The 56,096-nt window shown below is 72.1% G+C and carries 51 protein-coding genes and 1 pseudogene (2 of these 52 only partly in view); 22 read left to right on the plus strand and 30 right to left on the minus strand.

All coding sequences use genetic code 11. The annotated features are described in order from the left end of the window. A protein-coding gene (locus ACIQ9G_RS02480; RefSeq protein ID WP_403606739.1) for an MAB_1171c family putative transporter crosses the window boundary here: on the minus strand, nt 1-514 show its start. 788 nt of this gene lie to the left of the window's left edge; 514 of the gene's 1,302 nt are visible here — the first part of the coding sequence; its start codon is at nt 512-514; its stop codon lies beyond the left edge, outside the window. Between the two features lie 44 nt (nt 515-558). Next, complete coding sequence (locus ACIQ9G_RS02485) at nt 559-1,308, minus strand: toxin-antitoxin system, toxin component family protein (protein ID WP_403605088.1); 750 nt, start codon at nt 1,306-1,308, stop codon at nt 559-561. A 325-nt stretch (nt 1,309-1,633) separates the two neighbouring features. On the opposite strand from ACIQ9G_RS02485, the gene ACIQ9G_RS02490 reads away from it, so the two are divergent. After that, on the plus strand, nt 1,634-1,828 hold the full coding sequence (locus tag ACIQ9G_RS02490) for a hypothetical protein (RefSeq protein WP_403605091.1): 195 nt from the start codon (nt 1,634-1,636) through the stop codon (nt 1,826-1,828). A 19-nt stretch (nt 1,829-1,847) separates the two neighbouring features. On the opposite strand, the gene ACIQ9G_RS02495 is transcribed toward ACIQ9G_RS02490, so the two are convergent. After that, the gene (locus ACIQ9G_RS02495) at nt 1,848-4,814 is read right to left on the minus strand and encodes a beta-galactosidase (RefSeq protein ID WP_403605094.1); all 2,967 of its coding nucleotides are present in this window, start codon (nt 4,812-4,814) and stop codon (nt 1,848-1,850) included. A gap of 301 nt (nt 4,815-5,115) precedes the next feature. Here ACIQ9G_RS02495 and ACIQ9G_RS02500 point away from each other — a divergent pair, with 301 nt between their 5' ends. The 3 genes from ACIQ9G_RS02500 to ACIQ9G_RS02510 all read left to right on the plus strand — a co-directional run bounded on the left by ACIQ9G_RS02500 (nt 5,116) and on the right by ACIQ9G_RS02510 (nt 8,850). After that, a complete protein-coding gene (locus tag ACIQ9G_RS02500; RefSeq protein WP_403605097.1) occupies nt 5,116-5,766 on the plus strand; it encodes a DUF4360 domain-containing protein in 651 nt (216 codons plus the stop codon). 264 nt (nt 5,767-6,030) lie between these two features. Next, nucleotides 6,031-7,266, plus strand: coding sequence for a hypothetical protein (locus ACIQ9G_RS02505; RefSeq protein WP_403605100.1), 1,236 nt, complete (start codon nt 6,031-6,033; stop codon nt 7,264-7,266). Nucleotides 7,267-7,368: 102 nt separating this feature from the next. Beyond that, nucleotides 7,369-8,850 carry a hypothetical protein gene (locus tag ACIQ9G_RS02510; RefSeq protein ID WP_403605103.1) on the plus strand — a complete coding sequence of 494 codons (1,482 nt, stop codon included), beginning with the start codon at nt 7,369-7,371 and terminating at the stop codon, nt 8,848-8,850. Here ACIQ9G_RS02510 and ACIQ9G_RS02515 read toward each other — a convergent pair. Together ACIQ9G_RS02515 and ACIQ9G_RS02520 are read right to left on the minus strand one after the other, a co-directional pair. Beyond that, entirely contained in the window at nt 8,843-9,022 is a 180-nt protein-coding gene (locus ACIQ9G_RS02515) for a DUF397 domain-containing protein (RefSeq protein WP_403605106.1), read from the minus strand. The two genes, ACIQ9G_RS02510 and ACIQ9G_RS02515, sit on opposite strands and share 8 nt — an antisense overlap. 18 nt (nt 9,023-9,040) lie before the next feature. Continuing rightward, the gene (locus tag ACIQ9G_RS02520; RefSeq protein WP_403605109.1) at nt 9,041-9,949 is read right to left on the minus strand and encodes a DUF2867 domain-containing protein; all 909 of its coding nucleotides are present in this window, start codon (nt 9,947-9,949) and stop codon (nt 9,041-9,043) included. Nucleotides 9,950-10,002: 53 nt separating this feature from the next. Between ACIQ9G_RS02520 and ACIQ9G_RS02525 the strand changes: the two genes are divergently transcribed. Next, nucleotides 10,003-10,587, plus strand: a complete 585-nt coding sequence (locus ACIQ9G_RS02525; RefSeq protein ID WP_403605112.1) for a TetR/AcrR family transcriptional regulator — start codon at nt 10,003-10,005, stop codon at nt 10,585-10,587. A 106-nt stretch (nt 10,588-10,693) separates the two neighbouring features. Here the strand turns inward: ACIQ9G_RS02525 and ACIQ9G_RS02530 are convergent, their stop codons facing one another. The 7 genes from ACIQ9G_RS02530 to ACIQ9G_RS02560 form a co-directional block, all read right to left on the minus strand. After that, complete coding sequence (locus tag ACIQ9G_RS02530) at nt 10,694-12,475, minus strand: pyridoxal phosphate-dependent aminotransferase (protein ID WP_403605115.1); 1,782 nt, start codon at nt 12,473-12,475, stop codon at nt 10,694-10,696. Nucleotides 12,476-12,641: 166 nt separating this feature from the next. Next, entirely contained in the window at nt 12,642-13,886 is a 1,245-nt protein-coding gene (mmsB, locus tag ACIQ9G_RS02535) for a multiple monosaccharide ABC transporter permease (protein WP_403605118.1), read from the minus strand. After that, nucleotides 13,883-15,442 (minus strand): multiple monosaccharide ABC transporter ATP-binding protein, encoded by a 1,560-nt coding sequence (mmsA, locus tag ACIQ9G_RS02540; protein WP_403605120.1) that lies wholly within the window; start codon nt 15,440-15,442, stop codon nt 13,883-13,885. Before mmsA ends, mmsB begins: the two co-directional genes overlap by 4 nt. A 44-nt stretch (nt 15,443-15,486) precedes the next feature. Beyond that, nucleotides 15,487-16,593: a multiple monosaccharide ABC transporter substrate-binding protein gene (gene chvE / locus ACIQ9G_RS02545; RefSeq protein ID WP_403605123.1), complete on the minus strand. Its 1,107-nt coding sequence runs from the start codon at nt 16,591-16,593 to the stop codon at nt 15,487-15,489. A gap of 143 nt (nt 16,594-16,736) precedes the next feature. After that, nucleotides 16,737-17,705: a hypothetical protein gene (locus ACIQ9G_RS02550; RefSeq protein ID WP_403605126.1), complete on the minus strand. Its 969-nt coding sequence runs from the start codon at nt 17,703-17,705 to the stop codon at nt 16,737-16,739. A gap of 147 nt (nt 17,706-17,852) precedes the next feature. After that, complete coding sequence (locus tag ACIQ9G_RS02555) at nt 17,853-18,857, minus strand: zinc-binding dehydrogenase (protein ID WP_403605129.1); 1,005 nt, start codon at nt 18,855-18,857, stop codon at nt 17,853-17,855. Beyond that, on the minus strand, nt 18,854-20,011 hold the full coding sequence (locus ACIQ9G_RS02560; protein WP_403605132.1) for a mandelate racemase/muconate lactonizing enzyme family protein: 1,158 nt from the start codon (nt 20,009-20,011) through the stop codon (nt 18,854-18,856). The genes ACIQ9G_RS02555 and ACIQ9G_RS02560 overlap by 4 nt, the downstream gene beginning before the upstream one ends. Nucleotides 20,012-20,212: 201 nt before the next feature. Between ACIQ9G_RS02560 and ACIQ9G_RS02565 the strand changes: the two genes are divergently transcribed. Beyond that, on the plus strand, nt 20,213-21,124 hold the full coding sequence (locus ACIQ9G_RS02565) for a hypothetical protein (protein WP_403605135.1): 912 nt from the start codon (nt 20,213-20,215) through the stop codon (nt 21,122-21,124). Nucleotides 21,125-21,228: 104 nt separating this feature from the next. Here the strand turns inward: ACIQ9G_RS02565 and ACIQ9G_RS02570 are convergent, their stop codons facing one another. After that, entirely contained in the window at nt 21,229-21,666 is a 438-nt protein-coding gene (locus tag ACIQ9G_RS02570; protein ID WP_403605138.1) for a MarR family winged helix-turn-helix transcriptional regulator, read from the minus strand. A 101-nt stretch (nt 21,667-21,767) separates the two neighbouring features. On the opposite strand from ACIQ9G_RS02570, the gene ACIQ9G_RS02575 reads away from it, so the two are divergent. Then, complete coding sequence (locus ACIQ9G_RS02575) at nt 21,768-22,790, plus strand: NADP-dependent oxidoreductase (protein WP_403605141.1); 1,023 nt, start codon at nt 21,768-21,770, stop codon at nt 22,788-22,790. Between the two features lie 134 nt (nt 22,791-22,924). Here ACIQ9G_RS02575 and ACIQ9G_RS02580 read toward each other — a convergent pair whose 3' ends face one another. Then, nucleotides 22,925-24,076: a serine hydrolase domain-containing protein gene (locus tag ACIQ9G_RS02580; protein WP_403605144.1), complete on the minus strand. Its 1,152-nt coding sequence runs from the start codon at nt 24,074-24,076 to the stop codon at nt 22,925-22,927. 222 nt (nt 24,077-24,298) lie between these two features. On the opposite strand from ACIQ9G_RS02580, the gene ACIQ9G_RS02585 reads away from it, so the two are divergent. Continuing rightward, the gene (locus tag ACIQ9G_RS02585; protein ID WP_403605148.1) at nt 24,299-25,114 is read left to right on the plus strand and encodes an EI24 domain-containing protein; all 816 of its coding nucleotides are present in this window, start codon (nt 24,299-24,301) and stop codon (nt 25,112-25,114) included. A 188-nt stretch (nt 25,115-25,302) separates the two neighbouring features. On the opposite strand, the gene ACIQ9G_RS02590 is transcribed toward ACIQ9G_RS02585, so the two are convergent. From ACIQ9G_RS02590 to ACIQ9G_RS02600, 3 genes are all read right to left on the minus strand, one after another. Continuing rightward, nucleotides 25,303-25,791: an HAD domain-containing protein gene (locus tag ACIQ9G_RS02590; RefSeq protein ID WP_403605151.1), complete on the minus strand. Its 489-nt coding sequence runs from the start codon at nt 25,789-25,791 to the stop codon at nt 25,303-25,305. 307 nt (nt 25,792-26,098) lie between these two features. After that, nucleotides 26,099-27,103 carry an aldose epimerase family protein gene (locus ACIQ9G_RS02595; protein ID WP_403605154.1) on the minus strand — a complete coding sequence of 335 codons (1,005 nt, stop codon included), beginning with the start codon at nt 27,101-27,103 and terminating at the stop codon, nt 26,099-26,101. A gap of 10 nt (nt 27,104-27,113) precedes the next feature. Continuing rightward, nucleotides 27,114-28,013 (minus strand): SGNH/GDSL hydrolase family protein, encoded by a 900-nt coding sequence (locus tag ACIQ9G_RS02600; RefSeq protein ID WP_403605157.1) that lies wholly within the window; start codon nt 28,011-28,013, stop codon nt 27,114-27,116. Nucleotides 28,014-28,258: 245 nt separating this feature from the next. Here ACIQ9G_RS02600 and ACIQ9G_RS02605 point away from each other — a divergent pair, with 245 nt between their 5' ends. Next, nucleotides 28,259-28,753, plus strand: a complete 495-nt coding sequence (locus tag ACIQ9G_RS02605; RefSeq protein WP_356185528.1) for a DUF3145 domain-containing protein — start codon at nt 28,259-28,261, stop codon at nt 28,751-28,753. 66 nt (nt 28,754-28,819) lie between these two features. Here ACIQ9G_RS02605 and fabF read toward each other — a convergent pair whose 3' ends face one another. From fabF to fasR, 5 genes are all read right to left on the minus strand, one after another. After that, nucleotides 28,820-30,091, minus strand: coding sequence for a beta-ketoacyl-ACP synthase II (gene fabF / locus ACIQ9G_RS02610; protein ID WP_392193069.1), 1,272 nt, complete (start codon nt 30,089-30,091; stop codon nt 28,820-28,822). A gap of 126 nt (nt 30,092-30,217) precedes the next feature. Further along, nucleotides 30,218-30,466, minus strand: a complete 249-nt coding sequence (locus tag ACIQ9G_RS02615) for an acyl carrier protein (protein ID WP_135785772.1) — start codon at nt 30,464-30,466, stop codon at nt 30,218-30,220. Nucleotides 30,467-30,566: 100 nt separating this feature from the next. After that, nucleotides 30,567-31,598: a ketoacyl-ACP synthase III gene (locus ACIQ9G_RS02620; protein ID WP_403605162.1), complete on the minus strand. Its 1,032-nt coding sequence runs from the start codon at nt 31,596-31,598 to the stop codon at nt 30,567-30,569. Between the two features lie 22 nt (nt 31,599-31,620). Beyond that, on the minus strand, nt 31,621-32,538 hold the full coding sequence (locus ACIQ9G_RS02625) for an ACP S-malonyltransferase (protein ID WP_403605165.1): 918 nt from the start codon (nt 32,536-32,538) through the stop codon (nt 31,621-31,623). A gap of 89 nt (nt 32,539-32,627) precedes the next feature. Then, nucleotides 32,628-33,833, minus strand: a complete 1,206-nt coding sequence (fasR, locus tag ACIQ9G_RS02630; protein WP_403605168.1) for a fatty acid biosynthesis transcriptional regulator FasR — start codon at nt 33,831-33,833, stop codon at nt 32,628-32,630. A gap of 87 nt (nt 33,834-33,920) precedes the next feature. On the opposite strand from fasR, the gene ACIQ9G_RS02635 reads away from it, so the two are divergent. After that, complete coding sequence (locus ACIQ9G_RS02635; protein WP_403606741.1) at nt 33,921-34,580, plus strand: pirin family protein; 660 nt, start codon at nt 33,921-33,923, stop codon at nt 34,578-34,580. A 30-nt stretch (nt 34,581-34,610) separates the two neighbouring features. Here the strand turns inward: ACIQ9G_RS02635 and ACIQ9G_RS02640 are convergent, their stop codons facing one another. Both ACIQ9G_RS02640 and ACIQ9G_RS02645 read right to left on the minus strand, forming a co-directional pair. Continuing rightward, the gene (locus ACIQ9G_RS02640) at nt 34,611-35,429 is read right to left on the minus strand and encodes a serine hydrolase domain-containing protein (RefSeq protein ID WP_403605171.1); all 819 of its coding nucleotides are present in this window, start codon (nt 35,427-35,429) and stop codon (nt 34,611-34,613) included. Nucleotides 35,430-35,448: 19 nt separating this feature from the next. Next, nucleotides 35,449-35,919, minus strand: coding sequence for a GNAT family N-acetyltransferase (locus ACIQ9G_RS02645; RefSeq protein ID WP_403605174.1), 471 nt, complete (start codon nt 35,917-35,919; stop codon nt 35,449-35,451). A gap of 97 nt (nt 35,920-36,016) precedes the next feature. On the opposite strand from ACIQ9G_RS02645, the gene ACIQ9G_RS02650 reads away from it, so the two are divergent. Continuing rightward, a complete protein-coding gene (locus tag ACIQ9G_RS02650) occupies nt 36,017-36,523 on the plus strand; it encodes a MerR family transcriptional regulator (RefSeq protein ID WP_403605177.1) in 507 nt (168 codons plus the stop codon). Further along, nucleotides 36,520-37,536, plus strand: coding sequence for an aldo/keto reductase (locus ACIQ9G_RS02655; protein WP_403605180.1), 1,017 nt, complete (start codon nt 36,520-36,522; stop codon nt 37,534-37,536). Before ACIQ9G_RS02650 ends, ACIQ9G_RS02655 begins: the two co-directional genes overlap by 4 nt. A gap of 85 nt (nt 37,537-37,621) precedes the next feature. Here the strand turns inward: ACIQ9G_RS02655 and ACIQ9G_RS02660 are convergent, their stop codons facing one another. The 3 genes from ACIQ9G_RS02660 to ACIQ9G_RS02670 all read right to left on the minus strand — a co-directional run bounded on the left by ACIQ9G_RS02660 (nt 37,622) and on the right by ACIQ9G_RS02670 (nt 40,583). Beyond that, complete coding sequence (locus ACIQ9G_RS02660) at nt 37,622-38,479, minus strand: DUF4429 domain-containing protein (RefSeq protein ID WP_403605183.1); 858 nt, start codon at nt 38,477-38,479, stop codon at nt 37,622-37,624. A 66-nt stretch (nt 38,480-38,545) separates the two neighbouring features. Next, on the minus strand, nt 38,546-39,763 hold the full coding sequence (locus tag ACIQ9G_RS02665) for an alpha/beta hydrolase (protein ID WP_403605186.1): 1,218 nt from the start codon (nt 39,761-39,763) through the stop codon (nt 38,546-38,548). A gap of 151 nt (nt 39,764-39,914) precedes the next feature. Continuing rightward, nucleotides 39,915-40,583, minus strand: a complete 669-nt coding sequence (locus ACIQ9G_RS02670) for a TetR family transcriptional regulator (RefSeq protein WP_403605189.1) — start codon at nt 40,581-40,583, stop codon at nt 39,915-39,917. A gap of 122 nt (nt 40,584-40,705) precedes the next feature. Here ACIQ9G_RS02670 and ACIQ9G_RS02675 point away from each other — a divergent pair, with 122 nt between their 5' ends. Together ACIQ9G_RS02675 and ACIQ9G_RS02680 are read left to right on the plus strand one after the other, a co-directional pair. Then, nucleotides 40,706-42,325 carry an MFS transporter gene (locus tag ACIQ9G_RS02675; RefSeq protein ID WP_403605192.1) on the plus strand — a complete coding sequence of 540 codons (1,620 nt, stop codon included), beginning with the start codon at nt 40,706-40,708 and terminating at the stop codon, nt 42,323-42,325. A 304-nt stretch (nt 42,326-42,629) separates the two neighbouring features. Continuing rightward, the gene (locus tag ACIQ9G_RS02680) at nt 42,630-42,938 is read left to right on the plus strand and encodes a small hydrophobic protein (protein WP_403605195.1); all 309 of its coding nucleotides are present in this window, start codon (nt 42,630-42,632) and stop codon (nt 42,936-42,938) included. A gap of 51 nt (nt 42,939-42,989) precedes the next feature. On the opposite strand, the pseudogene ACIQ9G_RS02685 reads toward ACIQ9G_RS02680, so the two are convergent. Both ACIQ9G_RS02685 and aceE read right to left on the minus strand, forming a co-directional pair. After that, nucleotides 42,990-43,709, minus strand: a pseudogene (locus ACIQ9G_RS02685) (potassium channel family protein); the annotation flags it as partial. A gap of 126 nt (nt 43,710-43,835) precedes the next feature. Further along, on the minus strand, nt 43,836-46,583 hold the full coding sequence (gene aceE / locus ACIQ9G_RS02690; protein WP_403605198.1) for a pyruvate dehydrogenase (acetyl-transferring), homodimeric type: 2,748 nt from the start codon (nt 46,581-46,583) through the stop codon (nt 43,836-43,838). 401 nt (nt 46,584-46,984) lie between these two features. On the opposite strand from aceE, the gene ACIQ9G_RS02695 reads away from it, so the two are divergent. The 6 genes from ACIQ9G_RS02695 (at nt 46,985) to ACIQ9G_RS02720 (ending at nt 51,650) form a co-directional block, all read left to right on the plus strand. Beyond that, the gene (locus ACIQ9G_RS02695; RefSeq protein WP_403605201.1) at nt 46,985-47,422 is read left to right on the plus strand and encodes a DUF3052 domain-containing protein; all 438 of its coding nucleotides are present in this window, start codon (nt 46,985-46,987) and stop codon (nt 47,420-47,422) included. A gap of 165 nt (nt 47,423-47,587) precedes the next feature. Continuing rightward, complete coding sequence (locus ACIQ9G_RS02700; protein ID WP_403605204.1) at nt 47,588-48,046, plus strand: peroxiredoxin; 459 nt, start codon at nt 47,588-47,590, stop codon at nt 48,044-48,046. A gap of 127 nt (nt 48,047-48,173) precedes the next feature. Continuing rightward, a complete protein-coding gene (locus ACIQ9G_RS02705; protein ID WP_356185605.1) occupies nt 48,174-48,749 on the plus strand; it encodes a calcium homeostasis/redox stress adaptation protein in 576 nt (191 codons plus the stop codon). Nucleotides 48,750-48,861: 112 nt separating this feature from the next. Next, a complete protein-coding gene (locus tag ACIQ9G_RS02710) occupies nt 48,862-49,440 on the plus strand; it encodes a TerD family protein (protein ID WP_392193083.1) in 579 nt (192 codons plus the stop codon). A 206-nt stretch (nt 49,441-49,646) separates the two neighbouring features. Continuing rightward, nucleotides 49,647-50,795 (plus strand): DUF475 domain-containing protein, encoded by a 1,149-nt coding sequence (locus ACIQ9G_RS02715; RefSeq protein WP_403605208.1) that lies wholly within the window; start codon nt 49,647-49,649, stop codon nt 50,793-50,795. A 117-nt stretch (nt 50,796-50,912) separates the two neighbouring features. Next, the gene (locus ACIQ9G_RS02720; protein WP_403605211.1) at nt 50,913-51,650 is read left to right on the plus strand and encodes a Tellurium resistance; all 738 of its coding nucleotides are present in this window, start codon (nt 50,913-50,915) and stop codon (nt 51,648-51,650) included. Nucleotides 51,651-51,695: 45 nt separating this feature from the next. Here ACIQ9G_RS02720 and ACIQ9G_RS02725 read toward each other — a convergent pair whose 3' ends face one another. Further along, nucleotides 51,696-52,532 (minus strand): TerD family protein, encoded by an 837-nt coding sequence (locus ACIQ9G_RS02725; protein WP_403605214.1) that lies wholly within the window; start codon nt 52,530-52,532, stop codon nt 51,696-51,698. A gap of 212 nt (nt 52,533-52,744) precedes the next feature. Here ACIQ9G_RS02725 and ACIQ9G_RS02730 point away from each other — a divergent pair, with 212 nt between their 5' ends. Both ACIQ9G_RS02730 and ACIQ9G_RS02735 read left to right on the plus strand, forming a co-directional pair. Then, nucleotides 52,745-53,911 (plus strand): HpcH/HpaI aldolase/citrate lyase family protein, encoded by a 1,167-nt coding sequence (locus ACIQ9G_RS02730; protein WP_403605217.1) that lies wholly within the window; start codon nt 52,745-52,747, stop codon nt 53,909-53,911. A gap of 24 nt (nt 53,912-53,935) precedes the next feature. After that, on the plus strand, nt 53,936-56,096 hold the 5' portion of the coding sequence (locus ACIQ9G_RS02735) for a phosphoribosyltransferase (RefSeq protein WP_403605220.1). The gene runs 497 nt beyond the window's last position; the window shows 2,161 of its 2,658 coding nt (coding positions 1-2,161); the start codon lies at nt 53,936-53,938; the stop codon falls past the right edge of the window.

Consider the following 56,096-nt stretch of genomic DNA (forward strand, 5'->3'; position numbering starts at 1 on the left):
CCGCCACCGCGTGCGCGATCAGGTAGAGCAGGATCTCCTCGCGCATGAACGGCGTACCGGCGTAGTAGGTGTCCAGGTCCCGCAGCCGTTCCACGGGGGTGTCGGCGAGGGCGAACAGCACCCATAGCGCGACGATCACGCCCGCGTAGGCCGAGACGACCCAGCGCCGGGCGCGGCGGGTCGCGGCCGAGCGGTCCGACAGGCCGTTGCGCCAGGCGATGATCAGCAGCAGACACGAGCCGCAGAACGCGGTGAGCAGCGAATACACCCATGGCGCGGCGATGTTGGGCACTCCGGTGACCCGGTTGGTCCAGGCGATCGTCGGCGGTGCCACGAACACGAACACCGCGCAGGCGAGGAGCAGCAGCCCGCCGACCGCCCGCAGCAGCGGGTCCTTCCACAGCCGGATGATGGTGGGCAGCTTGATCGCCAGGGCGGCGGTCAGCACCGCCGTGGGGATCCAGAAGGAGATGGAGAACCGTCCGGCCAGCGCGGCCGGGTCGAACGCGGCCAGGTCGAACGCGGCCAGGTCGAACGCGGCCGGCGCGGACACGGGCGTCACCGGGGGTCACCTCCGCGCCCGCCGCCGGTCTCGAGTACGGCGTCACCTCCGCGCCCGCCGCCGGTGCCGAGCCCGGCGCCACCGATCCCTCGTCCGCCGGCCGGGCGGCCGCGGTACCCGAGGGTGCGCTGGAGGGGGTCGAGGGGCCGGCCGGTGTCCGGCGCGGTGAGGTGGGGCCGGAAGGCGGTCGCCAGGCGGTGGCCGAAGTCGTCGGCCTCGGCCTCGTCGCGCTCGCGTGAGCCGTCGCGGGCGGCCACGGGCGTGCCGCCCTGCTCCACCGCGGCGGAGAGTCTCGGCCAGAGCCCGGGGCCGCGCCCGCCGGGCTCCCCGGCCAGCGCCCGGGCGGCCGCGGCGCGCGTGGGGTGGAGATGCCGGTGCCCGGCGTGCAGATGCCACAACTCATGGCCCAGGATCACCAGTTGCTGCACGGCCTCGGCCCGCTCCTCGACGATGACCAGGTCGAACTCCTGGAACTCCACCCACAGCCCGGTGACTTCGATGTCGTCCGGGATGCGCTCGAAGCGCAGTTCCACGGGACGGCCGCCGCGGCGGGCGGCCATCTCCTCGCACAGGGCGTGGCACAACTCGCGAACTCCGGCCGGAGGGTGGGGGCGGGCGCCCAGTGCGGTGACGAGGTGGGCCGTCAGGGCACGCATGCCCGACGCCTCCCGGGCGCGGACGGACCGCCGTCGCCGCAGCGCCCCGGCGAGCCGGGCCGCCGTACCGCGCGCGCCCGCGAACGCCATCGCCGTCACCCCTTCCGCTGCCTGTGCCGAGGCAGGTCGTCCGAGCCTACGCGGCCGGAAGTGTTCGCGTCATGCGATCCGACGACCGTTGTTCGACCAGGGACGACCGTGGTGCTCGACTCCGCCCGTCAGCTGTCTGTGCACCGAAGTTCACTTGCTGCACACTTGCGACCGAAGGTGAGCGCCGTCACACCCGTACGGTCGCCGCCCCGTCCCGTGGGGGGATCCCGTCATGAACCATCCCGGCAGACGCGCGAGCGGACACCGGATCGGCACGGCCGTGCGGTGGGCGGGGGGCCTGCTGTGATGGACGCTGGCCGTCGCCATGGCCGCCGCGGCGGTCGACGCCGTCTTCGCTCCGGCGGCCGGCTGGTGGCGGGCCGGGTGGCCGCTGCCCTGGTGCCTGGTCCCGGTGTGGGCGCTGCTCTGGGCCCTCCTGCGGGCCCGGGAAAAGCGGGTGCGCGGAGACGGCCGGTGCACCGGTGAGGGCGTACCGGCCGACTTCGACCGCGCCGCCTGACGCGGCCGCGTCCCGCCGCTCACCGCCCGGGCGAGGCCACCGGTGTCACCGGCACCCCGCCCGCCGCGGCGCCGAGCAGCGTCAGCCGCGCCCGGCCCGGTCCCGACAGCGTGGTGAACTCGGACAGGACCGCCAGGGCCAGCGTGTTGGTGCCCCGGGTGCGCAGGATTCCGTTCGGCAGTACGAAGGTGTGCTGCGGGCCCACGTCGTTGACGTACTGGCCCATGTTCCAGCCGTTCAGGAAGATCTGCGCGCGGTAGGCGCGGGACGGGTCGTCCTCCAGGACCAGCCCGATCGAGGCGTCGACCCCCGGCGGCACGGCCAGCGGGAAGGTGGTCCGGTACCAGGTCACGCCCTGGCGCCGCTCGGCCCGCGGGAAGTCCACCGACTCCCAGTCGCGGTCCGGGAAGCCCGGCAGGTGCCAGCCCTCCCGCTCCCCGAACAGCCCGCCGTTGTTCATCGGCCCGCGCACCGGGTCGGGCGCGGCCTCGCCCTGGATGCGCCACCGCACCTTCGGGGACGCGCCGGTGAAGGAGACCGCGGTCAGGCCGCGCGCCGCCTTGTGCGTGTCCTGGGCCCTGCCGTCCTGGTCGTGTTGCATCCGCCGGACCAGGACCGACAGCACGTGCCGGCCGGGCGAGCGCCGTTCCGGCCGGACCGGGAGGACCGCCGTGTCGGCCCAACTGCCCTTGCGGATCGTCCTGCTGTCCGGCACGGGCATCCGGTGCGTGCCGAGCGGCTCCCCGTCCAGCCAGGCCATCAGCAGGCCCTGGGTGCCGGTGCTGTAGGCGAGCTCGACGGCCTCGACACCGGTGGAGTCGGTGAAGGTGCCCCGGTACCAGACGTCCCCGTAGTGGAAGCCGTAGTCGTCGGCGAAGAGCACCGGCTGCCCCTTCGGGACCTCGGTGGTGCTGTACGAGGCCGACTTGTCGGCGAGCCGCCACCCCGAGTCGTCGAAGTTCGGCCCGGACTCCGGGTTCTCGGTGCGCGCCCGCCAGCCGTCCAGCGCGGGCAGCTCCACCTTCGGCACCCCGGGCAGCGGCGCCGTGGTGCACAGGCTCGCGGAGCCGCTGACCGAGGTCCGCAGCGCGGTGCCGTTCCACACCACCCGCTCGATGCCGCGCGGCCCCCACACCTCCAGACCGGCGGCCTCGACGGTGTCGCCGGTGAGGTGCGCCGTCATGTCGCGCAGCGCGGCGGTGCGCAGCAGTTCGGGGCCGTACACCAGCAGGGAGCCCGACGGGGTGTCGCGCGGCCACAGGCGCACGGAGGCCGCCTCGTCGGCGAAGAGCAGCAGCAGCGGCCGGTTCTCCCCGTCGCCCTGCACCAGCATCCGCAGCAGCCGACCGCCGCCGAGGGGAGCGGTCACCCGCATCAGACCCTGGTCGTAGACGTAGGCGACGTCCGGGTCCAGCCGGGTGACCAGCGGCTCCTCGGCGGCCTCCAGGGCCAGGCTCACCATCTCCCCGCTCCAGCCGGTGAACACGGCGATGTCCTGCCGCCCGGCGGACATCAGCAGCATCGGCTGCGCGGTGGAGTAGCGCAACCTGCGCTGCCCCAGCGACAGCCCGGCGACCATCAGCCGGGCGTCCCGGGCGGGCACGGTGACCGGCAGGTCGGTGCCGCCCACGGGCAGCGTCGAGGTGACGTCCTTGTCGTGGTCGTTGCGCAGGATGTGGACGTGGGCGCCGGTGTCCGGGTTGGTCAGGTGGTACGTGGTGAGCCCGGCCGCCTTCACCTCGGGCGCCCGGTCCAGTTTGGCGAAGTCGGGGACGCGCTGCAGCATGTGCCCGATCTGGTGCATCGGCACCAGCTTGCCGGTGGGCTGCCGCCCCTCGTCGAGGGCCGCCCCGTAGTCGTACGACGTGTAGACGACCGGCGCGGGCAGCCAGCCCCAGGAGGTGCCGCCGAAGCTCATGTAGACGTTGTGCAGGGTGATGCCGTTGGCGAGGTTGGTCAGGTAGAAGCGGCGTTCGTAGGCCGCGTCCCGGGTGCGCCGCGCCTCGGCGTACCCCTTGCCCTGGAAGAAGACCCCGCCCCACGGGTCGAACCAGCCACCGCCGAACTCGGGCACGAAGCCCGGCGTGTGCGGGCTGGCGGTCGCCCCGCCGGTCCTGCCGCCGGTCCCGAAGTGCCCCCAGTCGGGCGGGGTCCGGGAAGGCGAGGGGTAGCCGTCGAAGCCGTACAGCCAACGCCCCTTCTCCCCGCCGGTGTCGAAGGAGCCGGGGACCCAGTGGCCGTTGCGGCCCTTGTCGTTGTGGAAGAGCGGCACGTCGATGCCGTCGCGGCGTACCTTCCGGTACAGGTGCGCCATGTAGTCGCGGCCGGCCGGCTCGTCGACGTGGGAGTCGTACTCGTTCTCGATCTGGTAGAGCAGCACCGTGCCGGTGCCCCGGGTGTACAGGTGCCGGGACACGATGGCGTCGACGTGGGTCAGCCACGCGTCGACGTGCCGCAGATAGGCCGGGTCGGCGGTCCGGGCGGTGCCCGGCGCGGCCGTCAGCCAGCCGGGGAAGCCGCCGCCGTCGACCTCGGCGTTGATGTAGGGGCCGGGGCGCACCACGACGTAGAGGCCGGTCTCGGCGGCCGTGCGCAGGAACAGGTCCAGGTCGCGCACGCCGGTGAAGTCGTACCGGTCCGGCGCGGGGGAGTGGTAGTTCCACGCCACGTAGATGCTGACGGCGTTGTGGCCGTGCGCCCGCATCTTCTGCAGCACGTCCCGCCACAGGGACGGGCTCGGCAGCCGGAAGGGGTGCATCTCGCCGGACCACAGCACCAGCCGCCTGCCGTCCACCAGCAGGGAGTAGTGGTCGAAGCCGACGGTGTGCGGCTGCCCGTCCGCGTGCGGCTCGGGGGGCGGGGGCCCCGTGGGGACGGAGCGCGCGGCGTAGGCCGCGGGTGCCCCCGGGCCGCCGCTGCCGCCCAGGGCCAGTCCGAGCGCGGCGGTGCCGGCGAGGGCGCTGAAGGAACGTCTGCTGAGCGCCAAAGGTATTGCCTCCCGGGCGGCGATCTTACGGGGCGCGGGCCCGGCCATTCTCCACGGGTCCGGGGCCCGCCACGGCCACCTGGGGGTCGCGGGGCGGCCGGACGGCGCGGAGCACGGGGCGTGAATGGCCGGACAGCGACCTACGCGCCCCCTGACCGGATGCGTACGATGCGACCGCTCCCCGCCTTCACAGCGCATCCATGGTTTCTCCATGGGCGGGGGCACGCCCGTGCCTGCGCTTGGCATGGACGCGCTAGTTCACGTCCCAGCACCCCCCACGGACCGAACGGATGGGAGAACCATGGCTGGTGGACTGCTCTTGAGCGGCGCGGTCGCCGCGCTCCTGACCTCCGCGCTGCCCGCGCACCCCTCGTCCCCGGTGGTCACCGACCCGCCGCCGGACAAGATCGTCATCGATGTCGCCACCGTGAACGGCTCCGGCTGTCCGCAGGGCACGGCCGCCGTCGCCGTGTCCCCGGACAACACCGCCTTCACGGTCACCTACAGCGAGTACCTCGCCCAGGCCGGGGGCAACTCCGACCCCACCGCGTTCCGCAAGAACTGCCAGCTCAACCTGATCGTGCACGTCCCGCAGGGCTTCACCTACGCCATCGCCAGCGCCGACTACCGCGGCTTCGCCTCGCTCCAGTCCGGCGCGAACGCCACCCAGAAGGCCTCGTACTACTTCCAGGGGTCCCCGAACACCGCGGTCAAGAGCCACCCGTTCAGCGGCCCGTACAACGACGACTGGCAGGCCACCGACAGCACCGACTGGGCCCAACTGGTGTGGGCCCCCTGCGGAGTGCTGCGCAACTTCAACATCAACACCGAACTGAGAGTCAACGCGGGCACCAGCGCGCCCGGCAAGGTCAGCTTCATGACCATGGACTCCACGGACGGCGACATCAGCACGGTCTACCACCTGGCGTGGAAGGAGTGCCCGAAGTCCTGACCCGGCGGCCGGAGGGGGCGGCGCGGTCGCGGGCCGCCCCCTCCGGCAGGCAACCCTGCCGCGTCCCCGGGCATCTCCCCTCACATGGGCGGTCGGTGGAGAACCAGGACGTGGTGGTACACGGCGGTGGTGTGCGCCGTGGCGCTGGTGGCGGCCGGGGCGGGTCTTCTCGCCGCACTGCGGCCCGATTCCGGCCGGTCCGCCGCGCCGGACGGGGAAGCCGCCGGAGCCCTGAGGATCCGGTCCGCGCCGAACACTTACTACGTGCCGCGGTACACCCGCTCCGGCCGGGCACCCCTGCCGATCCAGTACCAGGTCGACCTGGGAGCCACGGCGGCCTCACCCGGCGCGGCCCGAGGAGCGGTCCGGAGGATCCGGGTGACCTTCGACCTGGCCGCCCTTCTCGGGAAGACGGAGATCTGGGGCGTCAACAAGGGCTACGGGTGCGTCCGTTCGGGCGTCCGCGTCACCTGCTCGCTGCACGACATCGACTTCGGGGAGGGGGCGCTCCTCGTCCCCTTCAACGTGAAGCCCGCACCCGCGGCGGGACGCGGCCCGGCCGGAAACGTCACGATCACCGTGCGCAGCGCCAACGCCCCCACCGTCCGTCACACCACCCGCGTGATCGTGGGCTCGCCGTTCCTGACCGCGCGGCAGAACTCCGGGACGGTGACCGGGGTGCGCCCCGGCGGCGAGGTGCGGCTCACGCCGGCCTTCGGCAACAAGGGGGACACCGACGTCGACGGCGGCATCAGCGTCCTGGTGTCGGTTTCGGACGCGACGCTGCCGCTCCGGTACGGCAACTGCCGCTACGACAGGCCGAAGGGTGCGACCAAGGCCCAGTGCGACTTCCCCGGGCCGCTGCGCGCGGGGACGGCGTACGAGGCCACCGGCCCGTTCACCGCCGTGGCCGACCGCGCGGCGCGCAGCGGCAGCGTCGGCTACGGCGTGTGGCGCACCGGCGACCTCGACCACCGGTCACGGCTGCCCGCGTCGGCTCCCCGCGGCAGCGGTGCCCCGTTGCGGCTGCGCCGCCCCGTCGACGGGACCCGGTTCACCGGCGTCCGGCTGGACGCCGCCCAAGTGGGCACGGCCGCACTGGACTTCGAGACCACCCGGCTCAACGACCTCGAACCCGTCGGCTTCGCCATCAAGGGCAAGCTGGGCCAGGTGGTCGACACCCAGGTGCCGTACCCGAGGAGCTACGGGCGCAGCGCGGTCGGCAACCCGACGATGTGGGTGACCCTCCCGGAGGGCGTCAGCCTGGTCCCCGTGGACCCGGAGAGCCACTCCGGCGACTTCCTCTACTGCGCCCCCGGCCCGAAGAAGGGCGGCCCCGTCGCCTGCCCCGGTCCGGAGGTCGGCGGCACCTTCCTCCGGGTGCGCATCGACAGGCGCGTCGAGGGAGCGCGCGGCAGCATCTCGGTGGCGTCCGACCCGGCCGTCGACCCGGACCAGGAGAACAACACGGCCCCGGTGACCGTGGAGTACCTCGGGTAGCGGCGTCCGCGGGGGAACCGGGGGCAGAGGCCGGGGCGCACCGGGCGGTTCCTCACCCGCCCTCGGCGCAACCCAGGTCACGCGTGGAGTGTCTTACCTCATATGAGTCGCTGGTTGAGGAACGGGGTGTGGCGGCACCTGGCCGGGGGAGGTGCCGCGCTCGTCGTGCTTGCGGTGGTCCTGGCGCTCGTGGTGAACGGCGGCGACGGGCGGCGCGCGGGCGGTGCCGACGCCGGTCGCACGAGTCCCGCACCCTCGAATCCCGCCCCGATACGGGTCGCGTCCGCGCCCGCGGCCCCGACGCCCTCCGGGCCGGGCGTCCTCACCGTCCGGTCCGCGCCGAACGTCTACTACCTCCCCCGCTACGGGACCACCGGGAAGCCGCCCTACGCCGCCGAGTTCGGGATCGACCTGGAGTCGTCCACCGCGCCGCCCGCCTCGGCCCCGGGCCCGAGCCTCAGTCCCGAGGTGACGATCGACCTGTCGTCCCTGGCCGGAAAGGCCGAGATCGACTGGGTGAGCAAGGCGTGGGGATGCGTCCGTACGGGTCTCCGCGTGCGGTGCAAGCCACCCGGCGGAACACAGTGGGCGTTCACTCCGTTCAATCTGCGGCCTGCTCCCGGCGCGGTCCGGGGCGCCACCGCGACGGTCACGATGACCGCGCGGGCCGCGCACACGCCCACCGTCCGGCACACCACCCGGGTGATCGTCGGCGATCCCGTCCTGACGGCGCGGCAGCGCTATCCCGCGCTCACCGGTGTGCGTCCTGGAGCGAAGGTGGGGATCGTCCCGGCCTTCGGCAACAAGGGGGACATCGGCGTCCCGGGCGGTGTCAGCGTCGTGCTGACCGCCGAGGGGGCCACCTTCGCCGAGCGGTACCGGAACTGCCGCTACGACACGGTCGGCAAGCGCATCAGCGCCCAGTGCGACTTCCCGGGGCCGCTGGCGGCGGGGACGGCCTTCGAGACGGACGCTCCGGTGGTCGCCACGGCCGACGACGACGCGCACAGCGGACACCTGGGATTCACCGTGTACCGCACCACCGACGTGTTCGCCCTGGCCGCCGTCCCCGCCTCGGCCCCGCACGGCACCGGCCGGCCGCTGCGGCTGCGGCCGGTCGACGGCCGCGCTTTCGAGGAGATCGGCGACCCGCGGCACAGCGAGGAGGCCGACAGTGACGGGGTGCGCTTCGCGACCACCCGGGTGCACGAGGTGGAGGCCGTCGGCTTCACCATCCGCGGCCGGGTCGGCCAGGTGGTCGACCTCACCGTGCCCTACCCCAAGGGCGACGACTGGGGCGCCGGCGGGCGTACCACGATGCGCGTGGTCCTCCCGCGCGGCCTCACCCTGGTCGAGGTGGGCCCCGGGGAGCACGAGAGCGACATCCCCTACTGCTACCGGAACCCGTCGGGGGACGGCTCCGTCCTGTGCCCCGGCCCGGCGGCGCCAGGCACCGGGATGCGGGTGCGTATCGACCGCCGCGTGGACGGCGCCCGCGGCAGCGTCACGGTGACCTCGGACCCGGCCACCGACCCCAACCAGACGGACAACACCGCGCCGGTGACGGTGGAGTACCTCAGCTAGCGGCGGCGAGGCCCAGGAAGTCGCCCCAGGCCGCGGGGGAGACGGCGAACCGAGGACCCTGCCGGTCCTTGGAGTCACGGACGTGGACGGTGGCGGGGGTGAGGGCGAGGTGGTCGACCGCGACCCACCGGGCAAGACCGTACGGGCCGAGGTGGATCTGCGGGGCCGGCACCGCCGCGACTGACCAGGGTCACCCGAGTGGCGGGGGCGTGGGTCGCGCGTTCCGCTCCCCGGAGGGCCGGGCCGCGAACGCGACGCGGCGGTGCGCCCGGCGGAGCGCGCGGCGGGCCATGTAGGGGTGGAAGCGGCGCGCCACCGCGAAGTAGAGCCGACCGCGCGGGGTGTGCAGCCGTACGGCGGTGGCGAGTGTCACGGAGTCGTCGTCGACCAGGATCGAGGCGCGGAAGTCCAGATGGGGCGCGTCCTCGCCGAGCATGAGCTCGTGGTCCTCGGCGCCCCGCTCGGTGAAGGGCAGGACGTGCCGCCAGGCCCGTGGGTCGCGGGGCATGCCAGGGGCGAGCGGCATGCTCCAGGCGTCGGTGAAGTCGGGCCGCTCGAAGGCGCCGTGGAGCAGCCGGGCGTTCGCCGGGACCGGCGACCCGGTCGCCCGGACCCACAGGAGCCGGTTGACCAGCAGGGCGCGCCGCGGCCGGCGGGCCGGCGGGTGCGGCAGGATGCCGAGGGCGGCCCGCTCGGCGTTGTCGAGGATCTCCTCGACCATGGTGTCGTGCACCGGCTCGATCGCCGTCTTGAAGAAGGCGAACTTGCCCACGCTCATGGACACTTCGAGGACGTGGGAGATCCGGCAGCGGCCGGGGCCGAGGGGTTCGACGTCGAGCCGGTGGTAGCCGGTGCCGAGGCCGTCCTCGGTCGTGTCGAAGCGGACGGACCGCCCGGGTTCGTAGGCGGTGACCCGGTAACGGATCCTGCCGTGGCCGCCGTCGGCGCCGACGCCGAGGGGGCGGTCGAGGACCATCGCGGGCCAGACCGGAGTGGGGAACAGCGGGTCGTCCGGTGCGGAGAGCCGGTCGACGAGGGCACCGACGGTCTCGGCCGGGGCCTGGACGATCCGCTCGTGAACGTTTCGTAGCGTGGGCATGCCCCACCTCCATACGGCAGCGTATGTTGAACCGTACGGTAGCGTATGGAGGCATGCACGAGCAGCCGTCCCCTCCGAAGCGGTCCACCCGCAAGCGACTCACCGCCGACGACTGGGCGGACGCGGCCCTGACCGCGCTCGCCGAGCGCGGCCTCGCCGGGATCGCCGTGGAACCGCTCGCGGTCCGTCTGGGCACCACCAAGGGCAGCTTCTACTGGCACTTCGCCAACCGGGACGCGCTCGTCGCGGCGGCCCTCGCCCGCTGGGAGGAGTTGTCCACCGAGCGGATCATCCAGGGCATGGAGGCCGCCGAGCCCGACCCCGCCGCCCGGCTCGGCGCGCTCCTGCGCGGCGCGACCGCCTCGTCCGCCGAGGACCCCCTGGAAGTGCGGCTGCTCGCCGCCGCCGACCACCCCGGGGTCGCGGCGGCGCTCGCCCGCGTCACCGAGCGCCGGGTCGGCTACCTCGCCCACCTCTTCGAACTGCTCGGCTTCCCGACGTCGGAGGCCCGTCGGCGCGGTCTCCTCGCCTACACCAGCTACGTGGGCCACGCCCAACTGGCCCACGCCGTACCGGGTTCCGTGCAGGCCGACCCCGCCTACCTGGCGACCGTGACGGCCGCGCTGCTCAGGACCTGACCGGCCCGAGCCCTGACCCGGGCCTTCCCGCCGGGACCCGCACCGCGGCGCCGCGCCCGTCAGCGGGCGCCCACGCCCTCGGCACTTGTCGCCGTCGGCGCACCGGCTACCCCGCCTGCCCCATCCCCGCCGCGTTCGGCCAGTTCTGCGGGCTGGGCCAGCCGGTGGCGGGAGCCGGGGTCAGGCCGGGGGGCGGGGCGGTCATGCCGCGTACCTGGGCCGCGGTGAGGCCGCCTCGGGCCGGCACGCCCGGCGGGGTGGGGCCGGTCGCGGCGGGCACCGGAGCCGGCAGCGGAGCCGGAGCCGGAGCCGGCACCTGCATCGGCGGCGGCACCGGCATCGGCATCGGCATCGGCATCGGGGAAGGCACCGGTGCGCCCATCGGGCCCGGCATCTGCTGGGCCGCCGCGGGGGCCAGGGGCTGCATCGGAGCCGGAGCCGGAGCCGGAGCCGGAGCCGGCATCGGCATCGGAGCCGGCATCGAAGCGGGGGCCGGGCTCGGGGCCGGTGGCTGGGGGATGGGGCGGGCCGCCGCCGGCATCGGCATCCCGCCGGGCGTCTGCGCGGACGACGCGGTGGACGCGGCGGCGGGGAGCGGCATGCCGGTGCCGGGGGCCGGGGCGGCGGCGATCCCCGGGGAGGCGCCGGCCGCGGCGGCCCGATCGGCCAGCTCCGGTACACCGGCCCCGTTGGTCTCGTTCATCAGGCGGTCCACCGCCGCCGTACCCGAGCTGTAGGTGGTCCCGGTACCCAGCTCGGATACGGCGGCTCCCCTCCTGGCCCCGTAGAGCACCGACTCCAGGCCGGACACCAGGCGACGCACGTCCACCTGGGGGCGCACCACGAGACGCAGGAAGCGGCTGGACGAACCGATCTTGTTGCCGCACTCGCGGACCAGGATCCGGTGCTCGGTGAGCAGCCGGTCGCGGACCACGGTTCCCTCGGCGCCCACGGGCAGGCGCACGAAGAGGAAGTTGCCCTGCGACGGGTAGACCGTCAGACCGGGCAGCGCGGAGAGGTGGCTGGCCATCTCCAGCCGGTCGCGGCGCACCTGCTGGAGGCTCTGCTGGTACTCCGCGCCGTTCTCCCTCAGCATGAACACCACGTGCTCGGCGAAGGAGTTGAGGTTCCACTTCGGCAGCATCGCCCGGACCCGGCCCGCCAGCGCCGGGTTGGCGACCAGGTAGCCGAAGCGGACGCCGTGCAGTCCGAAGTTCTTGCCGAGGCTGCGCAGCACGACCACGTTGGGGCGCAGCATCGCCTCCTGGACCACACTGGGTTCGGCCTCGGCGTCGGCGAACTCCAGGAACGACTCGTCGACGACGACGAGGTCCAGATCGGCCATGGCGTCCATGAACTGCACCACGTTCTGCCGGTGCAGGAAGCCCCCGTCGGGGTTGTTCGGGTTGCAGATCACCGCGACCCGGGTGCCCCGCTTGCGGATGAACTCGGCGTACTGCGCGAGGTCCAGGGCGAACCCACTGGACTCCTGGAGCGGGAACATGTCCACCCGCTTGCCGGTCTCCATGGGCTGGTCGGTCCAGCGGCCGAAGGTGGGCACGGGGATCGCGAGGGACTCGCGGACCATCAGGTGGTCGAGCCAGGTGATCAGCTCGGTCGAGCCGTTGCCCATGGCCACGCACTGGGGCGGCAGTTGGAGCAGGCCGCACAGCTCGGCCGCGATGGTGTCCGCGCTGCTCGGGTAGTACGTGACGATGTCCCGCAGCCGGGCCGCCATCTCCTCGAACATCTCGGGGGTGGGGAAGTACGGGTTGCACGGAATGCAGAAGTCCACCGGTCCGGCTCCGTCGCCCTCTCGCGCCAGCGCCGCCATCGACGGGCTGTGGGCCGCGTTGCCGCGGAACAGCGAGGTGACGTTGCCGGTCATGGAACCTCCGTATGGGGCGGGCCCGGCCGGGGGGCAGCCGGGCCCGTCGTCTTCGGGTGGCCCGTGCGGGGGAGCACGGGCCGCCCTTACATACGCAGGGGCGGGGGACGCCGTTCAACACGGGTGCGCAAGGCCGGGTCCCGCCGGACGGCGGGACCCGCGCCGCTCACGCACCGGACTTGCGCTTGTTCCACACGTCGAAGCCGACCGCCACCAGCAGCGCCAGGCCCTTGATGACCTGCTGCCAGTCGGTGCCGACGCTGAGGAGGTTCATGCCGTTGTTGAGGACACCGAGCACGAGACCGCCGATGATCGCGCCGAGGACGGTGCCCACACCGCCGCTCATGGACGCGCCGCCGATGAACGACGAGGCGATCGCCTCGAGTTCGAAGTTGACGCCCGCCTTCGGCGAGGCCGCGTTCAGCCGGGCGGCGACCACCAGACCCGCCAGGGCCGCGAGCACGCCCATGTTCAGGAAGACCTGGAAGGTGACCCGCTTGTCCTTGACGCCGGACAGCTTCGCCGCCGGCAGGTTGCCGCCGATGGCGTAGATGTGGCGGCCGAAGACGGCGTTGCGCATCACGTAGCCGTACCCCACCACCAGGGCGCCCAGGATGATGAGGACGACCGGCGCGCCCTTGTAGCTGGCGAGCAGCAGGGTGAGGGTGAGGATCGCGGCGACCAGGGCGACCAGCTTCAGCGCGAACAGCCGTCCGGGCAGCACGGCGAGGGAGAACTCCCGCTGCCGGCGCCGGTCGCGCACCTCCTGCCACACCACGGCCGCCATCAGCACGAGGCCGAGGAGCAGGGTGAGGTTGTGGTAGTTGGTGGTCGGGCCGACCTCCGGCAGGAAACCGTTGCCGAGGTTCTGCAGGCCGTCCGGGAACGGGCCGAGGGTCTGCCCCTGGAGCAGGATCTCCGTCAGGCCGCGGAAGAGCAGCATTCCGGCGAGGGTGACGATGAACGACGGTATGCCGAGATACGCGATCAGGAAGCCCTGCACGGAGCCCGCGATCGCGCCCACCAGCAGGCACAGCACCACGGCGAGCGGCCAGGTCATCCCGTGCTGGACCGTCAGCACGGCGGCGAACGCGCCCACGAACGCGGTGAGCGAGCCGACCGACAGGTCGATGTGCCCGGCGATGATCACCAGCATCATGCCGATCGCGAGGATCAGGATGTAGCTGTTCTGCAGCACCAGGTTGGAGACGTTGCGCGGCAGCAGCAGGTCTCCGTCCGTCCAGACGGCGAAGAGGACGACGATCAGGCCGAGTGCGAGCAGCATCCCGTACTGGCGCATGTTGCGGCGCAGGCCGTCCAGCATCAGCCGGAGCAGGCCCCCGCCCGCCGCCGGTCCGCTGCCGCCCGGCGGCGCCGGGGCCGGGCTCTTGGCGGTGACATCCGTGCTCATCGCGATACCTCTTTGTCCTGGGTGTCCTTCGTCATCCGACGCATCAGCACTTCCTGCGTGGCCTCGGCCCGCGGCACCTCACCGGTCAGCCGTCCGGCGGCCATCGTGTAGATGCGGTCGCACATGCCGAGCAGCTCGGGCAGCTCGGAGGAGATGAAGACGACCGCCTTGCCCTGGGCGGCCAGCTGGTCGATGACCGTGTAGATCTCGTACTTGGCGCCCACGTCGATGCCGCGCGTGGGCTCGTCCAGGATCAGCACGTCCGGACCCGCGAAGATCCACTTGCTGAGGACGACCTTCTGCTGGTTGCCGCCGGACAGCTTGCCCACCGGCTCGAAGACGGTCGGCGCCTTGATGTTCATGGACGTGCGGTAGCCCTCGGCGACCTGCCGCTCCTCGTGCTCGTCGACCACGCCCCGGCGGGCGACCTTCCGCAGCGCGGTCAGCGAGATGTTCCGGTGGATGGTGTCCATGAGGTTGAGGCCGTAGTGCTTGCGGTCCTCGGTGACGTAGGCGATCCCGTGGCCGACCGCCTCGGCGACGGTCTTCGTACGGATCTCCCTGCCGTCCTTGAGGACCGTGCCGCCCGCGTAGCGGCCGTAGGCGCGCCCGAAGACGTTCATCGCCAACTCGGTGCGGCCGGCGCCCATCAGGCCCGCGATGCCGACGATCTCCCCGCGCCGCACCTCGATCGACACGTCGTCGACGACCTTGCGCTGCCGGTCGATCGGGTGGAGCACGGTCCAGCCGCGGATCTCCAGCGCCGGGGCCGCGCCCTCCTCCGGATGGTGCGGGGTGCGCTCGGGGAACCGGTGGTCGAGGTCGCGGCCGACCATGCCGGAGATGATCCGCTCCTCGGTGGTCCCGGGCGCCTTCACGTCCAGCGTCTCGATGGTGCGGCCGTCGCGCAGGATGGTCACCGAGTCGGCGACCCTGCGGATCTCGTTGAGCTTGTGGGAGATGATGATCGAGGTGATGCCCTGCTTCTTCAACTCCAGGATGAGGTCGAGGAGTTTGCCGCTGTCCTCGTCGTTGAGGGCCGCGGTCGGCTCGTCCAGGATGAGCAGCTTCACCTGCTTGGACAGCGCCTTGGCGATCTCCACCAGCTGCTGCTTGCCCACGCCGATGTCGGCGACCCGGGTCTCCGGGTGCTCGTCCAGGCCGACGCGGCGCAGCAGTTCGGTGGCGTGCCTGAGGGTGTCGTTCCAGTTGATGAACCCGCGCGTGGCGTGTTCGTTGCCGAGGAAGATGTTCTCGGCGATGGAGAGATACGGCACCAGCGCCAGCTCCTGGTGGATGATGACGATGCCGCGGTGCTCGCTCGCCCGGATGTCCTTGAAGTGGCAGACCTCCGAGTCGAAGAGGATCTCGCCCTCGTAGGTGCCGTGCGGATGGACGCCGGAGAGCACCTTCATCAAGGTGGACTTTCCGGCGCCGTTCTCCCCGCAGATGGCGTGGACCTCGCCCTGACGGACCGTCAGTGTGACGTCCGACAGTGCCTTGACACCGGGAAAGGTCTTGACGATCGAGCGCATCTCCAGGACGGGTCCCGCCATGGTCGTGCCTTCCAGTCGTGTGCGGTCGGTGGGCTGCGGCGGGGTTACCTGAGCTCGGCCTGGGTGTAGTAGCCGCCCTTGACCAGGACCTCTTCGTAGTTGGCCTTGTCGACGCTCACCGGCTGGAGCAGGTAGGCGGGCACGACCTTGGTGCCGTTGTCGTAGGTCTTGGTGTCGTTGACCTGCGGCTTCTTGCCGTTCAGCACGTCGTCCACCATCGTCGAGGCGACCTCGGCGAGCTTGCGGGTGTCCTTGTAGACGGTCTGCGTCTGCTGGCCGGCCATGATCGACTTCACCGAGGCCAGCTCGGCGTCCTGACCGGTGAGGACCGGCAGCGGCTTGCTCTTGGAGCCGTAGCCGTCCGACTTCAGCGCCGACAGGATGCCGATGGAGATGCCGTCGTAGGGCGACAGGACCGCGTCGACCCGCTGGCTCTTGTAGGCGGAGGTGAGGATGTCGTCCATGCGCTTCTGGGCGGTGGCGCCGTCCCAGCGCAGGGTGGTGACCTGGTTCAGCGCGGTCTGGCCGGAGCGGACGACCAGCTTCTTGCTGTCGATGTACGGCTTGAGGACGCTCATCGCGCCGTTGAAGAAGTACTTGGTGTTGTTGTCGTCGTTGGAACCGGCGAACAGCTCGATGTTGAAGGGGCCCTTGCCGTTCTTCAGGCCGAGCTTGTCGACGATGTAGCCGGCCTGGAGTCGGCCGACCTTCTCGTTGTCGAAGGAGGCGTAGTAGTCGACGTTCTTGCTGCCGAGGATCAGCCGGTCGTAGGAGATGACCGGGATGTGGGCGTCCGCGGCCTCCTGGAGCACGTTGTTCAGGGACTTGTTGTCGATGGCCGCGACGATCAGGCCCTTGACGCCCTGGGTGATCAGGTTCTCGATCTGGGAGACCTGCGTGTCCGGGTCGTCCTCGCCGTAGACCAGCTTGGTCTTGTACCCCTTGGACTGCAGGTCCTTGACGACGTTCTTGCCGTCGGCGATCCAGCGCTCGGAGGACTTGGTCGGCATCGCGATGCCGATGGTGCCCCCCTTGGCGCTCCCCTTGTCCTCCTTGCTGCCGCCCTGGCTGTTCTGCCCGCAGGCGGACAGGGTCAGGGCGAGGGAGGCGGCTGCGGCTGTCGCGGCGAGGGCGGCTCTGCGGTTGCGCATGATCATCATCCTTGATGTGTGTGCACGGCTCGGTCTGGCGGGGCGAGGACGCTCCGGGGCAGTGCGGGGATGGGCGACCGAGAAGGGTTGTGTGGGATTGTGCGCGGCTCTGTGGGCTTGTGTGAAGCCGCTTTTCCGGAACGTTATGACGGGATGTCGAACCGCTTCAGCGCGCCCGGCAGCCGCGAGCCGAGCGGCGCCATGCCGCCGTCCGCGCCGTGCCGGGCGAGCAGGTCCAGGGCGAGCCGGCCGCGCCGCACCCGCTCCCGGGCGGTGGCCAGGGTCAGCTCCCGCAGATGGTGTCCGTAGGGGTAGATCCCGGGCGCCTTGGACAGCCCGAACTTCAGATAGAGCGGTGCGCCGCGCCGGATGAGCTCGGCGACCTCGTACATCCGCACATAGCCGCCGAGATCGTCGGGGGCCTCGATGTACATGTCCATGGGGGCGGCGGAGACCCGGCGGATCTCCGTGAGGTGATCGGGCGTCAGGTCGCTGGGCACGTTGACGGAGTCCGCGCCCAGCCGCTCGAAGACCGCGTACGACGCCGGGTTCACCGGCCCGATCAGCGCGGACACCTTGAGCGTGGTGTCGGCCGGGACGATGCCCGTCGCGCGCGCCCGGTGCAGCGTCCACAGCACGCCCTCGTCGGCCACCAGCAGGCACTTCACGCCCAGCTCCGTGGCCCGTACGGCGTCCTCGACGCACCCGGCGACGGCGTCGTGGCCGCGCGCCCTGAGTCCCGCGCCGCGCGAGTCGGAGCGCACCGAGCCGCCGATGTCCCAGGTGCCGCGCGGGCCGGTGAACAGGCACAGCTCGATGTCGCGTTCGGCGGTGGCCTCGACCATCTCGGTGATCTCGGCGTCGGTCAGCATCCACACACCGCTGCCCTGACTGATCCGGTGGATCGGCACGTCCAGCCGCGAGGACTCCTTCAGGACCACCGCCAGTGCCTCGGGCCCCTCGCACGAGGGGACCTCGGTGCGCCAGCGGCCTCCGCCGGGGAAGGTGTGGGGCGAGGCGTCGGCGGGGTCGGGGACGGGGGCGCCCAGGCCGAGCGCGGCAAGCGCCGGTTCACCGGGCCTGCGGGCTGCCGTGGCGGAAGCGTCGGTCACGAGTCGTCCTTCATGTTCGATATTTCGTACAAGGTTCGCGTCTCTGGGTGTGCGTCGAGCAGGGTGCGTACGCCGGTCAGGGCGCCGTCAGGTCGCGCCGTGACCGGCGTACGGCCAGGGGCGGAAAGGGGCTTGGGGAGGAGGGAGCTAGGGGCGGAGCAGGACCTTGCCGACCTCCGGGTCGCCGGACCCGACCAGCTCGATGGCCCGCGAGAACCCGGCGAGCGGCAGCTCGTGGGTGACGAGCGGCAGCGGATCGAGCAGTCCGGCCCCGAACATCCGCACCGCGTGCGCCCAGGCGGCCGGCGGTGCCCCGAAGACGGTGTGCACCTCCAGCTGCCGCACCACCAGGTCGGTCGGGTCGAGCCCCTCGGCGCCCGGCGCCGGGATGCCCGTCAGGACCAGCCGCCCGCCCCGCCTGACCAGGGAGGCGGCCAGCCGCGCCGCGTCCGCCGACCCGGCGGTCTCGATCACCACGTCGATGTCGTCCGGGAGTTCCCGATCCCTGGTGCGGAAGTCGGTGGCCCCGAACCGCCGGGACAGCGCCTCCCGGTCGGTACGGGTGCCGACGACCAGCAGCTCGGCGGGGGAGCCGGCCTTCAGGAACTGCACGGCGAACATCCCGAGGGTGCCGGTGCCGACCACGGCCACCCGCTCGCCGGGCCGGGCGTTCGCCCTGATCGCGGCGGCCGCGACACAGGCGGCCGGCTCCAGGAGGGCGGCCGCGGTCAGATCGGCGTCCCCGGGCAGGACGTGCAGCAGCCGGGCCGGCAGCGTGAGGGTCCCGGCCATCGCGCCCGGCTGGGTGAAGCCCGTCTCCTCGTACCCGGCCGTGCACAGGGTCGTCTCGCCCGCGTGGCAGCGGTCGCAGACCTGGCAGTTGCGGAAGCCCTCGCCGACGACCTTGCGGCCCACCAGGTCCGCCGGCACCCCGGCGCCGACCGCGCGCACCGTGCCGGACCACTCGTGGCCCGGGGTCAGCGGGTAACGGACGTACCCCTCGGGCCGGTTGCCCTGGTACACCTCGCGGTCGCTGCCGCAGATCCCGACGGCGTGCACGGCGACCAGCGCCTCGCCCGGTCCGGGGTCGCGCGGGGTGTGGTCCGCGAGCCGGTGCTCGCCCGGCCCCAGGACGACGACGGCGGTGCTCACCGCGACCCCTTCGGCCTGCGCTGCTCCCAGCCCTCGGCCCACAGGTCGAACCGGGCCTGCTGCTGCGGGAACTCGGCGGCCGCGTCGGTGTCCAGCTCGACGCCGAGGCCCGGCGCGTCGGAGAGGTGGAAGTAGCCGTCGACGACCTGCGGGGCGCCCTTGACCACCTTCTTGATCTCCGCGTCCGCGAAGTCGTTGAAGTGCTCCAGGATCTTGAAGTTCGGGGAGGTGAAGCCGACTTGCAGCGAGGCCGCGGTGAGCACCGGGCCGCCCACGTTGTGCGGGGCCACCAGCATGTAGTGGGTCTCGGCGGTGGCGGCCAGCTTCCGGGTCTCCCAGATGCCGCCGATGTGGCCGACGTCGGGCTGGATGATGTCCACGGACTGGCTCTCGAACAGCTCGCGGAACTCGATGCGGTCGTGGATGCGCTCACCGGTGGCGACCGGGATGTCCACCTTGGCGGCGACCTTCTCCAGGGCCTTGAGGTTCTCCGGCGGGACCGGCTCCTCCAGCCAGGCCGGCTTGAAGGGGGCCATCTCCCTGGCCAGCCGGACGGCGGTGGCGGGGGAGAAGCGGCCGTGCATCTCCAGCATCAGCTCGGCCTCCGGGCCGATGGCGTCCCGGACGGCCTCGATGAGCGACACGGAGTACAGAGTCTGCTCGTGGTCGAGCTCGAAGTGCCCGGTGCCGAAGGGGTCGATCTTCAGGGCCCGGTAGCCGCGGGCGACGACCTCCTGGGCGGCCTTGTGGTAGGCCTCCGGGGTCCGTTCGGTGGTGTACCAGCCGTTGGCGTACGCCTTCACCCGGTCGGTGACGCTGCCGCCGAGCAGCTGCCAGACGGGGACGCCGAGGGCCTTGCCCTTGATGTCCCAGCACGCCATCTCCACGACCGCGATGCCGGACATCACGATCTCACCCGCACGGCCGTAGTCGCCGTACTTCATCCGGCGGACGAGGTCCTCGACCGCGAACGGGTCGGATCCGAGAACGTGATTGGCCTCGGCCTCCCGCAGGTAGCCGATCAGCGCGTCGGTGTGGCCCAGCATCCGGGTCTCGCCGACTCCCGTGATCCCCTCGTCCGTGTGCACCTGTACGTACGTCAGGTTGCGCCACGGCGTCCCGACCACGTGTGTGCTGATTCCGGTGATACGCACGGCGGTTGCCTCTCAGCTGTTCGATATTTCGTCACCTGTTCGAAATGCTGGCGTGACAGTAAGGAGGCGGCGAGGGGGGTGTCAATGGGGCGTACCGGTAACGGTTTCGGCAAGCCTGCCCGGAGCTCTTCCGGTCTCCCACAGAACCTTCACAGAGGTGCCTAGGAACGTTATCTACCGGGAACTTAGTCTTCCCGCGTCATGGACTACTGCCACCCGTGCCGACGGCACCTGAACGGCGCCCTCGCCTGCCCGGGGTGCGGCGCACCCGCCCAGAACCTCGCCGCGTACGCGCCGGCGTCCGGCGAGCGCCCGGCGGCGCACACCTCCGAACAGCCGCACGCGAACGGTGGCTTCGCGCACCCCGAGGGCGATGCCGGGGTCCGCGCCGAGGACGACCCGGACGACGCCGGGAACGACGCCGACGACGGCTACGACGCCGACGACGGCTACGGCGCCGACGATGACGGCTACGACGACGGCTACGACGACGACCACGGCGAGCCGCAGGGGCGGGCGGCCCGGCGCCGGGAGCAGGGCCGGGCGGGACGCAGGGCGCGCGGGCGCGACGACGAGGGCCCGGCCGGCGCGGCCGCGAGCCGCCGCGACCGCAAGGCCGCCGCGCACCGCAGGCGCAGGCGGCGGACCGTGGTGATCACCGCAGGTCTCGTGCTGGCGGCGAGCGGGCTGGGGCTGGCCGAACTCGGGGTCGACGCGCCGGGCCTGCCGGGCTTCTCCCACACGGAACCGGCGGCGGCCGGGGGCGACGCGGCGGACGGCGGCGCGTCCGACGGCAAGAGCGGGACCGCCCGGCCGACGGGCGGCACCGCGGGCGCCGGGGCGGGTGCGGGCACGGCGTCGCCGGACGCGTCGGCCTCGCCGTCGTCGTCGAAGACCGCCAAGTCCGAGAAGCCGAAGCCCGACGCGAGTGCGACGGGCGACCCGCGGCAGTCGGTCACGGCGACATCCGGCACGGGCGCGACGGCGGCCCCGGCGACCACGTCGGCGCCGCAGCCCACGGCGACCCCGACCAGCGGGCCGACCTCGTCGGACCCGAGCCCGCAGCCGTCGCCGACGAAGACGTGCAAGCGGATCCTGTGGTGGTGTTCCTGAGGGGCCGGACGGTCCCGGCCGCTCCCGCGGCCTGAGGCCGACCCTGAAGCCGGGCCTGAAGCGGCTTCCCCGGGCCGGTTCCGCCTGACCCCGCCCCGCCCGGCTCAGACCTCCAGCATCCGGCGCAGCAGGTTCCGCAGCGACAGGCGCTCCTCGTCGGAGAGCCCGGCCAGCGGCTCGCGCGCGAAGCGCAGCCCCTCGCGCAGGTCACGGGCGACCCGGAGGCCCTCCTCCGTCGCCGCCGCCACCTTCACCCGCCGGTCGGCCGGGTCCGGCCGCCGCTCCGCCAGCCCCCGCGCCTCCAGCCGGTCCACGATCCCGGTGACGTTGGACGGCTCGCACTTCAGCTTCTGCGCCAGCCTGCGCATCGGCAGCGGCTCCAGCGACAGCAGGCTCAGCAGCCGCGCCTGGGGCCCCGTCAGCGCGTGCTCCCCGGCGGCTTCCTCGTAGTCCTCGTAGAACCGGGCCACGACGTCCCCGATGAGTTCGACGACCTCCATGGTCAGCGCGTCGGGGCGGCGGGTCTTCGGTGGTGTGGCCATGGTCGTGAGAATACCCCCTTGCTTGACATCCTGAAATATTAAGGAGCATGGTTGTTTCAGGTACTGAAGCATTTGCCGTCCGCACCGAGGAGAGGCGCACCATGTCCGACACCCCCACGCTCCCCGCCGTCAGCCGTGAATGGCACCTGCTCAGCCGCCCGGTCGGGTGGCCGAAGCCGGAGGACTTCGCCCTGGTCGAGGCCGAGCTCCCGCAGCCGCGCGAGGGCCAGGTCCTCGTACGGAACGAGTACCTCTCCGTGGACCCCTATATGCGCGGCAGGATGTCGGCGGCCAAGTCGTACGTCGCCCCGTTCGAGCTGGGCAAGGTCATGCAGGGCGGCGCGGTCGGCGAGGTCGTCGCCTCCCGCGCCGAGGGGATCGCCGTCGGCGACCACGTGCTGCACTTCGGCGGCTGGCGCGAGTACGCCGCCGTGGACGCCCAGCACGCCGTCAAGGTCGACCCCGAGGCCGCGCCCCTGTCGACGTACCTCGGCGTGCTCGGCATGACCGGCCTCACCGCCTACGCGGGCCTGCTGCGCACCGCCGCCTTCAAGGAGGGCGACGTCGTGTTCGTCTCGGGCGCGGCGGGCGCCGTGGGCAGCCAGGTCGGCCAGATCGCCCGGCTCAAGGGCGCCTCACGCGTGATCGGCTCCGCCGGCTCCGACGACAAGGTCAAGCTCCTGGTCGAGGAGTACGGCTTCGACGCCGCCTTCAACTACAAGAAGGGCCCGGTCGCCGAGCAGCTGCGCGCCGCCGCCCCCGACGGGATCGACGTCTACTTCGACAACGTCGGCGGCGACCACCTGGAGGCTGCCATCGGCTCCCTCAACCAGGGCGGCCGGATCGCGGTCTGCGGGATGATCTCGGTCTACAACAACACCGAGCCCGCCCCCGGCCCGCGCAACCTCGCCCGCCTGATCCAGACCCGCGGCCGCATCGAGGGCTTCCTCGTCGGCGACCACTACGACCTCCAGCCCCAGTTCGTGGGAGAGGTCGGCCCCTGGGTCCGCTCCGGCGAGCTGAAGTACCGCGAGACGGTGGTCGAGGGCGTCGAGAACACCCTGGAGGCCTTCCTCGGCGTCCTGCGCGGCGACAACACCGGAAAGATGATCGTCAAGCTCTGACGATCGCCAGGGCCTGACGATCGCCGGGCCCTGAGGACCCCCGGGCTCACGATCGCCGGGCCTGGACGGCCGGGTCGGCCCTGACGGCCGTCCGGCCCTGACGGCCGCCGGGCCCCGAAGCGGTGGCGCGGCCCTCACCCGGTGAGGGCCGCCCGGTGCGCCGCGCGGGCCAGCCTGTCGTTCTCCGGGGCCGCGCCGCCGGGGAAGGCGAACCGGCGGCGGGTGTAGCCGTAGGCGAGGCCGCTCGCCGGGTCGGCGAAGGCCTGTGAGCCGGCCGCGCCGCTGTGCCCGATGGCGCCGGCGCCCAGGAACGGATGCCAGGTGTCCGCCGTCGCCTGGAAGCCCAGCCCGTACGACCTGTGGCGCCGGGCCACCAGGTCGTACCCGGCGGAGTGCAACTGCCCGAACTCCGCGACCGTGTCCGGCTTCAGCAGCGGCGCCTTCCCGTCGACCTCGCTGATCGCCGCCGCGTACAGCCCGGCCAGCCCGCGCGCGGAGGCCACCCCGCCGATCGAGGCCGGGCCACGGGAGCGGATCACGCGCTCGTTGGGCAGGGTCTCCAGGTCGGTCGGTTCGGGCCCCTGGCGGTTGAAGGCTATGGAGGAGAGCGAGTGCGGGCCGCCGGGCAGCTCCTCCAGCAGCGCCCGCTGCTTCGGGGTCGGCGCCATCGGCTGCGTGGTGCGGAAGCGGAGTTCCTGCGAGGCGGGCAGGCCGAGGAAGAAGTCCAGGCCGTACGGGGCGCGGACCCGTTCCTCGTGCAGCTCCTGGATCGTCCGGCCGGTCGCGCGCCGCACGACCTCACCGGTGAGCGCGCCGATGACCAGGGCGTGGCAGCCGAACGCGGTGCCGGGCCGCCAGAACGGCCGCTGGTCGGCGAGGCGTTCGGCGACCACCCGGTCGTCGGCCAGCTCGGCGAGCGTGAACCCGCTGTCGGTGCCGACCAGTCCCGCCCGGTGCGTGATCAGGTCGCGCAGGGTCACCGACCCCTTGCCCTCGGCCCCGAACTCCGGCCAGTAGTACGTCACTTTGCGGTCCAGCTCCAGCGTGCCGTCCTGTACGAGCAGGGCGGCCACGAGATGGGCGGCGCCCTTGGTCGACGAGTGCACCCCGTACAGCGAGCCGCCGTCGTCCGCCGCCCCGGCCCACAGGTCGACGACCTTGCGTCCGTGCACGTAGGCGCACAACTGCCCCTCGTAGTCCGCGCGTTCCTCCGCCACGAAGGCGGCGAACTCCTCCCGCACCGGCTCGTAGCCGTCGGCGACGGCGCCGTGGATCTCCTGGGTCATCCGCTCTCCTCAACCTGACCGCTGCCGCTGCTGACACCGTGGGGGGTTCCCTGTTCCGGTACGGCGAGGCGCCCCCGATCGACTCAACCGCGCCGCCGGAAGGGGTGTTGGGGCAACGGCCGGGCACAGGGCGGATACGGCCGGCCACGGACCGGAGACGGTTGGGCGACGGTCGTGACACCGGCCGGCCCGGTGCCGGAGCGCCTCGGTAAAGTTCCGCCCATGCGCGATCTTGGGGCGGGTTTCCGGTATCTCGTGGACGGCCAGCGCTGGATGGCCCGGCACGGAAAGTCGTACGGCTTCGGCCTGCTTCCGGGCCTGATCACCCTGGTCCTCTACGCGGCGGCGCTCGTCGCGCTCGCCCTGTGGGGCGAGGACGCCGTCACCTGGGCCACCCCCTTCGCCGACGGCTGGCCGGGTCCCTGGCCCGGCCTCTTCCGCGGCTTCCTCACCGCCGTGCTCTTCGCCCTCGGCCTGCTCCTCGCGGTGGTCACCTTCACCGCGGTCACCCTGCTGGTCGGCCAGCCCTTCTACGAGAACCTCTCCGAGACGGTCGACCGCGACGTCTCGCCCGACGGCACCGCACCGGAGTCGGGCCTGCCGCTCTGGCGCGAACTGTGGATCTCGGCCCGCGACAGCCTCCGTATCGTCGTCCGCGCCGCGGTGTGGGGGATCCTGCTGTTCGCCCTCGGCTTCCTGCCCTTCGTCGGCCAGACCGTGATCCCGGTGATCGGCTTCTTCGTCACGGGCTTCTTCCTCACCGAGGAACTGGCCTCCGTCGCCCTTCAGCGCCGGGGCGTCGACCTGCGCGCCCGCCTCGCCCTGCTGCGCTCCCGCCGCACGCTGGTCTGGGGCTTCGGCACACCGCTGGCCCTCGCCTTCCTGGTCCCGTTCCTCGCGGTGCTGCTGATGCCGGGCGCGGTCGCGGGCGCGACCCTGCTCGCCCGCGACCTGCTGGGGGAGGAGATCACCGACGGCGCCGCGGAGGAGCGGGAGGCCGCCGCCGACAGCGAGGCGGAGGCCGGGACGGACCACTGAGCCCACGTCACCCCGCCGCTACGGCGCGGACGGCAACACGCCCGTCACTGGTCGGCGAGCATCGGACTGGTCGGCTTCTGACGCCGCGTTCGCGACTCCGACGAGCAGATGTGTTGCCTTCGCAAGGTCGTGTCGTGGCGCACACCAGGGCTGCCGAGATCGGTGTCGGCGGCCGTCCCCGATCCGCGTCAACCGGCGTGGTTGAGCTCGTCGGCGAACCGGAGGAACTGGTGGATGTGTTCTTCGGCAAGGCCGACCGCGGGATCGACGGGGATCAGTCGTGTAGACGCTCGGCGACGCGCTGCCCAGGCGTGGGCGCTGCTGCTGTGCAGGTCATCGGCCCAGGCGGAGGCGCGGTCCCCGACGGCGTCAGCGATGGTGGGGAACTTGTCGTAGCGACCGCCGGTGTGTGCGGGGAATTCGGTGACGGGCAGCTCGGGCAGCGTCAGAAGCGGTGCGAGGAGGCGGTTGGCGTCGTGCCCCCAGCTGGTCGCCCAGACCAGCTCGAAGTGGGGGATCAGGCGGCGGAGCAAGGCCCCGTGGCCGACGTTGACGCGTACCAGTTCCCCTTCGAAGAGCTCGTATTCGGTGTAGCCGGACGGGCAGACCGATGCGTCATAGGGGTTGAGAACGCCGTCGACGTCGATGAGAGCCAAGGGCCGGTCGGTGGTCACCATGCTTACTCCCCTCTTGTGCCCAGTCTGCACGGGATCGGCCGTACGCAGACGGTGTCCGGAGCTGTGGACCACGCAGGGGCAGGCTGCCAAGAGCCGTCGGGGCCAGGCCTGCACGGCCGGTGACGAGGAGGCGAACTCGTGGGTGCGTGTGAAGGGTTCGTACGAGGTTGCGGCGCGGAGCCCGATCGCCGGACGCCGGGCCGGTGCGGCGATTAACGTCTGATCCGGGACAAGTCCGCCCACGGGCAGCCCCGGTTCGGGACCTGACACCCGGACCGGGGCTGCCCGTGGGTCAGGCGCCGGTGGGTCATGCGCTCGTGCGTCGGGCGCGGCCGGCCGCGCGCACCCCGAAGCCGTACACCGTCTCCGAGCGGTACACCTCGCCGGGCCGCAGCTCGGTGCTCGGGAACTCCGGCCGGTTCGGGGAGTCCGGGAAGTGCTGGGTCTCCAGGGCGATGCCCGCACCCGGGGCGAAGGGGGCGCCGAGGTGGTCGGCGGTGTAGACCTGGATGCCGGGTTCGGTCGTCGCCACCGTCAGGACCCGCCCGGACGCCGGGTCGTGCAGCTCCGCGACCTCCTCGGGCGCCGCCTTGGTGACGCCCTTGTCGAGGACGAAGTTGTGGTCGTAGCCGGAGCCGGCCCCGCGGCCCTGCCGGAAGTCGAAGCGCGTCCCCGCCACCTCCCGGGGTCCGCCGGCCGGGATCAGCCCGGCGCCGACCGGCGTGTAGCGGGAGGCGGCGAGCCGCAGCGCGTGGCCGGCGGTGTCGCCCGAGCCGCTCAGGTTCCAGTAGGAGTGGTTCGTCAGGTTGACGACGGTCGGCGCGTCCGTGACCGCCTCGTAGGCGATGCGCAGCGCGCCCGACTCGTCGAGGGTGTACGTCGCCGTGACCTCCAGCCGGCCCGGGAAGCCCTCCTCGCCGTGCGGGCTGACCCGGCTCAGGCGCACGCCGTGCGCGACCGGGGTCACCTCCCACACGCGCTTGTCGAAGCCGCGCTCCCCGCCGTGCAGCGAGTTGTCCCCGTCGTTGCGGGCGAGCGTGTGGGTGCGCCCGTCCAGGGCGAAGCGGCCACCGGCGATCCGGTTCGCGTACCGGCCGACCAGGGCGCCGAAGTACGGCCCCGGGTGGTCCAGATAGCCGTCGAGGCCGGGGAAGCCCAGCACCACGTCCGCCGGGCGGCCGTCCCGGTCCGGGATCTCGACCGACTGCACGATCCCCCCGTACGACAGCACCCGCACCCGCGCTCCGCCCCGCTCCAGGGTCCAGCGGTGCACCGGGGTGCCGTCGGAAAGTGTGCCGAAAAGTTCAGTCATGTGGAAAACCCTAGGCCACAGGCTCCCTCGCGGTGACCGTGCGGTAGGCGATCTCGGCCAGCCGGGCCTGCCCGTTCCGGCTCGGGTGGAACCAGTCCCACTGGCTCAGCTGCTCCGTGCCGAAGCGGAAGTCGAAGACCGCGTTGCCGTCGAAGCGGCACCGGCGGTCCTTGGCGCAGACGTCCCGCAGCACCGCGTTGTACGCCTCCACCCGGGCCTGCACCCGGTCCCGCCGCCGCACCGCCGCCGCGTCCAGCGCGTCCGCGTCGCCCAGCATCGACGGGCAGATGCCCAGCCTCCACACCTGCTTGCCCAGCGGGTTGGTCCGGCCCTCCGACCACAGCCGCTTCAGGTTCGGCACACTGGCGACGTACACCTGCGTCTTCGGCAGCGCCGCGCGCAGGCGGTCCATCGCGTCCTGGAACGAGGCCCGGAAGTCCGCGACCGGCGTCATCGCGGCGGTGGAGACCCGGCAGGCGTCGTTCGCCCCGGCCATCACGGTCAGCAGCTCGGGCCTGCGCCGCACCGCCTCGGTGACCTGGCCGGGCAGGTCGGACATCCGGGCGCCCGTCACCGCGTAGTTCCAGCTCCGCCGCGCCGCCCCGGTCACCCCGAGCAGCCGTACGGCCAGGCTGTCCACCGCCGCGTCGCTGCCCGTCGCCCAGGACGACTCGGGGCAGTCGGACAGCACCGCGCAGGCGTCGAAGCCGCGGGTGATGGAGTCGCCGACCGCGGCCATCGAGTCCGGGCTGCGGTCCCACACCGGGACCGGCCGCGACGACGGACGGCCCGCCTTCGTGCCGTCCCCCGCCCCCGAGGCGCCACCGCCGGCGTCGCATCCCGCGGCCGTCAGGACCGCCGCCGCCACGACGGCGAGGCAGGCCCGCGTACGGTCGCTTCGCTTCCGCATCCCTGGTGGTCCCCTCGGTCGGCGTGCGGTGCTCTCCACTCATGACAACGCGCCGGGGTTCCCGGCGCCGCGACACGCACCCGTACAAGCGTCCCCCCGGGTGAATGGCGGACGTTTCCCGGCCCCCGGACCGACGGTACGTCACACTCCTTGCGCCGCCGCACGGTAGCCTCGCCATCAACGTGGCCCTCAGGCCGCCGCCGTCCGCCCGCCCGCAACACGTCCCGCTCAGCCCGGAGGTCCAGGTGACGACACGTGGAGTTCTGTACGTGCACTCCGCGCCGCGCGCGCTGTGCCCGCACGTCGAGTGGGCCGTCGCCGGGGTGCTCGGCACGCGCGTCAACCTCGACTGGATCCGGCAGCCCGCCGCGCCCGGCACCTGGCGTTCGGAGTTCTCCTGGCAGGGCCAGGCCGGCACCGCGTCCAAGCTCGCCTCCGCGCTGCGCGGCTGGCACCTGCTGCGCTTCGAGGTGACCGCCGAACCCTGCCCCACCGCCGAGGGCGAGCGCTACAGCTGCACCCCCGACCTCGGCATCTTCCACGCCGTCACCGGCATCCACGGCGACATCCTGATCCCCGAGGACCGGCTGCGCGCCGCGCTGACGCGGTCCCAGCACGGTGAGACGGACCTGGAGGCGGAGATCGCCAAGCTCCTGGGCAAGCCCTGGGACGACGAGCTGGAGCCGTTCCGGTACGCCGGCGAGGGCGCGCCGGTCCGCTGGCTGCACCAGGTGGTGTGATCCCCCGGGACACGCGGAAGGGCCCCCACCGTCCGGTGGGGGCCCTTCCGCGTGCGGGGATGTGTCTCAGACCGTGCGGAACGCGAGCACCACGTTGTGGCCGCCGAACCCGAACGAGTCGTTCAGCGCGGCGATCCGTCCCTCCACGGGCAGCTTCCGCGCCTCGCCGCGGACCACGTCCGCGTTCGCCTCGGCCTCGGGGTCGATGTTCTCGACGTTGATGGTCGGCGGCGCGACCCGGTGGTACAGGGCCAGCACGGTCGCCACGGACTCCACGCCGCCCGCGCCACCGAGCAGGTGACCGGTCATCGACTTGGTCGCGGAGACCGCCATGTGGTCGGCGTCGTCGCCGAAGACCTTGCGCAGCGCCTTCAGCTCGGCGATGTCACCGGCCGGCGTCGAGGTGGCGTGCGCGTTGACGTGCACGATCTCGGCCGGGTCCAGGCCGGTGCGCTCCAGCAGGTTCTGCAGGGCGTGCGAGATGCCGCGGCCCTCGGGCTCCGGCTGCACGATGTCGTGGCTGTCGGCGGAGATGCCCTGGCCGACCGCCTCCGCGTAGACGCGGGCGCCGCGCTTGGCGGCGTGTTCGGCGGACTCCAGGACGATCACGCCGGCGCCCTCGCCCATGACGAAGCCGTCGCGGGCCACGTCGTAGGGACGCGAGGCGCCCTGCGGGTCGTCGTTGTTCTTGGACATCGCCATCATGTTGCCGAACGCGGCGATGGGCAGCGGGTGGATCGCCGCCTCCGTGCCACCCGCGACGACGACGTCGGCGCGGCCGGTGCGGATCATCTCGATGGCGTAGCCGATGGCCTCGGCGCCCGACGCGCAGGCGGAGACCGGCGTGTGCACGCCCGCACGGGCGCCCACCAGCAGGCCCACGTTCGCGGACGGGCTGTTCGGCATCAGCATGGGCACGGTGTGCGGGGAGACGCGGCGGACGCCCTTCTCCTTGAGCACGTCGTACTGGTCCAGCAGGGTCGTCACGCCGCCGATGCCGGAGGCGATGACCGCGCCGAGCCGGTCCGGGTCGATGGCCGGGTCCTCACCGGCCCGGCCGTCGAAGCCGGCGTCCTTCCAGGCCTCCTGGGCGGCGATCAGCGCGAACTGCGCGGAGCGGTCCAGACGGCGCGCCTGCGGCCGCGGGATGACCTCGGTGGGCTCCACGGCGACGGGGGCGGCGATGCGGACGGCCTGCTCCGCGGCCCACTCCTGGTCCAGGGCCTTGACGCCGGAACGACCGGCGACCAGACCCTCCCAGGTGGAGGCCGCGTCGCCACCCAGCGGTGTGGTTGCGCCGATACCGGTGACGACCACGGTGCGATTGGTCGGGCTCACGGGAATTCTTTCTCCAACGGATACGAGGATTCAGCGGCGCCACCGCCGGGTGGCGGGGCAGGTGGCCCGAGGCGCCGGCCGGGAGACCGGCCGGGGCCTGGGGTCTCAGCCCAGGTGATCGGTCGATCAGCCCTGGTGCTTGAGGATGTAGTCGGTCGCGTCGCCGACCGTCTTGAGGTTCTTGACGTCCTCGTCCGGGATCTTGACGTCGAAGCGCTCTTCGGCGGCGACGACGACCTCGACCATGGACAGCGAGTCGACGTCCAGGTCGTCGGTGAAGGACTTGTCCAGCTGGACGTCCTCGGTGGGGATCCCGGCGATCTCGTTCACGATCTCCGCGAGACCGGCGACGATCTCTTCCTGAGTGGCGGCCATGTCGGCGCTCCTTCGTAGATATCCAGATGGTGTGGCGCCCGCCGCGGCAGCGGCAGGTTGGTGCGTGTCCGTACCGGACGCATGATCCGGCACGGAGTGCCTAGGGGAGGGTAACGACCGTCGCGGCGTAGACGAGACCCGCCCCGAAGCCGATGACGAGCGCGGTGTCGCCGCTCTTCGCCTCCCCGGTCGCCAGGAGCCGCTCCATCGCGAGCGGGATCGAGGCGGCCGAGGTGTTGCCGGTGGTGCGGATGTCACGGGCGACCGTGACGTGCTCCGGCAGTTTCAGGGTCTTCACCATCGAGTCGATGATCCGCACATTGGCCTGGTGCGGGATGAAGACGTCCAGGTCGTCCGGGCTGATCCCGGCCGCGTCCAGCGCCTGCTGCGCGACCTTCGCCATCTCGAACACGGCCCAGCGGAACACCGCCTGGCCCTCCTGCGTGATCGCGGGGAACTTGACGTTGCCCTCGCTGTCCAGCGACAGCTCGGACACGTCGCCGATCCTGAAGCGGTCCCACGGGACGGTCTGCTTGATCGTCTCGGACTTGTCGCCCTCGGAGCCCCACACGGTCGGGCCGATCGCGGGCTCCTGCGAGGGGCCCACCACGACCGCGCCCGCGCCGTCGCCGAACAGGAAGGCCGTGGCCCGGTCCTCCAGGTCGGTCAGATCGCTCAGCCGCTCGACGCCGATGACCAGCACGTACTCCGCCGAGCCCTCGACGATCATGCCCTTGGCGAGGGTGAGGCCGTAGCCGAAGCCCGCGCAGCCGGCCGAGATGTCGAAGGCGGCGGCCTTGTCCGTGCCCAGCTTGTAGGCGATCTCGGTGGCGACGGCCGGGGTCTGGCTGAAGTGCGAGACGGTCGAGACGACGACGGCGCCGATCTGCTCGGCGTCGATCCCGGCGTCCGCGATCGCCTTGCCGGCGGCCTCGACCGACATGGCCGCGACGGTCTCCTCCGGCGACGCCCAGTGCCGGGTCTCGATGCCGGAGCGCGAACGGATCCACTCGTCGGACGAGTCGATCGTCTCGAGGATCACCTCGTTGGGCACCACCCGCGTCGGGCGGTAGCCGCCCACGCCCAGGATGCGCGCGTACGGGGCACCCTTGCTGGGCTTGATCTTCGACATGATCGGTCGGCTCCTTAGGGCGTCAGGCGCGGGTGTGCTCGGCGATGAGCTCGCGGGCCGCGTCGAGGTCGTCGGGGGACTTCAGCGCCAGCGTCTTCACGCCGGGCAGCGCGCGCTTGGCGAGACCGGTGAGCGTGCCGCCGGGGCACACCTCGACGAGCGCGGTGGCACCGAGCCCCTTGAAGGTCTCCATGCACAGGTCCCAGCGGACCGGGTTGGCGACCTGGCCCACCAGGCGGTCGAGCACCTCGGCGCCGGTGGCGACGGCCCCGCCGTCCTTGTTGGAGACGTAGGCGACCTTCGGGTCGTCCGGGGTGAGCTGCCGGGCGGCCTCGGCCAGCCGGTCGACCGCGGGGGCCATGTGGCGCGTGTGGAAGGCGCCGGCCACCTTCAGCGGGACGACCTTGCGCACCCCCTCGGGCTTGTCCTCGGCCAGCGCGGCGAGCTGCTCCAGCGTGCCCGCGGCGACGATCTGGCCCGCGCCGTTGATGTTCGCCGGGGTCAGGCCCAGCTTCTCCAGGTGCGCGACGGACACCTCGGGGTCGCCGCCGAGCAGCGCCGACATCCCGGTCTCGGTGATCGCCGCGGCCTCGGCCATGGCCAGACCCCGCTTGCGCACCAGGGTCAGCGCGGAGACGTCGTCGAGGACGCCCGCGAAGGCGGCGGCGGTGATCTCGCCGACGCTGTGGCCGGCGACCGCGCCCGGCGAGATGTCACCGAGTGCCGCGGCCGACAGGAGTCCGGCGGCGACCAGCAGCGGCTGGGCGACGGCCGTGTCGCGGATCTCGTCCGCGTCGGCCTGGGTGCCGTAACGGGCGAGGTCCAGTCCGATGGCGTCCGACCAGGCGGCCACGCGGTCGGCGGCACCGGGGAGTTCGAGCCAGGGGGTCAGGAAGCCGGGCGTCTGGGCGCCCTGGCCGGGAGCGACGAGTACGAGCACTCTCACACTCTCTCTTGGGGACGGGCACGGCCGCCCGTGGGGACAGGGACGAAGAACACGAAGGGGTTTTGTGGGCCTCCGACAAAACCTTAGGCCTGAGGATCTCCATCGGCCAGACGCCCCAGGATCAGCGCGATCCTCAGTGTGAAGGCGGATCGTACATCGGAGGGTGACCAGCCGGTGACGTCAGTCACACGTCGGAGCCGGTAGCGCACGGTGTTCGGGTGAACGAAGAGCATCCGGGCCGCGCCTTCCAGACTGCTCGCCTGCTCCAGATAGACGCTGAGCGTTTCCAGCAGTGCGGAGCCGGCCTCCTCCAGCGGTCTGTAGATCTCCTCCACCAGCTGCTCGCGGGCGCTCGGATCACCGGCGATCGCGCGCTCCGGCAGGAGATCGTCCGCCAGCACCGGCCGCGGTGCGTCCTGCCAGGCCGAGCATGCCTTCAGCCCGGCCGCCGCGGCCTGCGCGGACCGGGTCGCGGCCAGCAGGTCGGCCACGATCGGGCCGGCCACGACGGGGCCGGCGGCGTACGGGCCGATCAGCGACTTGGCGACGGCGAGCGGGTTGTCGCTGCCGCCCGCGATGACGACCAGCCGGTCGCCGAGCACGCCCGTGAGGACCTGGAGCTTGGCGTGACGGGCGGCCCGCCGGATGGCCTCGACGGTCAGCTCGGAGTCGCCGTCCGGGGCGGTGCCCAGCACCACGCACACGTGTTCCGGGGAGTTCCAGCCGAGGGCGGCGGCGCGCGAGACGGCCCCCTCGTCCGCCTCGCCCGACAGGACGGCGTTGACGACGAGGGACTCCAGCCGGGCGTCCCAGGCGCCGCGTGCCTCGGCGGCCTGGGCGTAGACCTGGGCGGTGGCGAAGGCGATCTCGCGGGCGTAGACCAGCAGCGCCTCCCGCAGCACCGACTCGTCCCCGGGAGCCGCCACCTCGTCGATGGCGGACTCCATGACCTCGATCGTGGTGCGCACCATCTCCACGGTCTGCCGCAGCGTGATCGCCCGGGTCAGCTCCCGCGGCGCGGTCCCGAAGACATCGGTGGAGATCGCCTGCGGGGCGTCGGGGTGCCGGAACCACTCGGTGAAGGCGGCGATGCCCGCCTGGGCGACCAGCCCGATCCAGGAACGGTTCTCCGGGGGCATGGCCCGGTACCACGGCAGCGTCTCGTCCATGCGCGCGATGGCCTGGGCGGCGAGAGATCCGGAGGACTTCTCCAGCCGCCTCAGGGTCGCGGCGTGCGTATGGATGCCGTGCGCGGCGGGGCCGGGCTTGCTTGATTCGGGTTCGGGCACGGGGACAAGACTGCCTTATCGGGACTCGGGCGCGTGCCGCCGGGTCACCACGGAGGTCCGGGACGCGGGGATACCGTTGGGTGCGTGATGGATGTACGGCGCGCGGCAGAGCGCTTCGAGGGCGGTGAGGCGGCGGCCGGGATCGAGTCCTGGCACGCCTTCTCCTTCGGCCCGCACTACGACCCGGACAACCTCCGCTTCGGCGCGGTGATCGCCTGCAACGAGGAACGCCTCGCGCCCGGCGCCGGGTTCGACGAGCACCCGCACAGCCACACCGAGATCGTCACCTGGGTGGTCGAGGGCGAGCTGACCCACCGGGACTCCACGGGCCACGAGACGGTGGTCCGCCCCGGCGACGTGCAGCGGCTCAGCTCCGCGGGCGGCGTCCGCCACGTGGAGCGCAACGACGGCACGGCGCCGCTTTCCTTCGTGCAGATGTGGCTGGCCCCGCTGGAGCCCGGCGGCGACCCCTGCTACGAGATCGTCCACGGCATCGCCGACTCCACGCCGTACGCGGTGCCGGAGGCGGCCGCCATGCTCCACGTCCGGCGGCTGTCGGCGGGCGAGCGGACGGCGGTGCCGGACGGGGCATACGTGTACGTCCACGTCGTACGCGGCGAAGTGCGGCTCGGCGGCGAGCGGTTGGGCCCGGGGGACGCGGCCCGCATCACGGACGCGAAGGACCTGGAGGCGGACGCCGAGACCGACGCCGAGCTGCTCGCCTGGGAGATGGCGGCGCGGGCCTAGGAAAGGTTCACCGGCTCGCGACGCCCGGCACTAGCGCAGCTCGGCCAGGACCGCGTCCGTGAACGGCGGCCACGCCTCGACCGCCCACGGCCCGAACGCCCGGTCCGTCAGCGCCACGCAGGCCGCCCGCGCGTCCGGGTCGATCCACAGGAACGTGCCGGACTGGCCGAAGTGACCGAAGGTGCGCGGGGAGGACGAAGCGCCGGTCCAGTGCGGGGACTTGGCGTCGCGGATCTCGAAGCCGAGGCCCCAGTCGTTCGGGTTCCGGTGGCCGTAGCCCGGCAGGACGCCCTTGGTGCCCGGGTACTGCACCGTCATCGCCTCCGCGACCGTCCGCGGGTCCAGCAGCCGTGGCGCCTGGATCTCGGCGGCGAAGCGGAGGAGGTCGTCGACCGTGGAGACGCCGTCCTTCGCCGGGGAGCCGTCCAGCGTCGTCGCCGTCATGCCCAGCGGTTCCAGCACCGCCTGGCGCAGGTACTCGGCGAAGGGGATGTCCGTCGCCTTGGCGACATGGTCCCCGAGCTGCTCGAACCCGGCGTTGGAGTACAGCCGCCGCTCCCCGGGCGGGGCCGTCACCCGGTGTTCGTCGAAGGCCAGGCCCGAGGTGTGCGCGAGCAGATGGCGGACCGTCGCTCCGGGCGGCCCGGCCGGCTCGTCGAACTCGATCGCCCCCTCCTCGTACGCCACGAGCACCGCGTAGGCGGCGAGCGGCTTGGTGACCGAGGCGAGCGGGAGGCGCCGCCCGGCCGGGCCGTGGGTCCCGAGGACCGTCCCGTCGGCCCGTACGACACCCGCCGCGGCGGTGGGAACCGGCCAGTTCTCGATCGACGCCAAGCTGTTCAACGACATGACGCCGAGCCTATGCGGCTCACAGCGCCAGGCGCATCGAGGGGTCGGGCTTGCGCACGAAGCCCAGCGAGGCGTACAGCGGCTCCGCCTCGGCCGACGCGTTCAGGTCGACCTGCCGGGCGTCGCGCTCGCGGAACCAGTCCAGCAGGCTCTCCATGCACCCGCGCGCGTACCCGCGGCGCCGGACGTCCGGGTCGGTCGCCACGCTGAAGACGTGCCCCACCCGGCCGCGCGGGTTCTCCGCCCGCCCGATCCGGTACTCCAGCGCCCCCGCCGCCAGCGCGGCCAGCGCCCCCGGGCGCTCCGGGTGGTCGACGACGAAGGCCACGAAGTCGCCGTCCGGCTCGGCCAGCCGGACCCGCAGGGCGGGCAGGGACTCGGCGTGCCAGCCGGTGGACCCGTCGGCCGTGAACACGGAGTCGAGCATCACCTGGCGCAGCCGCAGCACTTCGCCGGCGTCCTCGGGCAGGGCACGTCGTACGAGACTCATGGGCCGCACGGTAGCCACCGCGGCGGCGGCGCGTCCTGTGCTTTTCTCACCGGTTTCGCTTGCTTCGAGTGCGCTCCAAGGTTTTAGCGTGGAGGCCATGACGGTGATGCAGACCACGGCCGCGGCCCGCGAGGCGACCGGGGAGGGCGCGGAGCCGGCCGCCGACGGGGGCGACCTCTGCGCCGCCCCGCGCCCGCGGCACCCCCGCCCCGACGGGCAGGACGGCTACACGATCAGCGAGGTCGTCGCCCTCACCGGCCTGACGGCCCACACCCTGCGCTGGTACGAGCGGATCGGGCTGATGGCCCACGTCGACCGCTCGCACACCGGCCAGCGCCGCTACACCAACCGCGACCTGGACTGGCTCGACCTCGTCGGCAAGCTCCGGCTGACCGGTATGCCGGTCGCCGACATGGTCCGGTACGCCGAGCTGGTGCGCGCGGGCGAGAGCACCTACGCCGAGCGCTTCGAGCTGCTCCAGGCCACCCGCCGGGACGTCCTGGCCCGGATCGCCGAACTCCAGGACACGGTCGCGGTACTGGACCGGAAGATCGGTTTCTACGCGGACGCCGGACGTCCGCACACAGCGGAGAGGACTCCATGAGCGACAGCAGGATCCCGACGGTACGGCTCGGCGACCACGGACCGGAGGTGGGTGTCCAGGGCCTCGGCTGCATGGGCATGAGCTTCGCCTACGGGCCGTCGGACGCCGGGGAGTCGCGCGCCACCCTGGAGCGGGCCCTGGAACTGGGCGTCACGCTCTTCGACACGGCGGACGCGTACGGCGCGGGCGAGAACGAGCGGTTCCTGTCGCCGTTCTTCACCGCGCACCGGGACGAGGTCGTGATCGCCACCAAGTTCGCCCTGACGATCCCGCCGGACGAGCCGACGAAGCGGATCATCCGCAACGACCCGCCGTACATCCGCCAGGCCGTGGAGGCGAGCCTGAAGCGCCTCGGCGTCGACGTGATCGACCTGTACTACATGCACCGGCGCGATGTGCGGGTCCCGATCGAGGAGAGCGTCGGGACCATGGCCGAGCTGGTCCGCGAGGGCAAGGTCAAGCACCTGGGCCTGAGCGAGGTCACGGCCGACGAGCTGCGGGCGGCGCAGGACGTGCACCCGATCGCCGCCGTGCAGTCGGAGTGGTCGCTGTTCAGCCGGGACATCGAGGCGCACGTCGTGCCGGCGGCCCGTGAGCTGGGCGTGGCCCTGGTGCCGTACTCGCCGCTCGGCCGCGGCTTCCTGACCGGCGGCTTCACCGACGCCGCGAAGGAGCTGACGAGCGACGACTTCCGCCGGACGATGCCCCGCTTCCAGGGCGAGAACGCCACGGCGAACGCGGCCCTGCTGGAGCCGGTCCGCGCCGTCGCCGAGGCGCACGGCGTCTCGCCGGCGCAGGTCGCGCTGGCCTGGGTGCAGCAGCGGTCCGCCGTGCACGGGCTGCCGGTCGTCCAGATCCCGGGCACCCGCAAGCCGCACCGGGTGGAGGAGAACGTGGCGGCGACCCGGATCGTCCTGACCGGCGAGGAGCTGGCGCTGCTGGAGCCGATCGCGGCGAAGGTCGTGGGCACCCGCTACCCGGACATGTCGTTCGCGTCGAGCGGCCGGGAGTAGCCGGTTCGAGCGGCCGGGAGTAGCCGGGAGCAGCCGGTTCGAGCGGCCGGGAGCAGGCCGGGGGCCGCAGGAGGCGGAGGCGGAGCTACAGCTCCGAGAGCAGCTCCGCCTTCTTCAGCGAGAACTCCTCGTCCGTCACCAGCCCCGCCCGGTGCAGCTCGCCGAGGTGCCGGATCCGCTCGGCGATGTCGGCCGGATCGCGGCGCCCCGCCGGGACCGGCACCGGGGCCGGGGTGGCCGGCCCGTTCGCCCGCACCGCCGCCAGCACCGCCGCGGCGAACGGCAGCGACTCGTGCACCGGGCCGTATCCGAGCCCGAACACCACCGCTGCCGGATCCCGGTCCGGCTGCGGGGGCGGCGCGGCGCCCCCGTCGCGGGGCAGCAGCCGCAGATGTCCCTCGAAGACCTCGGGGGAGCGCCACTCCACCCCGCCCAGGCCGGTGACCGGGAAGCTCTGGTCGCCGGCCTTCCACTTCTCCGACGACGCCCCGGTCCACGACCACCGGTACCGCACGGCCGTGCCGTCGAAGGACGCCTTCCCGTCGTACGCCTTGAACCGCAGCGGCGTCTCGGGCGCGGCCACCAGATGGCGCTCGGCGGGACCGGCGCCGGTGAGGTGCGCGCGCAGTTCGTCGGCGTAGTACTCGGCGAGCGTCTCGCGCTCGGCGGGCAGCACCAGCCGGTAGGGGTCGCAGCCCTCCTTGAGCTGTCCCGCGGCCGCCTCCATCAGCGGGTCGGCGCCCGCTCTGGGTTCGGCGCGCAGCACCACGGTCCCGCGTCTGCCCGGGGTGAGCGTCACGTCCGCGAGGGCGGCCAGCGGGATCCGGCGCTCACCGAGTACCTGGAAGAGTTTCGGTGTTCGAATCCCCCGTTCGTAGCGGATGAGCACGGAATCGGACTCGAACTCCCAGGCAGCATGAAATCCGGCCAGCACGTCACCCATGCGGCTCATCGTAGGCGGCACGAGCGTCTTCGTCCCTCCTCGCGCGGACCGCAGTTCCTGCTGTCTCTACGCGCGTCCGGCCTTCGCCGTGCCGGGCAGATCGGCCCGGCACCCGTCGTCGTCACGGGCGCAGCGCACCGAGTCGTACGCCCCGACCCCGATCTCGGCGAAGTTGGTCAGGCTGGCGGTGCCCGGCTCGAAGTAGCCGGCGTGTCCCACGGCCCCGTGCGCCGACAGCACCCGCGCGCCGAAGGCCGAGGAGACCGGGTCGGCGCCGTGGCCGAGTCCGCCGAGCTCCAGGTACGGCACGTCCTGGATCCAGTCGGTGGCGTCGCGCATCGCCCAGACCCGGGCGGAGGTGCGCAGCTGCGCGGCGTCGCGGACCCGCATACCGGGGCTGGCGGCCACCGCCACGTCGGACACCCGCTGCGGCAGTGAGCGCGCGGCCACCCCGCACACCACCGAGCCGTAGCTGTGGCAGAACAGCGCCACCGGCGAGCGGCCGGGCAGTCCGCGCAGCAGCGCGTTCAGCCGGACGGCGCCCTCCTCGGCGCGCATCGCGGTGGCCGCGTCGACGCCGAGCCCGCTCGGGGCGGTGTAGTCGGCCCAGGCGATCACCGCCGTACGCGTCCCGGGCCGCGCCGTGCGCTCGGCGCGGTAGAGCGACTTCGCCATGCCGACCGGCGCCGAGTAGGGGCGGTAGCTCTTCTGGAAGGAGAGCAGGTCGGTGTCGACGCCGGGGACGATGACGGAGACCCGGTCGGCCCGCTGCAGATCGCCGAAGACCTCGGCGACCCGGCCCGACCCTTCGGGGTCGAAGGCGAGGATCTGCCGGCCCTGGTCGAGCAGCGCGGTGTAGCGGTGCATCCGGCGGCCCGCGTCCTGCTGTCCGGCCGAGGTGAGCCGGGCGTCGTGCATCCGGGCCAGCTCGTCCGCGCGCGCCTGGCGCAGTGCCTCCCGGTTCGCCTGGTAGCGCAGCCGCACCGGAGCGCCGTTCATGTTTCCGACCGCGAGCGGATAGCGGTGGGCGAGCCGCGCGCCGTCCCGGGCGGTCAGTGACGCGAAGAACCGGGTGAGCCGGGCCGATGACGCCTCCGGGTCCGGCAGCCGGTGGCCGTGCAGGCGCCCGTGCTCCCAGGCGGAGACGGAGGCCTGGACGGCGGCGCTCCCGCGGTGGCTGCGCACGGCGGTCCAGCCGGTGGTCGCGAGCATCACGAAGACCACGGCCAGGGCGAGCAGCGCACGCCAGACGTTCAGGGGCGGGGAGGTGTCGAGGGAAGTCACTGGAAGGACACACTAGGAGAACGGGAGGGTCTCGCGTGAATCCAGTGACGGGGATCACGTTTGGGCCGGAGTGACAAGCTTCTCAGTCCGTACATCAGTCCAAGATCGGTCATCCGTGCACCAGTTCAAGATCGGTGGAGCGGACCCCGCGTCAAGGTCGGCCGGTCGTACGCCAGTTCCCGGTCAGTGCGGGTCCCACCTGGTCGAGGTACGCGGCCGTGAGCGCCCGGATCGCCTCCAGTCCGGCGTCCTCGCGCGTGCTCCACTGGCGGCCCGTGACCCTCATCACCGCTCCGAAGACGGCCACCGCCAGCCGCGGCCGCGGATCGGCGGCCACGTCGAGCCCCTCGCGCTCGGCGAGCAGCCGCGCGATCTGCTCCTCGGTCTCCGCCGAGCGGCGCAGGTGCGCGGCGAGCAGGACGGGCGTCGACTCGATCACCCGGAACATGCGCAGGTACAGCTCCACCGGCACGACCGCCCCGACCGCGTCGCTGATCGTGTCCCAGCCCTCCAGCACGGCCCCGCGCAGCGCCTCCAGCGGGGCCTCCCCGGGCGGGCGGGTGCGCAGCGACTCGACGAAGTGGGCCTCCACCATCTCCTGCACGGCGAAGGCGACCTCCTCCTTGCCGGCGAAGTAGCGGAAGAAGGTGCGCTGCGAGACGTCGACCGCCTCGGCGATCTCGTCGACCGTGGTCCGCTCGTACCCCTGGGTGGTGAACAGTTCGAGCGCGGCGCGCAGCAGCGCGTCCCGGGTGCGCCGCTTCTTGCGCTCGCGCAGTCCCGGCCGCGGTGCCGCCTCGGCGGTCCCCGCCCTCTCCATGCGTCTCCCGGATCTCGGAGTCCCAGTGTTTCCCCTGTTCAGCCTATACGGGGGTGACATGTCAGTAACCGACTAGTGAACTCGTTTGTCAACTGTCAGTCGCTGACATTAGCCTCGAACGCATGACTAGTCAGACCACCATCGACACGACGGGACCGGGGGACCGGGCGCCGGCCGCCCCGTCGGACCCCGTTCCGGCCGGGGGACTGCGCGGCCACCCGTGGTTCACCCTGATCACCGTCGCCGTAGGGGTCATGATGGTGGCCCTCGACGGCACCATCGTGGCGATCGCCAACCCGGCGATCGCGAAGGACCTGCACGCCAGCTTCGCCGACGTGCAGTGGATCACCAACGCCTACTTCCTCGCCCTCGCGGTCGCGCTGATCACCGCGGGCAAGCTCGGCGACCGCTTCGGGCACCGGCAGACGTTCCTCATCGGCGTGACCGGCTTCGCCGCCGCCTCGGGGGCCATCGGCCTGTCCCACAGCATCGCCGCCGTCGTCACCTTCCGCGTCTTCCAGGGCCTGTTCGGCGCGCTGCTGATGCCGGCCGCGCTGGGCCTGCTGCGGGCCACCTTCCCGGCCGAGAAGCTCAACATGGCCATCGGCATCTGGGGCATGGTCATCGGCGCCTCCACCGCGGGCGGCCCGATCCTCGGAGGTGTCCTCGTCGAGCACGTCAACTGGCAGTCGGTGTTCTTCATCAACGTGCCGGTCGGCGCCCTCGCCCTGCTCCTGGGCCTGCTGATCCTGACCGACCACCGCGCGGCCAAGGCGCCGCGCTCCTTCGACCTCCTCGGCATCGCCCTGCTGTCCGGCGCGATGTTCTGCCTGGTCTGGGCGCTCATCAAGGCGCCGGCATGGGGCTGGGGCGACGGCCGGACCTGGGCGTTCCTCGGTGTGTCCGTCCTGGGCTTCGCCCTGTTCTCCTTCTGGGAGACACGGGTGAGCGAGCCGCTCGTCCCGCTCACGCTGTTCCGCTCCGTCCCGCTGTCCGCGGGCGTGGTCCTGATGGTCCTGATGGCCATCGCCTTCATGGGCGGCCTGTTCTTCGTCACCTTCTACCTGCAGAACGTGCACGGCATGAGCCCGATCGACGCCGGTCTGCACCTGCTGCCGCTCACCGGCATGATGATCGTCGGCTCCCCGCTCGCGGGCTTCGCGATCACCAAGCTCGGCCCGCGCATCCCGCTCGCCGGAGGCATGGTCGCCACCGCGGTCGCCATGTACGGCATGTCCACGCTCAAAGCGGACACCGGCAGCGCCACCATGTCGCTCTGGTTCGCCCTGCTCGGCTTCGGCCTCGCGCCGGTCATGGTCGGCGCCACGGAGGTCATCGTGGGCAACGCGCCCATGGAGCTCTCCGGTGTGGCCGGCGGTCTTCAGCAGGCCGCGATGCAGATCGGCGGCAGCCTCGGCACCGCCGTGCTCGGCGCCGTGATGGCCTCCAAGGTCGACAACGACCTCGCGGGCAACTGGAAGGACGCCGGACTCCCGCCGCTCACCCCGGCCCAGCTCGACCAGGCCTCCGAGGCGGTCCAGGTCGGTGTCGCCCCGGTGCCCCAGGGCACGCCCGAGGCGTTCGCCGTGAAGATCACGTCGGTCGCGCACGACACGTTCGTCTCCGGGATGAGCCTCGCCTCCCTGGTCGCCGCCGGGGTCGCGGCCGTGGCGGTCCTGGTCGCGCTGCTCACCAAGCGCGGCGAGAACGCCGAGGCGGGCGCGGGCGTCGGCCACGTCTGACGGCCGGTCCGGGCCGGTCCCCGCGGGGCGGATCGGCCCGGTTCCCCCATCAGGGTGACTCCGCCGAAGACCGCTCGCCCCGGCCGCGCGCCGCGGGTCACAGTGGGTCATGTCCTCCGCAGGGGAGGGAGGGCGACCGGCTGCGGCGCGCTGCCGGAGGGGGGCAGCGCGCAGGCAGCGGAATCCCCCTCGGCCGGAGCCCGCGAAGAAGCGCGAGAAGTGGGTGACTTGCCCGGCGGAACCGGGGTACCCGATTCCGTGAACCCCTTCGGAACACCAACTCGGCCAGGGGTTCGAGGAGTTGATGATGGCGGGCTTCGGACACGGAACGCGCGGGCACCCCCGTTCACGTAGCCGTACGTGGTCACGGAACGGGCCGGATCGCGCGACGCTCGGAATCATCGGAGTCGTCTGCGCGATCGCCGGATTCTTCGTGCTGGGGATCATCCTCGGCCCGGCGGCGGTCGTCTGCGGCTGGCTCGCGATGGGCCGCAGCTGGACGGGAGACCGTTCGGTACCGGCCCTGGTCGCCCTCGTTCTGGGCGCCATCGACACGCTTCTGGCGATCCTCTGGCTCGCCGGAGCGGCCGGCCCGGGCAGCGGCATGTTCTGACCCGGGCGCGGTGCGGGACGGGCCCCCGGCGGTCGGCCGGGGGCCCACCTGCGTGGTCAGCGCGGCCACATGCGCCCGCAGCTCCCGCACCTCCTCGGCCAGCCGCTCGATCGCCGCCGTCTGACGCCGTTCCTCCACGTCGTCCTTCTCGAACCGGGAGATGAACCAGGCGGCGATGTTCGCGGTCACCACACCCAGCAGGGCGATCCCGGACAGCATCAGCCCGACGGCCAGCATCCGGCCGAGCCCGGTCGTGGGCGCGTGGTCCCCGTATCCCACGGTCGTCATGGTGGTGAACGACCACCACACCGCGTCACCCAGCGTCTTGATGTTCCCGTTCGGCGAGTCCCGCTCCACCGACAGCACGGCCAGCGAACCGAACATCAGCAGCCCCACCACGGCCCCGGCCACGTACGTCGTCAGCCGGACCTGCTCGGCCAGCCGCGCCCGCCGTCCGACGAGCAGCACCGTCGCCACCACCCGCAGCAGCCGCAGCGGCTGGAGCAGCGGCAGCACCACCGCGCACAGGTCCAGCCAGTTGCGGCGGACGAACTCCCGGCGCCGCCCGGTCAGCGAGAGCCGCACCAGGTAGTCCACGGCGAACGCCCCCCACACCACCCACTCCACGACCGTGCACGCGGTCGTCACGGACCGGCTCGCCGCGCTGTCCACGATCGGCACCGCGTAGGCGGCGGCGAACGCCACCGCGAGGGCCAGCAGGGGTCGCTGCGTGCGCCGTTCCCAACGGGCCTGCGCCGAGTCTTGCTCCATGGCCGCATCGTAAGGAAACGAACACTGGCAAGGGCGGCGGAGCCGTCGGCCCCACCGCCCGTCCGGCGGCCCGGGGCCGGGGCGCGCGCCGCGCCCCGGCCCCGGGCCGGTCCCGCCGGAAACCTCCTACGCGTCGCCTCCCGCCGTACCGGGGTCCGCCGCCGTCACGTCGAGCAGCCGGTAGCGGTCCACGGCCTGCTTGAGCACCGAGCGGTCGACCTTCCCCTCGCGCGCCAGCTCCGTCAGCACGGCCACCACGACCGACTCCGCGTCGATGTGGAAGAACCGCCGCGCCGCCCCGCGGGTGTCCGCGAAGCCGAAGCCGTCGGCGCCCAGCGACTGGTACGTCCCGGGCACCCACCGCGCGATCTGGTCCGGCACCGACCGCATCCAGTCGGACACGGCCACGAACGGCCCCTCGGCCCCGCTCAGCTTCCGCGTCACCCAGGGCACCCGCTGCTCCTCCTCCGGGTGCAGCAGATTGTGCTCCTCACACGCCACGGCCTCGCGCCGCAGCTCGTTCCAGGAGGTCGCCGACCAGACGTCGGCCCTCACGTTCCACTCCTCGGCGAGGATCCGCTGCGCCTCGAGGGCCCACGGGACGGCCACGCCCGAGGCCATGATCTGCGCCGGGATCTCGCCCGCGGTGCCCACGCCGATCCGGTGGACGCCCTTGAGGATGCCCTCGACGTCGACGCCGGCCGGCTCGGCCGGCTGCTGGATCGGCTCGTTGTAGACGGTGAGGTAGTAGAAGACGTCCTCGCCGTGCGGGTGCTCCTCGTCGCCGCCGTACATCCGGCGCAGGCCGTCCTGCACGATGTGCGCGATCTCGTAGCCGTACGCCGGGTCGTACGCCACGCACGCCGGGTTGGTCGAGGCGAGCAGCTGCGAGTGGCCGTCCGCGTGCTGCAGACCCTCACCGGTCAGGGTCGTGCGTCCGGCGGTCGCACCCAGGACGAAACCGCGTGACAACTGGTCGGCCATCTGCCAGAACTGGTCGCCGGTGCGCTGGAAACCGAACATCGAGTAGAAGACGTACACCGGGATCAGCGGCTCGCCGTGCGTGGCGTACGCCGAGCCCGCCGCGATCAGCGATGCCGTGCAGCCCGCCTCGGAGATGCCGTCGTGCAGCATCTGCCCGGTCGGCGACTCCTTGTACGCCAGCAGCAGGTCGCGGTCGACGGACTCGTACTGCTGACCGAGCGGGTTGTAGATCTTCGCACTCGGGAAGAACGAGTCCATGCCGAAGGTGCGGTACTCGTCCGGCGCGATCAGGACGAACCGCCTGCCGAGCTCCTTGTCCCGCATGAGGTCCTTCAGAAGCCGGACGAAGGCCATGGTCGTCGCGATGGACTGCTGGCCCGAACCCTTCTTCACGGACGCGTACGTCTTGTCGTCCGGCAGGGTCAGCGGCTTGGAGCGCACGACACGCGTCGGGACGTACCCGCCGTGCGACTTGCGCCGGTCGTGCATGTACTGGATCTCCTCCGAGTCCCGGCCGGGGTGGTAGTACGGCGGCGCGCCGGACTCCAGGTCCCGGTCGGGGATGGGCAGGTGCAGCCGGTCCCGGAAGCGCTTGAGGTCGTCGACCGTCAGCTTCTTCATCTGGTGGGTGGCGTTGCGGCCCTCGAAGTTCGGGCCGAGCGTCCAGCCCTTGATCGTCTTGGCCAGGATGACCGTCGGCTGGCCCTTGTGCTCGACGGCCGCCTTGAACGCGGCGTAGATCTTGCGGTGGTCGTGACCGCCGCGGCCCAGGTGCAGGATCTGGTCGTCGGTCATGTTCTCGACCATCGCGCGCAGCCGGTGGTCGTCGCCGAAGAAGTGCTCGCGGATGTAGGCGCCGGACTCGGTGGCGTAGGTCTGGAACGCGCCGTCCGGCGTGATGTTCATCTTGTTGACCAGGATGCCGTCCCGGTCCTGCGCCAGCAGCGGGTCCCAGGTGCGGTCCCAGATCAGTTTGATCACGTTCCAGCCGGCGCCCCGGAAGACCGACTCCAGCTCCTGGATGATCTTGCCGTTGCCGCGCACCGGGCCGTCCAGGCGCTGGAGGTTGCAGTTGACCACGAAGGTCAGGTTGTCCAGGCCCTCGCGGGCGGCGATGGACAGCTGTCCGAGCGACTCCGGCTCGTCCATCTCGCCGTCGCCGAGGAAGGCCCACACGTGCGAGCGGGAGGTGTCCGCGATGCCGCGCGCCTGCATGTAGCGGTTCATCCGGGCCTGGTAGATCGCGCCGATCGGGCCGAGGCCCATGGAGACCGTGGGGAACTCCCAGAAGTCCGGCATCGAACGCGGGTGCGGGTAGCTGGACAGCGCGAAGGGAGCCTTGGACTTCTCCTGCCGGAAGCCGTCGAGGTGCCGCTCGCTCAGGCGGTCCAGCATGAACGCGCGCGCGTAGATGCCCGGCGAGGCGTGCCCCTGGAAGAAGACCTGGTCGCCGCCGTCGCCCTCGTCCTTGCCCCGGAAGAAGTGGTTGAAGCCGACGTCGTAGAGTGAGGCGGAGGAGGCGAAGGTGGCGATGTGGCCGCCGACGCCGATGCCCGGGCGCTGGGCGCGGGAGACCATCACCGCGGCGTTCCAGCGTGTCGCGTTGAGGATTCTGCGCTCGATCTCCTCGTTGCCCGGGAAGAACGGCTCGCTCTTGGTCGGGATCGTGTTGACGTAGTCCGAGCTGCGCATCTCCGGCACGGCGACGCGCTTCTCCCGGGCGCGCTCGATCAGCCGGAGCATGAGATAGCGAGCCCGCTCGCGGCCCCGCTCGTCGACGGCGGCGTCGAGCGAGTCGAGCCACTCCTGGGTCTCTTCGGGATCGAAGTCAGGAACCTGACTCGGAAGGCCGCCAATGATGATCGGGTTTCGATCGGATCCGGAAGCCACGCTGTTCCTTACCTGTCAGAGGGCGACTTTTCTTGGTCTTTCGGGGGTTTCGCTGCCCTATTCTGGGGTTTCTCTGCCTGTGCCTGCACCGTTCCCCATCGTGTACCTCGCGAGAGGCAAACGTCATCTCTACCGAGGGGTAATCGGGGAACTCCTGTCCTATGGGCCATCCGCGCCGGGTTCTCAAGGGCGCAAACCGGGCAGAGGGGTGTGGTGTGTGTCACCGCTGATCGCGATACCGTGTCAGGAGTTGCGGCGACACAGCCGGGATCGTCACCGTTTCGGCGGTCCGAACCGCCGGGTACTTGCGCGATCCGGCCCGCCCGTGTGGACTACGGCCAATGCTTCGCGCACGCGCGTGGCTGAAGACCCAATAACGCAACACCATCAGGAGGCAACCCGTGAGCGCGACCGCGGACCACGCGGAGGAGCGGACTAACCCGGCCGTCAGGCTGGGCTTCCAGCCCGGGCAGGTGGTCCAGGAGATCGGCTACGACGACGACGTCGACCAGGAGCTCCGCGAGACCATCGAGGAAGCCGTCGGCACCGAGCTCGTCGACGAGGACTACGACGACGTGGCCGACGCCGTGGTGCTGTGGTTCCGCGACGACGACGGCGATCTGACCGATGCGCTGGTGGACGCCACCACGTACATCGAGGAGGGCGGGGCCATCCTGCTCCTCACGCCGAAGACCGGCCGTTCGGGCTACGTGGAGCCGAGCGAAATCTCGGAGGCCGCGACCACGGCGGGTCTGACGGCCAGCAAGAGCGTCAGCGTGGGCAAGGACTGGAGCGGATCGAGGCTGGCGACGCCGAAGGCCGCGAAGTCCAAGAAGTGACCGTCCAGGGGGTCCGGCGTCCCCGGACCCCCGCCGCGGCCCGCTCGGGCCGCGGCCCCCGCACGCCGGACGGGCCGGCCCGTGCCCGGCCCGTCCGCCTGCTCCCGGTGATCGCTGCGTAGGGTGGACCCACCCGAACAGCCCCACCGAAGGGATTCCAGGACGATGGCGATCCAGGTCGGCGACAAGGCCCCCGACTTCGAGCTCAAGGACAACCACGGCAGGACCGTGCGCCTGTCCGACTACCGCGGCGAGAAGAGCGTGGTGCTGCTCTTCTACCCGTTCGCCTTCACCGGCGTGTGCACCGGCGAGCTGTGCGCCCTGCGCGACAACCTGCCGACGTTCGTCAACGACGGCACGCAGCTCCTCGCGGTCTCCAACGACTCCATCCACACCCTGCGCGTCTTCGCCGAGCAGGAGGGCCTGGAGTACCCCCTGCTGAGCGACTTCTGGCCGCACGGCAACACTTCGCGCGACTACGGCGTCTTCGACGAGGACAAGGGTTGCGCCGTGCGCGGGACCTTCATCATCGACAAGGAGGGCGTCGTGCGGTGGACCGTGGTCAACGGACTGCCGGACGCGCGCGACCTGAACGACTACGTGAAGGCGCTCGGCACCCTGTGATCCGACACCTTTGATCCGTCGGCTCCAGGGCCTGCGGGGTGCGGGAACCCGTCACTAGGATCGACACGTTGATCCCCTATCCGATGCACGACGGGGCTCCCCGCCCCCGGACACCAATGGAGGACTCGTGGGAGTCAGCCTCAGCAAGGGCGGCAACGTATCGCTGACGAAGGAGGCCCCGGGACTGACGGCCGTCGTCGTCGGCCTGGGGTGGGACGTCCGTACCACGACCGGTACCGACTTCGACCTGGACGCCAGCGCGCTGCTGCTGAACAACTCCGGGAAGGTCGCCAGCGACCAGCACTTCGTCTTCTTCAACAACCTCAAGAGCCCCGACGGCTCCGTGGAGCACACCGGCGACAACATCACCGGTGAGGGCGAGGGCGACGACGAGCAGATCAAGATCAACCTCGCGGGGGTGCCGGCCGACGTCGAGAAGATCGTCTTCCCGGTCTCCATCTACGACGCCGAGAACCGCCAGCAGTCCTTCGGTCAGGTGCGCAACGCGTTCATCCGCGTCGTGAACCAGGCCGGCGGCCAGGAGATCGCGCGCTACGACCTGAGCGAGGACGCCTCCACCGAGACCGCCATGGTGTTCGGCGAGCTCTACCGCCACGGCGCGGAGTGGAAGTTCCGCGCCATCGGCCAGGGGTACGCCTCGGGCCTGCGCGGCATCGCCCAGGACTTCGGGGTCAACGTCTGAGGCGTGAGCGCCTGAGGCACGAAACCGCATCTGTCCGGCGTCGCACGGTTTGCGTGCGGCGCCGGACGCGCAGGACAACCACAGCAGCACCATCTCGGGGAGGACCAGCATCATGGGCGTCACGCTCGCCAAGGGGGGCAATGTCTCCCTCTCCAAGGCCGCACCCAACCTGACGAACGTCATGGTCGGGCTCGGCTGGGACGCGCGCTCCACCACCGGAGCACCCTTCGACCTGGACGCCAGCGCGCTGCTGTGCGGCGGTACCAACCGGGTGCTGGGCGACGAGTATTTCGTGTTCTACAACCAGCTCAAGAGCCCCGAGGGCTCCGTGGAGCACACCGGCGACAACCTCACCGGTGAGGGCGAGGGCGACGACGAGTCGATCCTGGTGGACCTGGCCCAGGTGCCGCCGCAGTGCGAGAAGATCATCTTCCCGGTCTCGATCCACATGGCCGACGAGCGCGGCCAGACCTTCGGCCAGGTCAGCAACGCGTTCATCCGCGTGGTCAACCAGGCCGACGGCCAGGAGCTCGCACGCTACGACCTGAGCGAGGACGCCTCCACCGAGACCGCCATGATCTTCGGCGAGCTCTACCGCTACCAGGGCGAGTGGAAGTTCCGCGCCGTGGGCCAGGGGTACGCGTCCGGACTGCGGGGGATCGCCCTGGACTTCGGGGTCAACGTCTCCTGAGCCGCGCCGCGCCCGAGGTGCGCCCCCGCTCTCCGGGGGCGGCCGCGCGGGGCCGCGGGTTCCGGTCCGGGGCGGCCCCAGCTCCCTCGGACGGCGGTTCCGCCTCTAGACTCGGGGTCAATGTTGGGTAAAGCCGGGTACGGCGCGGGGGAGACCCTCCCCCAGATTCGTCTGGGAGGGACCCCCAACACACGATGGGGTAGCCAGTGCTTCTGAAAACCTTCGGCTGGTCGTTCGCGGTCACCGCGCTCGGTCTGGTCGCTGCGGTCTTCTACGGGGGGTGGGAGGCCTTCGGCATCGTGGCGATCCTCTCCGTCCTCGAGATCTCGCTGTCGTTCGACAACGCGGTGGTCAACGCCGGAATCCTGAAGAAGATGAACGCCTTCTGGCAGAAGATCTTCCTCACGGTCGGCGTGCTCATCGCCGTCTTCGGCATGCGGCTGGTCTTCCCGGTCGTGATCGTCGCCATCAGCGCCAAGATGGGCCCGATCGAGGCCGTCGACCTGGCGCTGAACAACAAGGTCCGCTACCAGGAGCTGGTGACCGACGCCCACCCGGCGATCGCCGCGTTCGGTGGCATGTTCCTGCTGATGATCTTCCTCGACTTCATCTTCGAGGACCGGGACATCCAGTGGCTGCGCTGGATCGAGCGGCCCCTGGCCAAGCTCGGCAAGGTCGACATGCTGTCGGTCTGCATCTCCCTGATCGTCCTGCTGATCACCTCCTTCACCTTCGCCACCCACGCCCACCAGCACGGCGGCGCGCACGTCGACAAGGCCCAGACGGTACTGATCGCCGGCATCGCCGGTCTGATCACGTACATGATCGTCGGCGGTCTCTCCGGCTACTTCGAGGACAAGCTGGAGGAAGAGGAGGAGCGGGAGCACGAGGAGGAGGAAGAGGCCGCGCGCACCGGCAAGAAACGCTCGGCGGTCGTCCTGGCCGGCCAGGCCGCGTTCTTCATGTTCCTCTACCTGGAGGTCCTGGACGCGTCCTTCTCCTTCGACGGCGTGATCGGCGCCTTCGCCATCACCAACGACATCGTCCTGATGGCCCTCGGCCTCGGCATCGGCGCCATGTACGTCCGGTCGCTCACCGTCTACCTGGTCCGCCAGGGCACCCTCGACGACTACGTCTACCTGGAGCACGGCGCGCACTACGCGATCGGCGCGCTGGCCGTGATCCTCATGGTCACCATCCAGTACCAGATCAACGAGGTGATCACCGGCCTCGTCGGCGTGGTGCTGATCGCCTGGTCGTTCTGGTCCTCCGTGCGCCGCAACCGCGCGCTCGCGGACGGCGGGGGAAAGGCGGCCGGCTCGGACGAGAAGACTGAGGTCTCCTCCGGGGTGTGACCGCCCTCCCGGTGAGGGAACGCTCTGTGCGGGGCGGCCGACGGGGACACGTCCTCGGGCCGCCCCGCGGCATGTGTGCGGGGCCGATGTGCGGGTGAAGGTGGGGGCGGGCAGGACATGGGGTTCTTCGACGGGCTGCTGGGCGGGCGCGTGGCCGACTTCGACTCGGGCAGCGCGGCGACCAACGCGATCGAGCTGACCAAACGGCACCATCAGGTGTCGCTGACCAAACAGGGCGCGGCCACCGGGCATCTGCGCGTCAACCTGACCTGGCGGATGCGGACCTCCGACATCGGCGGCTCCGCCCGCGAGAGCCTGCTGCGGCACCCCTTCAAGGCGCTCAAGCCGCCGGAGGTGATGGGGCACAGCCAGAGCATGGTGAACGTCGACCTCGACCTCGGCTGCCTGTACGAGCTCGCCGACGGCACCAAGGGGGTCGTCCAGCCGCTCGGCGGCTTCCTGGGGGACGTGAACTCACCGCCGTACGTGAAACTCAGCGGCGACGACCGGTTCGGGTCCGCGTCCGGCGAGACGATCTACGTCAATCTCGACCACCGGGACGCCATCAAGCGGCTCCTGGTCTTCGTCTACATCTACGACCAGACACCAGCGTTCGACCGCACCCATGCGATCGTCACCCTGTACCCGAGCAACGGCCCGCGCATCGAGATCGGCCTCGACGAGCGGCACCCCCAGGCACGGTCGTGCGCGGTGGTGCTGATCGAGAACGTGAAGGGCGAACTGGTCGTCCGCCGCGAGGTCAAGTTCGTCTACGGCTTCCAGGCCGAGCTGGACCGGCTCTACGGCTGGGGGCTGCAGTGGGGGCGCGGCTACAAGTCGACGGCCGACAGGTGACCGTCCCGCCGTGGGCCGCGGGCCCGCCCGGCCGGCGCGGCGGGCTCAGCGGCCGATGAACTGCGGGCCCTGCGGCGGCAGCCGGAAATCCGGGTCGGGCGCGGTCGTCACCGGCTGGGGATAGCCGTAGCCCGACGGAGCCCCCGCGATGACGGCGGGCGCGGGCTGCTGCGGGTAGCCGTACGCGGGCTCCGGATAGCCGTAGGCCGGCTGTGCGGCCGCGGTCGCCGGGGGCTGCTGCGGGGGACGGGCGTACGTCGGCTGCTCCGGCGGCAGCGGCTGGGCGGCCGTGGGCGGGAGCGGCTGCGGGCCCGGCTGCTCCGGCGCGTCCGACTCCTCCGACTCGTCCACCGAGATGCCGAAGTCGGTGGCGAGCCCCTTCAGCCCGTTCGAGTAGCCCTCGCCGAGTGCCCGGAACTTCCAGCCCTCGCCCCGCCGGTACAGCTCGCCGCAGATCAGCGCGGTCTCCTGGCCTGTCTCCGGCTTGATCTCGAAGGAGGCCAGCGGCTCCGCGTCGGCGACGGCCGCGTCGTACAGCAGGATGCACAGCGAACGCACCCGGTCGAAGGCGACCCCGTCGGCCGAGGCCACCAGCAGAATCCGCCCGACACCGGACTCGACCCCGCCGAGGTCCGTCTGGATCGTGTCGGTCAGATGCTCGGCGACGCGCTTCTTGCCCAGCCGCCAGACCTTCCCCGAGGGGTGCCGGGGCTGGTTGTAGAAGACGAAGTCCTCGTCGGAGCGCACCCGGCCGTCGAGGCCGAGGAGCAGCGCCGAGGCGTCGACGTCCGGAATCCCCTGCCCGGGAGTCCAGCGCAGCACGGCGCGTACCGTGGTGGCCTCCAGCGGGACGTTCGACCCCTTCAGCATCGCGTGCGTCATGCGGTCATCCTGCCCTCTCGGTCCTGGTCACGACAACGCGGGGGTGGCCCGAAGCCGACCGGGTACACGACCCCCGTCGAACAGTCGTCGACAGGGCCCGGTTACCAGGAATTCATGCCCTGCGGGAACCCCCGACATGGCTTTCTACGTACTATTACCGGCCACACTTCGCCACCTTTCACACACGACTCACGTCACCACGGGGGAGATTCATGCGTCATTTCGGGCACATCGCCCCTGAGGTGCGCCGGCGCCTCTTCCACCGGGAGCCGGTCGCGTTCACCGCCGACTCCCCGGCCAGGCTGCTCTCCACGGCCCTGGGCGCCACGCTCTACAGCCCGGCCACCCGGCCCAGGCTCGCCGACGACATCGTCAAGCAGGCCGGTCGGGGTGTGGTCTCGATGGTGCTGTGCCTGGAGGACTCGATCGGCGACGCGGACGTGGTGGAGGGCGAGGAGAACCTCGTCCGCCAGTTCGCCGACCTGGCCGCCCGCGCGGACACCGACCTCCCGCTGCTGTTCATCCGCGTGCGGACCCCGGAGCAGATCCCCGACCTGGTCCGCCGCCTCGGTCCCACCGTGGAGCTGCTGTCCGGTTTCGTCCTGCCGAAGTTCACCGAGGAGCGCGGAGTCCCCTTCCTGGAGGCGCTCCAGGGCGCCGCGGCGGCCATTGGGCGGCGGCTGTTCGCCATGCCGGTGCTGGAGTCGCCGGAGCTGCTGTACCGGGAGTCGCGCGTGGAGACCCTGGAGGGCATCTTCCGCGCGGTCGACAAGTACCGCGACCGGGTGCTCGCGCTGCGCCTCGGCGTCACCGACTTCTGCTCCTCCTACGGCCTGCGCCGGGCGCCCGACATGACCGCCTACGACGTCCAGGTCGTCGCCTCCGTGATCGCCGACGTGGTGAACATGCTGGGGCGCGCCGACGGCACCGGGTTCACGGTGACCGGGCCGGTGTGGGAGTACTTCCGGGCATCGGAGCGCATGTTCAAGCCGCAGTTGCGGCAGAGCCCCTTCCTTGAGGTGCAGGCGGTCGAGCTGCGCGAGAGACTGATCGAGCACGCCATGGACGGGCTGCTGCGGGAGATCTCCCTCGACCAGGCCAACGGACTGCTCGGCAAGACCTGCATCCACCCCTCGCACGTGCTCCCCGTGCACGCCCTGTCGGTCGTCAGCCACGAGGAGTTCAGCGACGCGGCGGACATCCTGCGGCCGGAGCTCGGAGGCGGGGGTGTCATGAGGTCGGCGTACACGAACAAGATGAACGAGGTGAAGCCGCACCGCGCCTGGGCCGAGCGGACCCTGCTGCGCGCCGAGGTGTTCGGCGTCGCCAGGGAGGACGTCGGGTTCGTGGAACTGCTCGCCGCCGGAATACCCGGCTGACACACGCCTCACCACAGGGAACGCATGAACAACGCAGTCAACAACGGGGTCTGGTCCGGCACCTGGGTCGCCGAGCGGCTCGGGGTCGAACTCGTCGGCGACGACGGACTGACCGGCCTGCTCGGGCTCGCGCTGCGCCGCAACCCCAAGCGCGCGCACCTGCTCGTCTCCAACGTGCTCGGCAAGCACGTCCCGCAGTCGCCGTCCGTGGTGTACGACCACGGATTCGCCCTCGGCCGGCGGGTGCGCGCGCTGCTGGGCGCCGAGGAGGCCGCGGCGGCGGTCGTGCTCGGGTACGCGGAGACCGCCACCGGGCTCGGCCACTCGGTCGCCGACGGGCTCGGCCCCGCGCCCTACCTGCACTCCACCCGGCGCCCGGTGGCCGGAGTCGCCCCGGCGGGCGGCTTCGAGGAGTCCCACTCGCACGCCACCTCCCACCTGCTGCTGCCGGAGGATCCGGCGCTGCTGGCCGGGGACGGCCCGCTGGTCCTCGTCGACGACGAGTTCTCCACCGGCAACACGGTCCTGAACACCATCCGCGACCTGCACGCCCGCCATCCGCGGCGGCGGTACGTGGTGGTCGCCCTGGTCGACATGCGCTCCGCCGCGGACATGGACCGCCTGGCCGAGTTCGCCGACGAGGTCGGGGCCCGGGTGGACCTGGTGGCCGCCGCCTCGGGAACGGTACGGCTCCCGCAGGGCGTACTGGAGAAGGGGCAGGAGCTGGTAGCCCGGCACGAGGCCGCGACGCGTCCGCAGCGGCAGGCGCAGTCGCCGGGGGCGGGCACGAGGACGACCGCGCCCGGCCGGGCGGGGCCGGAGGGACCGGAGTCGTGCGGGTCCCCGGCGAAGCGGCCCGCGCCCGCGGGGGACGGTCCCGGAGTGGGCGGCCCGGCATCGGGCCCGGCCCTCGTCGCCGGGGCGGAACCGGCGGCGCTCCCCGCGCAGCGCACCCGCCGCGGGGCGGTCCGGGTCGAGCTGTGCTGGCCCCGGGAGGTGCCCGACGGGGGGCGGCACGGATTCACGGCCGCGCACCGGGACCGGCTGGAGCAGGCGCTGCCCGCGATGGCCGCGCGGATCGCCGAGTCGCTGCCCGCGCCCGCCCGCCGGGTGCTCGTCCTCGGCTTCGAGGAGCTGATGTACGCGCCGCTGCGGCTCGCCCGCGAGCTGGAGCGGGCCGTCGGCGCCGAGGTGCGCTACTCCACCACCACCCGCTCGCCCGTCCTCGCCGTCGACGACCCCGGCTACGCGATCCGCACCCGCCTGGTCTTCCCGGCGCACGACCACCCGGCCGACGGCCCCGGCGAGCGCTACGCCTACAACGTCGCGGGCGGCGGCTTCGACGCCGTCGTCGCCGTCGTCGACTCGGTCGCCGACAGCCCCGCGCTGCACGCGGCCGACGGACTGCTCGCCCAGCTCGCCGCGCACACCCCGCACGTGCTGCTCGCCGTCGTGCCGTCGTACGTCCCCGGGGCGCCGGAACCGGACGCCCGCCACGCCCCGCATGCCTCCGAAAGGCCCCCCATGCTGTCCGAGCCCCTCCGCGGCCCCGCCTTCTCCTCGTATGCGCCCGAGGAGGTCGGCTGGCTGCTGCGGGACCTCTCGGAGGTGACGCTGGAGGCGCCGACCGAGGAGCGCGAGGAGGCCATCCAGAGCGGCGGCGCGCACTACGCGGAGTCGCTCCCCGTGGAGTACCAGCCCAGCGAGCGGTACCAGCGGCTCTTCCACACCGCCCTGGAGTCCTCGGCGGCCCGTCTCGCCCAGGCCGTGGGCGTGGTCACCGAGACCGTGCTCGCCGAGCGGTCCCCGCGCCCCGTCCTGGTCTCGCTCGCCCGCGCGGGCACCCCGGTCGGCGTGCTGATGCGCCGCTGGGCCGCGTTCCGGCACGGCCTGGACCTGCCCCACTACGCCGTCTCCATCGTGCGCGGGCGCGGCATCGACGCCAACGCCCTGCGCTGGCTGGCCGACCGGCACGACCCCGCCGACGTCGTCTTCGTCGACGGCTGGACCGGCAAGGGCGCCATCGCCCGGGAACTGGCCGACGCCATCGAGGAGTTCGAGCGACGCGAGGGCGTCACGGGCTTCGACCCGGAGATCGCGGTGCTCGCCGACCCGGGCTCGTGCGTGCGGACGTACGGCACCCGCGAGGACTTCCTCATCCCCTCCGCCTGCCTCAACTCCACCG

The organism is Streptomyces sp. NPDC096152 (assembly GCF_044763235.1).
In the GTDB taxonomy this organism is placed as follows: Bacteria; Actinomycetota; Actinomycetes; order Streptomycetales; family Streptomycetaceae; genus Streptomyces.

Bases quoted from the DNA above. Each gene is read 5' to 3' on its own strand.
- ACIQ9G_RS02520 (WP_403605109.1), bottom strand. From the start codon at position 9,949: ATGCCCACGCTACGAAACGTTCACGAGCGGATCGTCCAGGCCCCGGCC.
- ACIQ9G_RS02600 (WP_403605157.1), bottom strand. From the start codon at position 28,013: ATGCGGAAGCGAAGCGACCGTACGCGGGCCTGCCTCGCCGTCGTGGCG.
- ACIQ9G_RS02710 (WP_392193083.1), top strand. From the start codon at position 48,862: ATGGGCGTCACGCTCGCCAAGGGGGGCAATGTCTCCCTCTCCAAGGCC.
- ACIQ9G_RS02565 (WP_403605135.1), top strand. From the start codon at position 20,213: ATGGACTACTGCCACCCGTGCCGACGGCACCTGAACGGCGCCCTCGCC.
- mmsA (WP_403605120.1), bottom strand. From the start codon at position 15,442: ATGGCGGGACCCGTCCTGGAGATGCGCTCGATCGTCAAGACCTTTCCC.
- ACIQ9G_RS02580 (WP_403605144.1), bottom strand. From the start codon at position 24,076: ATGACCCAGGAGATCCACGGCGCCGTCGCCGACGGCTACGAGCCGGTG.
- ACIQ9G_RS02595 (WP_403605154.1), bottom strand. From the start codon at position 27,103: ATGACTGAACTTTTCGGCACACTTTCCGACGGCACCCCGGTGCACCGC.
- ACIQ9G_RS02585 (WP_403605148.1), top strand. From the start codon at position 24,299: ATGCGCGATCTTGGGGCGGGTTTCCGGTATCTCGTGGACGGCCAGCGC.
- ACIQ9G_RS02640 (WP_403605171.1), bottom strand. From the start codon at position 35,429: ATGTCGTTGAACAGCTTGGCGTCGATCGAGAACTGGCCGGTTCCCACC.
- ACIQ9G_RS02485 (WP_403605088.1), bottom strand. From the start codon at position 1,308: ATGGCGTTCGCGGGCGCGCGCGGTACGGCGGCCCGGCTCGCCGGGGCG.
- ACIQ9G_RS02500 (WP_403605097.1), top strand. From the start codon at position 5,116: ATGGCTGGTGGACTGCTCTTGAGCGGCGCGGTCGCCGCGCTCCTGACC.
- ACIQ9G_RS02575 (WP_403605141.1), top strand. From the start codon at position 21,768: ATGTCCGACACCCCCACGCTCCCCGCCGTCAGCCGTGAATGGCACCTG.
- ACIQ9G_RS02680 (WP_403605195.1), top strand. From the start codon at position 42,630: ATGATGGCGGGCTTCGGACACGGAACGCGCGGGCACCCCCGTTCACGT.
- ACIQ9G_RS02660 (WP_403605183.1), bottom strand. From the start codon at position 38,479: ATGGGTGACGTGCTGGCCGGATTTCATGCTGCCTGGGAGTTCGAGTCC.
- ACIQ9G_RS02590 (WP_403605151.1), bottom strand. From the start codon at position 25,791: ATGGTGACCACCGACCGGCCCTTGGCTCTCATCGACGTCGACGGCGTT.
- ACIQ9G_RS02510 (WP_403605103.1), top strand. From the start codon at position 7,369: ATGAGTCGCTGGTTGAGGAACGGGGTGTGGCGGCACCTGGCCGGGGGA.
- chvE (WP_403605123.1), bottom strand. From the start codon at position 16,593: ATGCGCAACCGCAGAGCCGCCCTCGCCGCGACAGCCGCAGCCGCCTCC.
- ACIQ9G_RS02675 (WP_403605192.1), top strand. From the start codon at position 40,706: ATGACTAGTCAGACCACCATCGACACGACGGGACCGGGGGACCGGGCG.
- ACIQ9G_RS02730 (WP_403605217.1), top strand. From the start codon at position 52,745: ATGCGTCATTTCGGGCACATCGCCCCTGAGGTGCGCCGGCGCCTCTTC.
- ACIQ9G_RS02620 (WP_403605162.1), bottom strand. From the start codon at position 31,598: ATGTCGAAGATCAAGCCCAGCAAGGGTGCCCCGTACGCGCGCATCCTG.
- ACIQ9G_RS02530 (WP_403605115.1), bottom strand. From the start codon at position 12,475: ATGACCGGCAACGTCACCTCGCTGTTCCGCGGCAACGCGGCCCACAGC.
- ACIQ9G_RS02700 (WP_403605204.1), top strand. From the start codon at position 47,588: ATGGCGATCCAGGTCGGCGACAAGGCCCCCGACTTCGAGCTCAAGGAC.
- ACIQ9G_RS02720 (WP_403605211.1), top strand. From the start codon at position 50,913: ATGGGGTTCTTCGACGGGCTGCTGGGCGGGCGCGTGGCCGACTTCGAC.
- ACIQ9G_RS02525 (WP_403605112.1), top strand. From the start codon at position 10,003: ATGCACGAGCAGCCGTCCCCTCCGAAGCGGTCCACCCGCAAGCGACTC.
- mmsB (WP_403605118.1), bottom strand. From the start codon at position 13,886: ATGAGCACGGATGTCACCGCCAAGAGCCCGGCCCCGGCGCCGCCGGGC.
- ACIQ9G_RS02635 (WP_403606741.1), top strand. From the start codon at position 33,921: ATGGATGTACGGCGCGCGGCAGAGCGCTTCGAGGGCGGTGAGGCGGCG.
- ACIQ9G_RS02650 (WP_403605177.1), top strand. From the start codon at position 36,017: ATGACGGTGATGCAGACCACGGCCGCGGCCCGCGAGGCGACCGGGGAG.
- ACIQ9G_RS02725 (WP_403605214.1), bottom strand. From the start codon at position 52,532: ATGACGCACGCGATGCTGAAGGGGTCGAACGTCCCGCTGGAGGCCACC.
- ACIQ9G_RS02655 (WP_403605180.1), top strand. From the start codon at position 36,520: ATGAGCGACAGCAGGATCCCGACGGTACGGCTCGGCGACCACGGACCG.
- ACIQ9G_RS02490 (WP_403605091.1), top strand. From the start codon at position 1,634: ATGGCCGCCGCGGCGGTCGACGCCGTCTTCGCTCCGGCGGCCGGCTGG.
- ACIQ9G_RS02670 (WP_403605189.1), bottom strand. From the start codon at position 40,583: ATGGAGAGGGCGGGGACCGCCGAGGCGGCACCGCGGCCGGGACTGCGC.
- ACIQ9G_RS02615 (WP_135785772.1), bottom strand. From the start codon at position 30,466: ATGGCCGCCACTCAGGAAGAGATCGTCGCCGGTCTCGCGGAGATCGTG.
- ACIQ9G_RS02645 (WP_403605174.1), bottom strand. From the start codon at position 35,919: ATGAGTCTCGTACGACGTGCCCTGCCCGAGGACGCCGGCGAAGTGCTG.
- ACIQ9G_RS02570 (WP_403605138.1), bottom strand. From the start codon at position 21,666: ATGGCCACACCACCGAAGACCCGCCGCCCCGACGCGCTGACCATGGAG.